The sequence below is a fragment of the Micromonospora lupini str. Lupac 08 genome, assembly GCF_000297395.2.
In the GTDB taxonomy this organism is placed as follows: Bacteria; Actinomycetota; Actinomycetes; order Mycobacteriales; family Micromonosporaceae; genus Micromonospora; species Micromonospora lupini.
On the sequence record NZ_HF570108.1, the window covers coordinates 5,165,322 to 5,222,179 of the forward strand.

Sequence of the window (56,858 nt, forward strand, 5' to 3'; positions counted from 1 at the left end):
CCCGCCCCCCTACCGCAACCAACGACCGCCGACCAGCGACAAGCGACCAGCTCAACCAGCAAGAGCAGCGAACCGCCGCCGCGCCCCCACCAGCACGACGAACGCCAGCACCAGCCCCACCCCCATGGTGACCAGCAGCGGGTTGGGCGCCCCCGGCAGCAGACCGGCCAGCGACCGCGAGGCGGTGCCCAGCGCCAGGTAGAGACCGGCCCAGGCCGCCGCGCCGAGGGTCGCGCAGGCGAGGAACCGGCGGTACGACATCCGCAGGCCGCCGGCGGCAAGCGGCAGCAGCGCGTTGAACACCGGCAGGAACGGCGCGACCATCATCATCCGGCCACCGCCGGAACTGAGGATCCCCTCCGCCGCGCTCCAGCGCGACTCACCGATCCAGCCCCCGATCCGGCTGCCGCGCAGGCGTTCGGCGTAGCGGCGACCGACCAGGAAACTCAGCGACCAGCCCGCCAGGCAGCCGGCCAGCACCGCGGCGAAGGTGGCCAGCCCGGTGGCCGGGCGGCCCACCCCGACCGCGGCCAGGATTGCCACGTCACCGGGGATCAGCACACCCAGCAGCGGTACGGCGTCGAAGAGCATGACCAGCCCGAGCACTCCCATCAGCACCAGGATGGGCAGTTCTCCGACCTGGGCCAGCCATTGCGTCATGCCTCGTACGCTATGGCCGCCGCGCCTGCGCGGACATCCGGTCGCAGCCCCCAGCCTCCCCTGGTATCGGCCTCGGGGTCGCCCCTGAGAGGGGCCGGGCGTCAGGCGGGTCGCAGCACCTGCACCCGGCGCAGCGACGAGTCCACCGACGGCTCGGTGGTGGGCACCGGATAGTCGGCAAGCACCCGCAGCCCGTCGGCCGGCAGGTGCCCCCGGCCGGGGTCCCCGACCAGCACCTCGGCGCCGGAGGCGACGGCCCGTTGCAGAAACGGCAGCATCCGCTCGGCCATCGGGCGGCTGTAGAAGACGTCTCCGGCGACCACCAGGTCCGCGTCGACGCGGGCGCTGTCGAGCAGATCCTCGCCGCTGACGTCGACGGTGACCCGGTTGGCGCGCGCGTTGACCGTGATGGCCGCGACGGCGTACGGGTCGATGTCGTTGGCGACGACGTCGGCGGCGCCGGCCAGCGCGGCGGCGATGGCCACCAGTCCCGAACCGGCGGCGAGGTCGAGGACGCGGCGTCCGGCGGCCAGCTCCGGGTGGTCCAGCAGGTGCCGGGCCAGGGCCTGGCCGCCGGCCCAGGCGGAGGCCCAGTACGGCGCCGGCAGGGCGTGCCCGGCGAGCGCCTCCATCCGGGCCCACCAGACGATCGCGTCCTCGGCGAGGTAGAGCCGCACCTCCGGGACGAACGGGGTGGGCACCAGGTGGAGCCGGTCCAGGCCGGAACCGGGCGCGTCGATCTCGCGCTCCAGCTCGGTCAGCGCGGTGGCTGCGGCACCCCTCATCGGCGCAAGCATGCCGCAGCGGAGGGTGGTCGGGGCGGCTTTCGCATGCCGGCGCGCACAGAGTTCATCTGAGTTCAAGTAAACACCTACGGCACTTCGGCCGGCAGATCGGGCGTTTGCCCGTTACTGTCGAACAGGTACGGGCGACCATCGGCCACGGGCCGATGGTCCGCCGCTTTGAACAGGGAGAGATGCATGGCAACCGGCACGGTTAAGTGGTTCAACTCGGAAAAGGGCTTCGGTTTCATCGAGCAGGATGGTGGGGGGCCGGACGTGTTCGTCCACTACTCCGCCATCGCTTCGAGCGGCTACCGGGAGCTCAACGAGGGCCAGAAGGTCGAGTTCGAGGTGACCCAGGGGCAGAAGGGTCCGCAGGCGGACAACGTCCGCCCGATGTAGCTCCGTGCCGGTGACGGCGGTCGGTTCCCGGCCGCCGTCGCAGTGCACTCAAGACGCTGCCGGGGCGGCGGGCAGGTCCCGCCGCCGCCGGAGCGGTCCAATCAGCAGGATCAGCGGGGTGATCGCCAACCAGGCGGTCATCACGCTGATAGCCGTGCCAACGCCGTAGCGCGCGCCCAGTGCTCCGGCCAGCACGGCCGCCAGCGGGATGGCACCGAAGTTGAGCAGGTGCATGCTCACCGTCACGCGGCCGAGCAGGTGGTGCGGCGTGTACGTCTGCCGGAAGGCGCCCTTGACCACGTTGCCGATGGCCACTCCGAGGCCGATCAGCACGCCACCGAGGGCCGGCCAGACCAGCCCGACGCCGGGCGCGGCCAGCGGGATGAGCAGGGCGGGCGGGCCGGTGAGCGCTGCCCCGATCAGCATGGCGCGCGCGGTGCCACACCGACGGGCCAGGGCGGTGGCCACCAGCGCGCCGATGATCCCCCCGACGCTCATCACTCCGACCAGCACGCCCACCAGGCCCGGCGCGAGCCGCAGCTCACGCACCAGGAACACCACCAGGACGGCCTGGTAGCCGGTCAGCCCGATGTTGCTGGCGGCGCCGAAGACCGTCAGCACCCGCAGGTACGGGTCGCGGACGACGAAGCGCAGTCCCTCGGCGATGTCGCGACGCAGCGACCGGGACCGGTCCGGCCGGGTGAGGCGCGGTTCGGCGGTGCGGATGCGCAGCAGGAGGACCGCCGAGAGCAGGAACGTCAGCGCGTCCAGCAGCAACGCGGCGACCGCCCCGGTGAGCTGGGCGATGAGACCGGCGATGCCGGGCCCGACGACGTAGCTCGCGGTCTGCGTGGCCTGTAGTTTCGCGTTTCCCTCGGGCAGTTGCTCGGGCCGCAGCAGCACCGGCAGGTAGACCTGGTCGGCGGTCTCGAAGAAGACCCGTGCGGTGCCGGCGCCCAGCGCCACCAGCAGCAACTGCTCGACGGTGAGGCGGCCCAGGGCGGCGGTCACCGGCACGCTGAGGAAGGCCAGCGCGCAGAGCAGGTCGCAGACCACCATCAGGGGTCGGCGCGGCAGCCGGTCCACCCACGCGCCGGCCGGGAGACCGATCACCAGCCAGGGCAGCCAGGCCGCGGCGGTGAGGACCGCCACCTGGAAGGTGCTGGCGTCGAGCACGGCGACCGCCACCAGGGGCAGCGCGACGGTGGTGACGTTGCTGCCGATGCTGCTGACCGTCTGCCCGGCCCAGAGCAGGCGGAAGTCGCGGTGCCGCAGCAGCCCGCGCGAGGGTCGGACCGGGCTCCGGTCGGTGCGGGTGGCCGCAGTCACGGCCGGGCCGGTACGCCGTGGACGAACACGAAGACGGGCTGCCGGTCGCTCCCGTCGTCGGGCAGCGGCCGGTCGGCCCAGCGAGCCAGCAGGTCGATCATCTCTCGGCTCAGCTCGGCCAGTTCCTCGGGCGTGAGGTGCAGCCACCTGTCCGTCGAGAACGGCGCGTCCGCCCAGGCGGCCTGCGCCGACTCGTCGGCGGCGTGCCAGGCCCGGGCCAGGGCGACGTGCCGGTCCAGGTTGAGCGAGGTGGCGGCGTCGGCGACCGCCCGGGCGGCGGGGTCGGCGTCGAAGTCGGTGTTTGACCACCGCACGCCCCGGGTGACCAGTCGCCACCACCGTTCGCGGCGGTCCCGGGCCAGCTCGGGGGCCTCGGTGACGAGGTCGGCGGCGGCGAGCACCTTGAGGTGGTGGCTGACGTTCGCGGGCGCCTGGTCGGTGCGCTCGGCGAGCAGGCCGACTGTCGACGGGCCGTGCACCTTGAGCACGTCCATGAGTCGACGGCGCAGCGGGTGGGCCATGGCGGCCAGCACCCGGGAGTCGGTGACCTGGCGTACGTCGGGCGTGTCCATGTCCCCACCCTCGCATCCGCAACAACTATTGCGCAATGAGTATTGCTCAATAGTTGTTGCGGATGTTCGGTGAAGAGGGGCGACCCGGTGGGGACGGGCCACCCCTCGCTCAGGCGACGAGCCGGCGGGCCAGTTCGTCGGCGACCTGCTTGGCGATGGTGGGCGGGATGGCCGCGGCGATCTTCTCCGGCGTGAGCCCGGCCAGCACGCCGGCGATGATCGCCGGCTCGTCGGTGAAGTCGCGCGCGGCAAGCGTGTTCAACCCCGCCTGGATGGCGATGAGCTGCGCTGCCATTGTCTTCAGGTTGTAGTTGCCGGCCACTGGCGCACCGGTGTCGTCCCGGCCCTCGGCCAGGCGGGTGTAGATCTGCCCGATCGGGTTGCGCCCGTCGAGCACGGTGAGGTTCGTGTGGACGGTGGCCAGCCAGTTGTGCTCTTCGGGGGTCATGTCGTCGTCCTCCAGGAGTCCGATGGAGCTGAGGTAGCGGCGGAACAGCGGCCGTTGGTCGCGGCCTGCCTTGATGGCGTCACGGAAGAAGCTGAAGTGGGTGTGCCAGAGGTGCGAGCTGTCGCCGCTGGTGCGCTTGCCGAGGCGGTCCCACCGCTTCACTGTCGTACCGTCGGGGCTGTAGATGATCTCGCGCAGGTCCCGGGTGTCCGCCGCGTTCGCGACGCACTGACCCACACACCAGAGCGAGAAGCTGGACAGGGTGTGCGTCCGTCCGCCGGAGCGGACCTCGAAGCCGCCGACGTCGAGCGCCGCCGCGTCGAGGGTCAGGCCGTTGCGGTCCCGCGACGACTCCACCACCGAGTAGTCGTTGACCACCACCCGGTCCGATCCGCAGTGGTAGCCGCCCCGGTGGTCCGGATCGCCGACGATCCCGACCTCCGCGGGTTCCAGGTCGGCGGGGCGGTCGATGTCCGGATCGACGTTGAGGTGCGCGAGGAGGAGACTTCGGACGGCCAACAGGTTCGTCGGAGCCCGGGTCATGGGGCCCCCCTTTCAATGGACGGGGGCCGAGCGCACGACATCACACCGCGTACGCGGTGTCGGTTTTTCGGGCGAGCCCGGCCTACTGGTGCACGGCGCCGGGCGTTGACCCAACCATAGCCCGCATAAAACGTGAACGCCCAGCTCAGAGGGGGTCTATTCGTTTCAGGTGCTGAGTGGGGCAGTGTGGACGATCGGCAGCCACAGCGCCGAGGGATGCTCCGGATCGTGCAGGACCTGCCGCCAGCCGGCACGCAGCGTCACCGCCGTGCCGAGGGGTTCGCCGCTGCCCGGGTTGCGTGCCCACCGCGGGTGGGCGCCGCCGGTGACCTGGACGCGCAGTCGGTGCCCGGCCGCGAACCGGTACGCGGTCGGCCAGAGCGGCACCGGAACCCGCAGCGCCCCGGACCCGTCGTCGGGAAACCGGCCGGGTGCGACCCGGACCAGCCCGTCGCACACGTTGCGGGAACGCCCGCGCCGGTCCACATCGCACAGCCGGACGTAGACGTCCAGGTACGCGAGGTCACTGCGGACGTGGATCTCCGCGCGTACGCCGCCGATCACCTCGACCGGCTCGGTGAGCGGAGCGCTGGTGTACGTCAGCACGTCGGGTCGGGCCTCGACGGGCCGGTTGTCCACCGGACCGGCCCGCTTGGCGACCAGCAGCGGGCCACCGAGTGACGGGGTCGGATCGGCCGGGTCGTACCGGAACTCGTCAGGTGCCGAGGGGGTCGGCGGGCGGCTCGCCAGCTCGCCGCCCGGGTGCAGGTGCCACGGGGTGTCGGTGACCGCCGGCGGCCAGTCCGGCAGGTCCCGCCAACCGCCACCGGGACCGCCCACGTGCAGCCGCACCGGAGCCGCGCGGGAGAACCCGGAGGGCCGCCGCCCGTCGGCCGAGGAGACGTCCAGGTGTTCGTCCAGCCAGGCAAGCCCCTCGCGCAGCGCGGCCACGAAGAGGCCGGGGCTGCCGTGCGTCCACGGGCCGATCACCAGGCGCGGCCGGGCGCCCGCGGCACGCAGGGTGGCGTGGTCGTCGAGCTGGGCGGGCAGGAAGATGTCGTGCCAGCCGGTGACCATGACCACGGGCGCGCGCACCCGGGCCACCCGGTCGGCGAAGACCCGGCTACGCCAGTACGCGGCATCGGGATCGTGGTGGCGCAGCCACTCCTGGAAGAACGGGATCGTGACGCCGGTGGCCACCCGGTCCGCCTCGGCCAGCGGCAGGTGGTCCAGGGCGGCCGCCAGGCGGGGCTGCCCCCGCTTGAGCTCCCACTGCCGGGCCAGCCTCGGCACGGTCTGGGCGTGCAGCAGCTCGGCCCAGGTCAGCACGGTGTCCAGGGCGAACGACTCCCCCGCGTACGTCGAGTCCCGGGTGGACGACGCGGTCACCACCGCGACCATCGCGCGCAGCTCGTCGCCGGCGTCGGCGGCCAGCGCCCACTGGGCGAAGCCCTGGTAGCTGACCCCGAACATGCCGAGCGCTCCGGACCACCAGGGCTGGCGGCGCAGCCAGTCCAGGGTGTCCACCCCGTCGTCGCGTTCGTGCACCAGCGGGGCGAACGTGCCGCCCGAGCCGCCGGTGCCCCGGCAGGACTGGATCACCGCGTGTCGGCCGCGCGCGGCGAGCAGCCGGCCGAGCAGCCGCAACGGCCCGCCCCGCCCGTACGGGGTGCGGATCAGCACGGTCGGCGCGGGTCGGTCCCCCGGGGCGTAGTGGTCGGTCCGCAGCACGACGCCGTCCCGCACCCGGACCGGGATGTCGCGAGTGGTCCGGACCGGGCCGGGGCGCACGGCGGGCAGCCGCAGCGCGGCGGCGGCGAGGCGGGCGACGAGCCGGCCCGGCATGCTCAGTCCGTCGCCCGGTGGGGCGGCTCGGGCCGGGCGGCGCGGACCGCGTCGCGGTGCGCGCGCAGCGACTCGCTCATCTCCGCCAGGAACCGGTGCACCACCTCCAGCTCGTCCTCGCCGAAGCGGTCCATCACCGTGTCGGTCCGGGCGCCCAGCGGCCGGAAGAACTCCATGGCCAACGCGGCGCCCTGGTCGGCGTAGTGCAGCAGCACCTTGCGCCTGTCGACGGTGTCCCGGTCCCGGCGGATGTGCCCGGCCCGTTCCAGCCTGTCGATCAGGGCGGTGACCGAGCCGGACGACAGGTTGAGCTGCGCACCGAGGCGGCCGGGGGTGATCGGGTCACCGAACAGCTCGGCGTCCATGACCGCGATCAGCGCGTTCAGGTCGGTCGGGTTGAGGCCGTGCAGGTTGGCGAAGGCGTGGCCGACCTGCTGGGCGTCAACCGCGTACCGCCGGAGGTTGTTGGTGATCTCCGCGACCAGCTGGTCGCGGCGCGTGTCGCGCCGCCGGTACATGCCGTGAGTCGCCACCTCGCGCCGCTTCTCCCCGTCGTCGGTTCCCGGGTTGCAGCATAGAACAGCCGCCGATAATCTCGGCTATCAAGATACTCGACTCTCGAAGGATCTAGGGGTCAGCGATGTCCATCTTCAGCAGGGTCGCGCGCGGCCGGCTGGCCGCCTGGCTCACCGTGGCCGCCGCGCTCGTGGTCGGCGCGGCCGTCTTCGGGATTCCCCGGCCGGACAATCCGGCGCCGGTCTCCGCCACCGGCCTGTCGGCACAGTGGCAGTCGACCCAGGTGCAGCGCCTCCAGGACCAACTGCCGTCCCACGACGTCCAGCCGGCCATCGTGGTCGTCAGTCGCGGCGACGGCGGGGCGCTGCGCGAGGCCGACCGGGCCGACCTCGCCGCCCGCTCCGGTGACCTGGGCCGCTTCGCGGTGGGCGGGCAGGTCAGCCCCGCGCAGCTCTCCCCGGACGGCACTGTCGCGCTCGTCGCCGTGCCGCTGGACACCGCCGGCGGTCAGGAGGCGGTCACCGCCACGGTCACCGAGCTGCGCGAAACGCTGGCGGCCCTGCCCGACGGGCTGACCGCCGAGGTCACCGGCGCGCCCGCCTTCACCGCGGATCTGTCCTCGGTCTTCGAGGGCGCCGACGTCACCCTGCTCGCGGTGACCGCCGCCGTGGTCGCGTTACTGCTCTTGATCACGTACCGCAGCCCGTTCCTGTGGATCGTGCCGCTGGTCGTGGTCGCGGCGACCGAACAGCTCACCCTGCGCGCGGTGGACACGATCGTGCCGGCCGTCGGGATCAACCTCCAGCAGGGCCAGGTCACCGGCATCGCCAGCGTGCTGGTCTTCGGCGCCGCCACCGACTACGCCCTGCTGCTCATCGCCCGCTACCGGGAGGAACTGCGGCGCGCCCAGGACCGGTACGCGGCGATGCGCGCCGCGCTGCGGCGTACCGCCGAGCCCATCCTGGCCAGCGGCGGCACCGTGGTGCTCGGCGTGCTCACCCTGCTGCTCAGCGAGCAGGAGACGAACCGGGCGTTGGCGGTGGCCTGCGCCACAGGTGTGGTCTTCGCCATGGCCTCGGCGCTGTTCGTGCTGCCCGCCGTGCTGGTGCTCCTCGGCCGCGGCCTGTTCTGGCCGTTCGTGCCCCGCGTCGGCGGTCCGGTCCGGGAGGGCCGGCTCTGGGGCCGCCTCGGCGCCGCCGTGCAGCGCCGACCGGTGGTGGTCGCGGTGCTGGCCACGCTGCTGCTCGGCGGCCTCGCGCTGGGCGGGCTCGGGATCCGCACCGGCCTGTCCGAGACCGAGCAGTTCCGGGCCGAGCCCGAGGCGGTCACCGGCGCGCAGACCCTCGCCCGCGCGTTCCCCGCCGGCAGCACCCAGCCGGTAGCCGTGCTCACCACCCCGGCGGCGGCGCGGGCGGTCACCGACATCGCCGCCGCCGTGCCCGGCGTCGCCTCGGCGCGACCCGGCGACGCCGGCCAGGCCGTCGCCCAGGTCGACGTGGTGCTGGACGCCGAACCCGGCACGGCCGCCTCGGACCGCACGATCGAGGCGCTGCGCGACGCGGTCGCCGCCGTTCCCGACTCCGCTCCCCCGGCCGCCGCCGGCGCCGAGGCGCCCACCGGGGCGATCGTCGGCGGCACCGTCGCCGCCACCTACGACTCCGAGCGGGCCAACGACCGTGACCTGCGGTTGATCCTGCCGATCATCCTGCTGCTCGTCGGCGCGGTGCTCGTGCTGCTGCTGCGGGGGCTGCTGGCGCCGGTGCTGCTGGTGCTCACCGTGATCGCGTCGTTCTTCGCCAGCCTCGGCGCGGCGTGGCTGCTCTTCGACCACGTGCTGGGTTTCCCGGCGCTCGACAGCGGCGTGCTGCTGCTCGCCTTCGTGTTCCTGGTGGCGCTCGGTGTGGACTACAACATCTTCCTGGTCACCCGTGCTCGGGAGGACGCGCGCAGCACGGGCACCCGCGCCGGGATGTTGTCCGCGTTGCGGGTCACCGGAGGTGTGATCACGAGCGCCGGTGTGCTGCTCGCCGCGGTGTTCGCCGTGCTGGGTGTGCTGCCGCTCATCACGCTCACGCAGATCGGCATCATCGTCTGCATCGGCGTCCTGCTGGACACCCTGCTGGTCCGTACGGTGCTGGTGCCGGCGTTGGCGTTCGTGCTCGGGGACCGTTTCTGGTGGCCGGGCCGCGTCGACGCCCACCCCGGCGGCGACGTCCCGGCGACGCGCGAGCCGGTGACCGCGCGGGACTGACGCGCACGGACAAGGGGCGGGCTCGACCCCGCCCCTTGTCGTGTGCTCAGTATCCCAGACAGACGCACTCGGTCATCAGCGCCCGCACGTTGCGCACGTACGACGGATTGGGGATGGCGAGGGGCTTGCCCTCCTGCGCCACCGCCCCGTGCCCGTAGTTGTAGGCGGAGATGACGGCGTTGAGCAGGCAGGAGTCCAGTTCGGCGGTGCACAGGTCCGCGTCGAGCCGGTAGTCGGCCTCGAAGTACATGTCGCCGATGTACTTGGTCAGCCAGGCCAGGTAGTTGGCCCCCAGGTACGCGTTGTCCTGGTAGTCGGCGATGTCGTAGCTCTGCTCGAACCGCTGGTTCATCCAGGTCGCGGTGCCCGGCATCACCTGCATCAGCCCGACGCCGCCGTCGCAGGCGTAGATGTTTGACTGCCAGCCGCTCTCCTGCCAGGCGGTGGCCTTGACCAGGTTCAGCGGGATCTTGAGCTCCGGCGCCGAGCTGGGCCAGTAGGTGCGGCCGGCGGCGGCGCTCAGTGCCGCCTTCACGTCGGCGCGGCTCGCCTGGGTGCCCTTGTAGGTGGGCTTGCAGGACGAGGGAGCGGGCTTCGGTGGCGGCGGGGGGACCTTCGTCTCGGTGGGCGGCTTGGCGACCGCGCGCGGCTTCGGCGCCGCGCCCGTGGAACGGGTCGGCTTCTTCGACGGCGTGGGGGACGTCGACGGCTTGCGGCTCGGGGCAGCGCCCAGGGCCGCCACCGCGCTCGCCGACGGGCTCGGCTCGTCGGCGGCCTCGTCGACCGGGGCCTCGTCCGTCGGCCCCTCGGTGATCGAGACGGGAGCGGCCTGGTCCTGCGGGCGTTCCCCCTTGCCGGCGCAGCCGACTGCACCGCCGGCGAGCAGGAGCCCGGCGAGCACGAGTGCGCCCACCCGACCGGTCCGTTCACGCATGGTGGTCCTCCCCCGTCTGACAGTCGCCGCAGATTAGCAAGGTTCGACCGGGCGGCGGGGCCCCTGCGGCGGCGCGACCGGGTCGACCTGGTGCTCCCGGTCGCCCACCGCGCGGTCCCGGGTGGCCCAGGCGACCATGAACACCACAGTCCACAGCACCCCGAGCAGCACCGCCGCGGCCGTACCGCTCGCCGTGTCCAGACCGAGGTAGAGCCGCGCGGCGCCGACCCCCAGCACGCCCGCGGCGGCGACCGTCCACGCCGCCACCGCCAGCGGCCAGTGGGCGCTGCGCGACACCAACCACGCGAGCGTGCAGAGGCTCGCCGCGACCACGGCGTTCTGGGTGGAGAACGGGACGGCCTCGTGCCCGCCCCCGTCGGGAGCGCCGGTCAACTCGGCCACCACCGCCAGCACGACGAGCGGCACGAACGCGCCGACGGTGCCGACCACACTGAGCAGGTCCGTACGCCACGGTCGGTTGCGCCACGCCAGCACCGCCGCCATCACGGCCACCAGCACGATCAACACCCACCCGCGTACCAGCGACACCACGACCAGTGTGGCGTCGGCGGCGTCCGGGGTCCGGCGGGCGGCGAACCAGGCCCCGATCGCTCCGTCCAGCGCGGCCAGCCCGCTGTTTCGCACCACCACCGCGAGCAGGCCGGCGATGGCCAGCCCGGCGGCGAAGAGCAGCAGCAGCCCGGCGGCCAGGTTGAGCAGCAGCGTCCAGGCCGGCCCGATCCGCATGGCCACCAGGAAGAACAGCACCCCGTAGCGGGCGGTGAGCCAGCGCACCGGCGGCAGCGCGGCGGCCCGGGACAGCAGCGCGCGTACGGGGTCGGGGTTGCGGCCGAGCCACCGCCCGGCGAGCACCACCCCCAGCAGCCCGGCGAGCAGCGCCAGCGCCGCGCCGGTGGCCCGGCCGAGCAGCCGGGAGACCGTGTCGTACGACTCACCGGCGAGGTGGCCGAGCAGGACCGAGCCGCCGACCCAGGTGACGATGCCGGCCAGGTTCCACGGCGCGAACCGCCGGTACGACATGCCGGCCGCGCCCGCCAGCCGGGGCACCAGGGTGCGGGCGAAGGCCACCCAGCGCGCCGCGAACACGCCCCTGCCGCCGAGGCGGGCGAGCATCGCGTCGGCCCGCCGCCACCGCTCGGGCCCGACCCGGTGGCCCAGGCCGGCCCGCAGCTTCGACCCGTAGCGCCGCCCGGCGCGAAACGCCAGCGCGTCCCCGGCGAACGCCGAGACGATCATCGCGAGCAACGCCGGTCCGAGGCGCAAGGTACCGTTGTAGGTGAGGAAGCCGACGAGCAGCAGGGTAGCCTCACCCGGCACCAGCAGGCCGAAGATCACCGCGGTCTCGCCCGCCACGATCAGCGCGGCGACCAGGTAGATCCACAGAGTGGGCAGACCCTGCACCCAGGTCAGCAGGTCGTGCACTCAGGCCCCCGGGACACGGGAGCCAGCATGCCAGCCGGCGCAACGACCAGGACAGCAGTTTCACCATAGATCAGGGGCACCTGGGGGTGACCCCGACGCAGCCTGCGCGAGCGCAGGCGGAAGGATAGAGGGTATGCAGCTTCGCACCGACCTCCGCAACGTCGCCATCATCGCTCACGTCGACCACGGCAAGACCACCCTGGTCGACGCCATGTTGCGGCAGGCCGGCGCCTACGGTGCCCGTGGCGAGAACACCGAGCGGGTGATGGACTCGGGTGACCTGGAGCGGGAGAAGGGCATCACGATCCTGGCCAAGAACACCGGCGTGCACTACCTGCCGGCGGACGGCTCCGACGCGGTCACCATCAACATCATCGACACCCCCGGCCACGCCGACTTCGGCGGTGAGGTCGAGCGCGGCCTCACCATGGTCGACGGTGTGGTCCTGCTCGTCGACGCCAGCGAGGGCCCGCTCCCGCAGACCCGCTTCGTGCTGCGCAAGGCGCTGCGGGCCCGGATGCCGATCATCCTGGTGATCAACAAGGTGGACCGCCCCGACGCCCGGATCAAGGAGGTCGTGGACGACACCTACGAGCTCTTCCTCGACCTGGACGCCGACGAGGAGCAGATCGACTTCCCGATCGTGTACGCCTGCGCCCGCGACGGCATCGCCTCGCTGACCCAGCCCGCCGACGGTTCGGTGCCGGACGACAGCACCTCCCTGGAGCCGCTGTTCCGCACCCTGCTGGACACCATCCCGGCCCCCGCGTACGAGGACGGCGCGCCGCTGCAGGCGCACGTCACCAACCTGGACGCCTCGCCGTTCCTCGGCCGTCTGGCGCTCTGCCGCGTCCGCCAGGGCACGATCAGCAAGGGCCAGACGGTGGCGTGGTGCCGCACCGACGGCAGCACCCAGCGGGTCCGCATCTCCGAGATGCTGATGACCGAGGGCCTGGAGCGCAAGCCGGCCGAGACGGCCGGTCCGGGCGACATCATCGCGGTCGCCGGCATCCCCGAGATCATGATCGGCGAGACCCTCGCCGACGTCGAGAACCCCGTCGCGTTGCCGCTGATCACCGTCGACGAGCCGGCCATCTCGATGACCATCGGCACCAACACCTCTCCGCTTGTCGGCCGGCTCAAGGGCTCCAAGGTCACCGCGCGGATGGTCAAGGACCGGCTCGACAAGGAGCTGATCGGCAACGTGTCCCTGCGGGTCCTGCCCACCGAGCGGCCGGACGCCTGGGAGGTGCAGGGCCGCGGCGAGCTGGCGCTGGCCATCCTGGTCGAGCAGATGCGCCGGGAGAGCTACGAGCTGACCGTCGGCAAGCCGCAGGTGGTCACCCGGGTAATCGACGGCAAGACCTGCGAGCCGGTCGAGCGGCTGACCATCGACGCCCCGGAGGAATACCTGGGCGCGATCACCCAGCTCCTCGCCACCCGCAAGGGCCGGATGGAGCAGCTGGTCAACCACGGCACCGGCTGGATCCGGATGGAGTGGCTGGTGCCGGCGCGCGGCCTGATCGGCTTCCGCACCGAGTTCCTCACCGACACCCGGGGCACCGGCATCCTGCACCACGTCTTCGAGTCCTACGAGCCGTGGTTCGGCGAGCTGCGCACCCGTAACAACGGCTCGCTCGTCGCCGACCGGGCCGGCGCGGTCACCGCCTTCGCGATGACCAACCTCCAGGAGCGCGGTCAGCTCTTCGTCGAGCCCACCACCGAGGTGTACGAGGGCATGATCGTCGGAGAGAACTCTCGCTCCGACGACATGGACGTCAACATCACCAAGGAGAAGAAGCTCACCAACATGCGGCAGTCGACCTCCGACGAGACCGAGAAGCTGGTCCCGCCGCGCAAGCTCACGCTGGAGCAGGCGCTGGAGTTCTGCCGCGAGGACGAGTGCGTCGAGGTCACCCCGGCCACGGTGCGCATCCGCAAGGTGGTGCTCGACCAGCAGCTGCGGGGCCGGGCCACCGCCCGCCGCAAGCACGCCGGCTGACCCACCAGCACCCGACACCGGGCGCGTCGGCCGCTCGCGGCCGACGCGTCCGCCCGGTTTTCCGGCGGGGGTACGCGGGCCCGCCCGTCCCGTGATCGGCTACGGTCAGCCGCATGACCTGGGATGATCTCGACGCCCATCTGGACCGGGTGCCGGGCACCGTCTCGGCGTACGTCTGTCGCCTCGACGCGCCACCGACCTGGACCCGGCACGCCGACGCCGGCCACTACGCCGCCAGCACCATGAAGGTGGGGGTGCTGACCGCGCTGCACCGCGCCGCCGAGGCCGGCACGCTGGAGTTGGACGCCGACGTCCCGGTGGTCAACGAGTTCGACTCGGCCCAGCCCGGCGCGCCCCGGTTCTCCTGCGCCCCGCACTACGACAACGACGCCGCCGTGTGGGACCGGCTCGGCGGCGTCGCGCCCCTGCGCTGGCTCGCCGAACGGATGATCGTGCGGTCCAGCAACCTGGCCACCAACCTGGTCATCGGTCAGGTCGGGCTGCCCGCGGTGGCCGAGGTGTGGTCGCTGGCCGGAGCCCGCAACAGCGTCACCGGCCGGGGCATCGAGGACTTCGCCGCCCGCGAGGCCGGCATCACCAACACCGTCACCGCCGCCGACCTGGCCGCCCTGCTGGGCGCGCTGGCCAGCGGCGCCGCGACTCCCGGCCGCCTCGCCTCGCCTGCCGGCTGCGCCGCCATGCTGGACGTGCTGCTCGCCCAGGAGCACCGCGAGGACCTGGCCGCCGGCCTGCCCGAGGGCACCCGCATCGCGCTCAAGAACGGCTGGGTACGCGGCGTGCGCCACAGCGTCGGCGTGGTGCTGCCCGACGACGCCCCGCCGTACGTGCTCGCCGTGTGCACCACCACCGACCTGGCCGGCGGCGACGAAGGGGTCGAGGACGACGCCTGCCGCCTGCTCGCGCACATCTCGGCGCAGGTCTGGGCCGCTCGCCACCGCCTCTGATCCGACCCCCGCCGATCCGGCTAGGCTGCCCGGACCCCCACCCCGGAGCCGCCGATGCCCCGCAGCCCCACCATCCTGGCCGCCTTCCTCGCCGTGACCGCGGCGAACCTGCTGGCCAACGCCACCGGCAGCGACCTGGCGTTCACGCTCACCAAGCCGCTGCTGATGCCGCTGCTCGCCGCGTACCTCTGGCGGGTTACCGCCGACCGCGGCGCCCGGCCGGACCGGCTGGTGCTCGCCGGGCTGGCCTTCGCGACCGGCGGCGACGTGGCGCTGCTGGTCGCCGGCACCGGCTGGTTCCTCGCCGGCATGGCCTGCTTCCTCGGCACGCACCTCTGCTACCTCGCGGCCTTCACCCGAGACGGCGCCGCGACCGCGCTGCGCCGCCCACCGCTGGTCGCGGTCCCGGTGGGGTACGCGGTGCTCACCGTCGTCGCGCTGGGCTGGATGTGGTCGGGGCTCACCGACGCCGGGTTGGCCGTGCCGGTGGCCGGCTACGCGCTCGCGTTGGCCGCGATGGCCACCACCGCCGTCACCCAGGGCCGGCGGGTCGGCCTCGGCGCTGCCCTGTTCCTCGGCTCCGACCTGCTGATCGCCGCCGGGGTGGCCGGCGTGGCGGAGCCACCGGGCGCGCCGGTCCTGGTGATGGCGACCTACGCCGCCGGCCAGGCGCTTATCGTCGCCGGCCGGGCCGCCCGCGCCGAGGCGCCGGTCAGTCCAGCAGGTGCGCCCGCAGCGCCGTGAGGACATCCTCGGTGAGCCCGAGCCCGTCGCGCAGGTACGCGTCGAACGAGCCGTGCACCCGGCGCACCTCCTGGTAGCCGGCGTCGAGGTACTCGGCGCGGACCTCCAGCACCGGCAGCACCGCGTCGGCGTCCAGGTTGGGCTGCCGGCGTCGCATCGCCTCGATGATCACCGCGCGGAGGCTGTCGGTGAGCGCGTTGTTGCGCAGGTACTCGGCGCGGATCGCGGCCTCGTCCACACCGAGCGCGCTGAGCAGGACGACGGTGAGCCAGCCGGTGCGGTCCTTGCCGGCGGAGCAGTGGTAGAGCAGCGGCAGGTTCTCCGGGCTGGCGGCCAGCCGCACCGCCGCGCCGAAGTTGACCCGGGCCGACTCCCCGGTGACGAACCACCGGTAGATCTCGGCCATCGCCCCCGCCGTGCCCTGCCGGGCCAGTTCCGCGTACGCGTCCAGGTCGTGGCCGAGCAGCACCGCCGAGACGTACGTGAAGACCGGGTGGTCCGGATCGTGCACCGGCAGGTGCACCACCCGCGGCTCGCCGGCCAGCCGGTCGGTCGGGGCGACGTCGATCTCCGCGGTGGCGCGCAGGTCGAGCACGCAGGCCGGCCCGAGTTTCGCCAGCACCGGAAGGTCGTCGTCGGTGAGCCGACCCAGCGCCGGGGTGCGGATCAGCCGTCCGGCGCGCACCTTGCGGCCGTCGGCACCGAGCAGCCCGCCCAGGTCACGGGCGTTCGGTGCGCCCACCAGCTCCCAGTCCCGCACGACCATCCGGTGTCCCCTCCCGCCGCGTGTCTGCGTATAGGGTGCCCCACATGACGATCTCGGCGGTACGCACCCACCGGGTTTCTGCCCCCTTACACACCCCGTTCGTCACCGCGCTGCGCCGCACCACCACCGTGGACACCCTGGTCGTCGAGCTGATCGACGCCGATGGTCGGTCCGGCTTCGGCGAGGCGCCGCAGGTGTGGCAGGTCACCGGCGCGTCGGTCGCCGGCGCGCAGGCGTGCGTACGGGAACTGCTCGGCCCGCTGCTCACCGGGCGTGACCCGGACGACCTGGTGACCCGCTGCACCGAGGTGCAGCGGGCGGTGGTCGGCAACGAGGCCGCGAAGGCGGCGGTGGACGTGGCCCTGCACGATCTCGCCGCGCGGCGGCTGGGCGTACCCCTGGTGCGGTTGCTCGGGGGCACCACCCTGCGGGTCCCGACGGACGTCACACTGGCGGCGGGCGACGCGGTGGATCTGGCGGCGGCCGCGCGTCAGCGGCAGGCCGACGGCTTCGGCGTGCTGAAACTGAAGGTCGGCACGGACGCGGCCGGCGACCTGGACCGGGTGCGGGCGGTCCGCGCGGCGGTCGGCGCCGCTGCCCGGATCCGGCTCGACGCCAACCAGGGCTGGACGCCGCGCGAGGCGGTCCGGGTGATCCGTGGCATCGAGGACGCCGGGCTGGACGTGGAGTTGGTCGAGCAGCCGGTCGCCCGCTGGGATCTGGACGGGCTGGCGTGGGTCAGTGACCGCGTGTCCGTGCCGATCCTGGCCGACGAGGCGGTCTTCGGGGTCCGCGACCTGGTCGAGGTGATCCGCCGCCGGGCCGCCGACCTGGTCAACGTGAAGCTGGCCAAGTGCGGCGGGCTGCACCCGGCGCGCACCCTGTTGGAGCTGGCCACCGCGCACGGGCTCGGCACGGTGGTCGGGTCGATGATGGAGAGTCAGGTCGGTATCGGCGCGGCGGCGAGCCTGGTCGCCGCGTACGGCACCACGGCGGTCTCCGACCTGGACGCCGCCTGGTGGCTGGCCTGGTCGCCGGTGCAGGGCGGGATCCGCTACGAGGGGCCGAACGTGGTGCTGCCGGACGCGCCTGGCCTGGGCATCTCCGGCATCGCTGAAGCAAAGATGCAGAGCCGTGGTTGATGATCGTTGGTTTCTTTCATAGGGTTCCCCCGGGACAGCCGACACGAGCTGGGGGTTGACGTGGAGCTCCAACCGGGCCGCGAGGCCATCGTCCGAGTCGCGGTGGCGACGCTGTGGTCCTCCCCCGAGGCGGTCCGACCGGTCGACGGTCCCGCGCTCACCGCCGGCGTCGACATCCCGACGTGGGTCTCCGGGATGGACGCCGACCAGCAGGTCGGCGACTGCGTGCTGAGTCAGCTCCTGCTCGGCGAGCGGGTGCTCGTCGACGAGCTGCGCCCGGACGGCTGGGCGCGGGTCGTCGCCGTCGAGCAGCCGGCCGCCAAGCTCGATCCCCGCGGCTATCCGGGCTGGCTGCCCGCCGACCAGCTCACCCCCGTGGATCCCCACGTCGGCGGCGACCCGCTGGTGGTGGACGCCACCAGCACCGAGCTACGCACCGCCCCGGGCGGGCCGGTGGCGCTGCCCGGCGTCGTCGTCGGCACCCGCCTCGTCCCGGCCGGCCCGGCCCGCGACGGCTGGCAGCCGGTCCACGTCCCCGCTCACGCCACGCCGCTCTGGCTGCCCGACGGGCAACTCGTCCCGGCGCCGACCGAGCCACCCAGCGCCGCCGACGCGCTCGCGGTGGCCCAGCGGCTGCGGGACGTGCTCTACATCTGGGGCGGACTTTCCGCGTACGGCATCGACTGCTCCGGGCTCGTCCACCTGGCCTGGCGGCGGTTCGGCGTGCTGCTGCCCCGCGACGCCGACGACCAGGCAGTCGCCACGACCCCGGTGCCCCTGGGCGCGGAGCGCCCCGGCGACCTCTACTTCTTCGCCCGCCCCGGCCGGAAGATCCACCACATCGGCATCGTCACCGCCGTCGCCGGCGACCTGGCCGACCGGCGGATGCTGCACGCCTGCTACCGGCGGCGGCGGGTGCTGGAGGAAGCACTGCCGGCCGACCGGATCGCCACCCTGGTCGGCGTCCACCGGGTCTGACCGGCTGCCGGGCCCGTCTCCAGGCCCGGCCGGCGACGGTTCAGCGTCGGGCCCCGGCCAGCTCGCGGCGCCTGTCGCGGGCGGACTTGACCAGGCTGGCGATGGTGGCGATGCCCAGCGTGCCGATGATGACAAGCAGGGACAGCCAGATCGGGATGTGCGGCGCCCACCCGACGTGCTTCCCGCCGTTGATGAACGGCAGGTTGTTGTCGGCCAGCGCCTCCAGCACCAGCTTGACGCCGATGAAGCCGAGCACGACGGCCAGCCCGTAGCTCAGGTAGATCAAACGGTCGAGCAGGCCGCCGAGCAGGAAGTAGAGCTGGCGCAGACCCATCAGCGCGAAGACGTTCGCGGTGAAGACCAGGTACGGCTCCTGCGTGATGCCGAAGATCGCCGGGATCGAGTCCAGAGCGAAGATCAGGTCGGTGGTGCCGATCGCGATCATCACGATGAGCATCGGGGTGAACAGCCGCCGCCCGTTCTCGTGGGTCGTCAGCTTCGCGTCGTCGTAGCCCTTGGAGATCGGCAGCGCCCGGCGGCTCCAGCGGATCAGCAGGTTCTCGGAGAACTCGTTCTCGTCCGGCTCACCCTGGCGGGCCAGGTTGATCGCCGTGTAGATGAGGAACGCGCCGAAGATGTAGAACACCCAGGAGAACTGCGAGATCAACGCCGCGCCGGCGGCGATGAACCCGCCGCGCATCACCAGCGCCAGCACGATGCCGATGAGCAGCACCTTCTGCTGGTACGGCCGGGGCACCCCGAAGCGGGCCATGATGATGACGAAGACGAACAGGTTGTCCACCGAGAGGCTGTACTCGGTGAGCCAGCCGGTGTAGAACTGCCCGGCGGAGCTGGCCCCGGCGGTGAGCCAGACCCCCGCGCCGAAGAGCAGGGCGAGGCCCACGTAGAAGGCGACCCAGAGGCTCGACTCCCGAACGCTCGGCTCGTGCGGGCGCCGACCAATGATCAACAGGTCGACGAGCAGCACCGCAGTAAGTGCGACGAGGGTCCCCGCCCACACCAGTCCGGACACGTCCAACGTTCATTCCTCCGGCAGACACGCGGCGTCGGGCACACCGTACGCCCCCGTGGGGGCTGGCGTGCCGCTGTCGCTCACTCTGGTGACTGTCGGAGGTCTCTTCCGCCCCCGACCCGCGAACGGGACGGCGACCGACGAAGCCGGGTCGAACGCCGAGGTGCCGGCGAACGTCCGTGCTGACGACTTCGTCACGGGGGAATACTCCCCTCCTCGGTGACCATTGTTGCCCACCACGCGCCGTGATCACACCCAGGGGGACGGTGGCGCCACCCACTCCGCAGGAATCCTAGGAGGCTAGTTCGTGTGGGGCGCGGCGATGGGGTCGGCAAGGGACCAACCGGCGGCGAGCAGGGCGTCACAGGCCTCCACGGCCCGCGCCAGCCGCGCGGTGTGCGGCCCGGTCAGCTCCACCACCGGCACGCCGCTGCCCGCCAGCTCGGCCCGGAACCGCCCGGTCATCCAGCTCCGCAGGTGCTCGCCGTCGCGCAGCCCGTCGTCGTCGAAGGGCACACCCCGGTCGTCGGTCAGCAGGTACAGCGCCGGCCGGCGGGCCGCCGCCCGAACCTGCGGCGACGCGCTGCCCAGGTAGCGCTCCTCCCAGACCGCTGTGGCCCGCGCGTCGGTGTCGCAGATCAACAGCGGCCCCGACGAACGGGCCGCCGCGTCCTCGGCCGCCTGCTGCTCGCGGACCACCGCGCGGAAGTCGTCGGAGTCCCAGCGGACGTCGAAGACACTCGCCTCCGGCGACCGCTCCCGCAGCCGGGCGAGTTTGCGGGCCGTCAACTCCCGGCCGTACTCCGGCACCCAGGACGTGCCGTAGTGCGCCGCGAGCGCCGCCGCCATCGTGGTGGTGCCTGTCGACTCGGCGCCGACCACCACCACCCGCCGCACGAACCAGGCCCGCACCGGCGGGCTCAGAAACCGCCAGGACCCCGCCGGGTCCGCGCGGACCGCTGTGCCGGACACCGGCACGGTCCGCCGATCCGGATCCACCGCCACGGGTACGGCGTCGAAGCGGCGGGCCAGCTCCGCGCCGTACGCCTCGGAGGAGAACACCGCGTCCACCGGCCCCGGTCCGACCGCCTCGCGGAAGACCGCGCAGTGCGCGTCCCAGACCCCCGGGTCGGCGTAGTCCACCGGGTGGTCGTCGTACCGGCCGACGAACCGGACCCACGGCGTGTCCGCGTGCACCTCCCGCAGCCAGTCGAGCCGCAGGTCGAGGGGGATCGACTCGCGCCGCGACGGCGCCACCACCACGGTGACCGTGGCGCAGCGGGCCGCGGCGGCCGCGATCAGCGCGTGGTGCCCGGCGTGTGGCGGGTAGAACTTCCCCACCACCATCCCGTGCCCGAACTCCGGAACCGACGCCCGTCTCGGCTGGCCCGGTGTCGAAGTGCGCTCGGGTGTCCCGGCGCTCACGCCGTGGCCGGGGCCGGGCCGGGCGGCACCGGGGTCGGGGTCAGTCGGTCGGGGCGGCGCAGATCGGCCCGCCAGGCCCGCAGTCCGACCACGCACAGGGCGAGGAACACCAGATACAGCACGGCGGTCAGGTGCAGCCCCTTGTACGCGTACAGCGGGATGTAGATCAGGTCGGCGGCGATCCAGAGCCACCAGCTCTCCACCCGCTTGCGGGTCTGACCGTACGTGGCCAGCAGGGACAGCGCCGTGGTCACCGCGTCCGGCAACGGCACCGTCGAGTCGGTGGCCCGGTCCAGCAGGACCCAGAGCGCGCCGGTGAGCAGCACCCCGACGACGGCAAGCGTGAGCCACTCCCCCCGGCCGGTCCGACTCACCTCGAGTCCGCTCCGCCGCTCGCCCCCGAACAGCCAGTGCCACCAGCCGTAGCAGCCGAGCGCGACGTAGACGACCTGCAACCCGGCGTCGGCGTACAGACCGGCGGTTCCGAACAGCAGCATGAGCAGCAGCACGTTGGCGATGCCGATCGGCCAGTTGGCGATCCGCTGCCGGGCCACCAGCCACACGTTGAGCACGCCGGTGGCGAACCCCAGCAGTTCCGCCCACGTCGTGCCGGTGCCGGCCACCCGGAACGCGGTGCCGGTGAGCCAGTCGATGATCACAATGCCCCTCCCGGGCACCCACCCTAGGGTCTGCGCCGACACGGGAACAGACCCCTCGACACCCGCACGACCCACCGCCGTGGGAGGCTCTTCGGCATGGTTCTTGAGGTCGCGCTGATCGACGTACTGCCCGGACACGAGGACGCGTTCGCCGCCGCGTACGCCCAGGGTCACCCGGTGCTCGCCGGGACGCCCGGCTGCCGGTCGGTGCGGATGACCCGGGGCATCGAGTCCCCGACCCGGTTCGTGCTGCTGGTCGAGTGGGACTCGGTCGAGGCGCACGAGAAGAACTTCCGGGACACCGAGCGGTTCGACCGGTGGCGGGCGCTGATCGGGCCGCACTTCGCCGGGCCGCCGGTGGTCGAGCACTTCCTCGACGTACCGGCCTGAGCGAGGCTGTCGTACCCCGCGGTTAGCGTGCCTTCCGCACGCGCCGGCCGCCGGCCCCGACGGACTCGGGGGCGCCGGGTCCGGGGGCCGCGCGGGCGGCGCCGGCCCTCACTCGCCGACGCGGCGGGCCAGCGCGGTGACCGTCTCCTCCGGTGACAGGGCGGCCGCCAGCAGCGCCTCGGTCATCCTCTCGTACCTGTCGACGTCGAGCACGGTCGCCAGCCGGACGTCGGTGGTCAACGCCTCCAGCATCACCGTCCGCGGGTCCGCCGGGTCGGGAAAGGCATACCAGGAGTACGGAGTGAGCGGGTGCAGCCCGCTGCCGGCCACCCCGCGCGGCACGAGCCGCACCGTCACGTGGGCCAGCCCGGTCACCGTCACCAGGTGTCGCAACTGCTCACGCCAGACGTCGACCGGCAGGTCACCCCTGTCGCACACCGCCTCGGCGAGCACCGCCGTGTAGCGCGGAGGCTCGGCCCGGCGCAGCACCTCCTGGCGCAGAGCCCGGGCGCGCACCTCCGCCTCCACATCGACCTCCGGGGCGAGCAGGGTGCCGGCGGCGACCCGCGACCGCGCGTACGCCGGCGTCTGGAGCAGCCCCGGCACGACCGCCGGCTGATATTCGACGATGTCGGCGGCGCCCGCCTCCAACTCGGCGTAGACGCGCTGCCGCTCGCTCATCTCGCCGAGCGTCTTCCACCAGCCGCGGCTGGTGGCCGCATCCCGCGCGATCACGATCAGCGCGTCACGGGCCTCCGCCGGCACCTGGTAGATGTCGAGCAGATCCAGCACGTCGGCCAGATCCGGACGGCTCTGCCCCAGCTCGATGCGGGACAGCTTCGACGTCGAGGCCCAGCCCAGCCGGTCGCAGACCTGCTCCAGGGTCAGCGCCTCGCGCCGACGTAACTGACGCAGCTCGGCGCCGAGCCGCGCGCGTCGAATGACAGGACTTGTTGGCAACGGCATCCCCGCCTCCCCATCGAGGGAGCGTACGCAGGACGATCACCCAGTGCAATAGTTTGCTTGCGCACCGCAATCGGGTGGTCGGCCGACGGGGCGGGCGAGGTCGTCCCACGCCTGCCGTTCGGGCAGCCCGGCCCGCCGGCCGGGCCGCCCTCACTTCACGCCTGCGGCGTCCATGCCGCGCAGCTCCTTCTTCAGGTCGGCGACCTCGTCGCGGATCCGCGCCGCCAGCTCGAACTGCAGCTCACGGGCGGCGGCCAGCATCTGGTCGTTGAGTTCCTGGATGAGCTGGGCGAGGTCGGCGCGGGCCATCCCCTCCCGGGACGTGGTGACGGCGGCGGAGCGACTGCGGCTGCGGGTCTCCTTGACCGGCGCCTTGCCCCGGGAGAGCTGACGCGCCGCGCCGCCGACCCGGGAGTTTTCGGTGTCCTCCGCCTCGCGGTAGATGTCGTCCAGGATGTCGTGGATCTTCTTGCGCAGCGGCTCCGGGCTGATCCCGTGTGCCTCGTTGTGCGCGATCTGCTTGGCGCGACGTCTGTCGGTCTCGTCGATCGCCGCCGCCATCGACGGGGTGATCTTGTCGGCGTACATGTGCACCTGACCCGAGACGTTCCGAGCGGCCCGCCCGATCGTCTGGATCAGCGACCGGCCGCTGCGCAGGAAGCCCTCCTTGTCGGCGTCCAGGATCGCGACGAGCGACACCTCGGGCAGGTCCAGACCCTCGCGGAGCAGGTTGATGCCGACCAGCACGTCGTACTCGCCCTTGCGCAGCTCGCGCAGCAGCTCCACCCGGCGCAGCGTGTCGACCTCGGAGTGCAGGTAGCGCACCCGGACGCCGTTCTCCAGGAGGTAGTCCGACAGGTCCTCGGCCATCTTCTTGGTGAGCGTGGTGACAAGCACCCGCTCGTCGCGGTCGGTCCGCAGCTTGATCTCGTGCATGAGGTCGTCGATCTGGCCCTTGGTCGGCTTGATCACGACCTGCGGGTCGACCAGCCCGGTGGGGCGGATGACCTGCTCGACGAACTCCCCCTGGGCCTGCTCCAGCTCCCACGTGCCCGGGGTCGCCGACAGGTAGACCATCTGGCCGACCCGCTCCAGGAACTCGTCGAAGCGCAGCGGCCGGTTGTCGGCGGCGCTGGGCAGCCGGAACCCGTGGTCGATGAGCATCCGCTTGCGGGAGGCGTCACCCTCGTACATGCCGCCGATCTGCGGGATCGTCACGTGCGACTCGTCGACCACCGTGAGGAAGTCGTCCGGGAAGTAGTCGAGCAGGGCGTGCGGTGGGCTGCCGGGCAGCCGCCCGTCCATGTGCATCGAGTAGTTCTCGATGCCGGAGCAAAAACCCACCTGCCGCATCATCTCGATGTCGTACGTGGTGCGCATCCGCAGCCGCTGCGCCTCCAGCAGCTTGCCCTGCCGCTCCAGCTCGGCAAGCCGCTCGGCCAGCTCCACCTCGATGTCGCGGATCGCCCGCTCCATCCGCTCCGGACCGGCCGCGTAGTGCGTCGCCGGGAAGATCACCAACTGGTCGACCTCCCGGACCACGTCACCTGTCAACGGGTTGAGGTAGTAGAGCTTCTCCACCTCGTCGCCGAACAGCTCGATGCGGACCGCCAACTCCTCGTACGCCGGAATGATCTCCAGCGTGTCGCCGCGGACGCGGAAGGTGCCCCGCTGGAAGGCCATGTCGTTCCGGGTGTACTGGATGTCGACGAGCCGGCGCAGCAGCTTGTCGCGGTCGAGCTCCTGCCCGACCTGCATCTTCACCGCCCGGTTGAGGTATTCCTCCGGGGTGCCCAGGCCGTAGATCGCCGAGACGGTCGCCACCACGATCACGTCGCGGCGGGTGAGCAGCGACATCGTCGCCGAGTGCCGCAGCCGCTCGACCTCCTCGTTGATCGAGGAGTCCTTCTCGATGTAGGTGTCGGTCTGCGGGATGTACGCCTCGGGCTGGTAGTAGTCGTAGTACGAGACGAAGTATTCGACCGCGTTGTGCGGCAGCAGCTCGCTGAACTCCTTGGCCAGCTGCGCGCAGAGCGTCTTGTTCGGGGCGAGCACCAGGGTGGGGCGCTGCAGCCGCTCGATCAGCCACGCGGTGGTGGCGCTCTTGCCGGTGCCGGTCGCGCCGAGGAGCACCGTGTTGCGGTCGCCGCGCCGGACCCGGCGCTCAAGATCGTCGATGGCGGCCGGCTGGTCGCCGGCCGGCTGGAAGTCACTGACGACCTGGAAACGGCCGTCGAGCCGGGGAATGTCGAGCGCCATGACCTCAACGGTACGCCGCAGGTCCGACAGGTTCGGCCGTCGCGCAGGGTGTGTGATCGGCTTCAATATTCCCATTGTGTGGCCCATGTCACCGGGACTACCCTCTTCATGTAGGCCGCTCGCGGCGGCCGACCGGGCCGGAGGCCAGGCCATCATCAGGCCGGCCGCCCCCGGCACAGCGGTCGCAGCACCCGGCTCGTCCGGCGTGCGCACCCGTGTGGTCGCGCTCGAGGCGCAGACCGGCCGCCGCGAGCGCCCCTGCCGCTCCACCCTCAGCTCGCCACCCCCTCAGCTCACCACGCCCTCAGCTCGCCACGCCTCGGCTCGTCACCCCGCGCCGTCCCGCCCGTTTCACATCCGTGGACACCTCCCCGGCCCCGGCGCGCGGCCCCTCCCCCGACGCCACCCGCGCCGGCAACGCCCTCCGCACCGGCGGCCCCACCTCCGAAACCGACGGGCACACGCCCGAGACGGACGACACCGACACCGACAGCGCCGGGCCCTCCCGGGCGAGCCGTCGTCGGCGTACGGTGCTGCTGCTGCTCGCCCTGACCGCCGTGACGTCCGCGACGGCGCTTGTGGCAGGGCTGCTGAGCTGGGCTCCCGACCCGCCCACGCCGGCCCGGCCGCTGACCGTCACCGAGGCCGAGCGGCTGGCCGCCATGCGGGTCACCAACCTTCGGGACCTGCGCGCCGGCGTCCACGTCACGGCCGGCGCCGGTGCCTCCCGTACCGACCTGGTGGGCTGGGTGGACTGGTCGCGGCCCCTGCTCTACCTGGACGTCGGCGGGCCGGGGGCGGGTGCCGAGCGGGGCCTGTTGCAGAGCGCCGGCCCGGTGCTTGTCACCCGGCCGGACCCGGCGGCCGTGCCCACGCCGGCCGCGCCGCCCCTGGTGCCGCCGGCGGACCGCTGGCGGCTGCACCGCCTGACGCCCGGCGCGGGCCTGGCACCGGTCCTCGACCTGCTCCTCGGCCTCGCCGCCGACCGTCCGGACCCGTCCCCGGCGATGGACGGCGGCGACGCCCGCTGGGTCGCCCGGGACGTGGTCGCGGCCGGGCCGGTCGACGTCCTGCAGGCGCCGCTGCCCGCCGTGACCCCGCCCACCCCTGCCCGCGCCGCGACGGCCGGCACGGCGGCGACCGGACCGGACGGGTCGACCCGCTACTGGCTCGACCGGGACGGCCGACTGCACAAACTGGTGACCCGGTTGCCCGGCGTCGGCCCGGTCACGGTCCTCCTCAACCGGATCGACCGTCCCACCCTGCGCCCGGTCGACGCGCTCGGCGGCCGACCCGGGTTGCCGCGCGCCCTCACGGACGCGGAGCAGCGCCGGCTGGACCGGCTGCCCGCCCGGCTGCGCGGCCAGGGCGGTGCCACGCTGACGCTTACCGCACCGGTGGGCACGGACACCAACCTGCGGGGCGCCGGTTGGCTGAGCTGGGCCGCCCGCACGGCGTACGTGGCGGTCGCCGACCTGGGCGTACCGGACCGTCGGACCCTGCTGCACCGCGACGCCGCCGGCCTGTCCCGGACGGACGTGCCGGCCGAGGCCGGCGGCGGTGGCGCGGCCGAGACCCCGGGTCGGCCCCCGTTTCCGGTCCCGGCCGGGTCGTGGCGGCCCACCCGGGCCCCCCGCGACGACCTCGACCTGCTGGTCGACGCCGCGGTGGCCGCCGCCGGGCCGGTGGCACAGCGCGGCGCGGCCGTGCGGGTACGCGAGGACCTCGTCGCCGGACGGACCGTGGACGTCGTGGAGTTCCGCCCGGGCGACGCGCGCCTGCGCTACTGGATCGACCGGGACGGGTCGCTGCGCCGGGTGGAGCTGCACACCGGCCCCGGCGCGTGGGCGCAGGTCGACCTCAGCCCCGCCGTGGTGCCCCGCCTCGGCCCGCCACCGCGCGCCACCCCACCGAGCGGCGCGCCCCGGCGCTGACCACGCCTCCCCGCCCGGTGGGCAGGGCTGTCAGGGCCGCCAGCCGGTCCGCTCGGCCCACTGCTCGGCCCGCAGGTACTCCTCGTCGAACCAGGGATCGCGGGCCGTGCCGGAATCGCCGACGTGCGGCGCGGCGTCGACCAGATCCCGCTTGAACAGCAGGTACGCGGCCCGCTGATCCGGATCGGCGCGTAGGTGGTCACGCATGAGCAGCGCGTACCGCCAGCCGGGCGACCCGGCCTCCCGCACGTGCAGGCGTACCGGGCGCCCCGGGTCGGCGCTGCCGTGCAGCCGCTTCTCCCACCGACCTCGGTCGGCCGGGCGCGGATCGTCCCACCAGTGCCCCGGCACCCGGGGGAACCCCGCGTTCGCCAGCCGGTCGGCCAGCGGCCCGTCGGCGTCGGCGAGACGGGGCACGGCCACCTGCACGTCGATGACGTCGTCGGCGGCGAGCCCGGGCACCGCTGTCGCACCGATGTGGTCGATCCGCAGGTCCGCCGGCGCGAGTGCGTGACGGATCCGGGCGGCCAGCCGCGCGTACTGCTCGGGCCAGCTCGGATCGGCCTGCGCCCCGTCACCGCGGCCCAGCGCCGGCACGACACGCCGCTGCCGCAGGTTGTGCTCGTAGGGCTGCAGCCGCTGCCGCCACAGCGCGTCCACCGCGGCGTGCAACGCCACCAGACTTCCGTCGTTGGTAAGCACCACGTCCGCCGCCGCGCTCCGGCGGGCGTCGTCGGCCTGCGCGGCGATCCGCCGCTCGGCCTCCGCGCGGTCCATCCCCCGGTCGCGCGTCAGCCGCTCCAGCCGGGTCGGCACGGCCGTCTGCACCACGACCACCAGGTGGTACGTCGGCGCGAGCCCCACCTCCACCAACAGCGGCACGTCGTTGACCACTATCGCGTCCGGTGCCGCCGCGGCGACCAACTCGGCCGTACGCGCGCGCACCCGAGGATGGGTGATCGCCTCCAGCCGACGACGCGCGGCCTCGTCGGAGAACACCACCGCGCCCAACGCGGCGCGATCCAGCGCGCCGTCGGCGTCCAGCACCTTCTCGGAGAAGGTGGCGACGATCTCCGCGAGCCCCTCGGTGCCCTGCGCGACGACCTCCCGGGCGACCTGGTCCGCATCCACGAGCACCGCGCCCAACTCCACCAGCCGCGCGGCCACCGCGCTCTTGCCCGACCCGATCCCGCCGGTCAAACCCACCCTCAGCACCCGACCAGTCAACCGGATCACGCGCCTCCCCGCCAAACCACCCCCGGTCCACGCCGGACGCCTACGCCGGGATGGCCCCGAGCCGCCCGCGCGGTCGCGGGGCGCGGGGCGCGGGCGCGGGGCGCGGGGCGCGGGGCGCGGGAGCGGGAGCGGGTATGGCGAGGGCCCCGCCCCCGGCGATCGGAAAGATCGCGGGGACGGGGCCCGTCGTCGTTCAGCGGGTCACTTGCCGCCGGCGAGCTTCTCCCGCAGAGCGGCGAGCGCCTCGTCGGTGGCCAGGGTGCCGGCCGGCTCCTCGGCCTGCCGGCTCGGGGCCGGGCTGGACGAGGAGGTGGTGCCGCCACTCGCGGCCGGAACGGCCGGAGTCGGGTTGGCAGCGGCCTCGGCGTCGGCGGCGCGAGAGGTCTGCACCTGCTTGGTGTGGGCCTCCCAACGCTGACGGGCCTCGGCGTACTGGTTCTCCCAGGTCTCGCGCTGCTTGTCGTACCCCTCGAGCCACTCGCCCGTCTCCGGGTCGAAGCCCTCCGGGTAGATGTAGTTGCCCTCGGCGTCGTACGTCGCGGCCATGCCGTAGAGGGTCGGGTCGAAGTGCTCCTCGCCCTCGACGAAGCCCTCGTTGGCCTGCTTGAGCGACAGCGAGATCCGGCGGCGCTCGAGGTCGATGTCGATGACCTTGACCATGACCTCGGAGCCGACCTGGACGACCTGCTCCGGGATCTCCACGTGGCGCTCGGCCAGCTCGGAGATGTGGACCAGGCCCTCGATGCCGTCGTCGACCCGGACGAACGCACCGAACGGCACCAGCTTGGTGACCTTACCCGGCACGATCTGCTGGATCGCGTGGGTGCGGGCGAACTGCCGCCACGGGTCCTCCTGCGTCGCCTTCAGCGACAGCGAGACGCGCTCGCGGTCCAGGTCGACGTCCAGGACCTCGACCTCGACCTCCTGGCCGACCTCGACGACCTCGGACGGGTGGTCGATGTGCTTCCAGGACAGCTCGGAGACGTGCACCAGACCGTCGACGCCGCCGAGGTCCACGAAGGCGCCGAAGTTGACGATCGAGGACACGACGCCCTTGCGGACCTGGCCCTTCTGCAGCTTGTTGAGGAACTCGGTGCGCACCTCGGACTGCGTCTGCTCCAGCCAGGCCCGGCGGGACAGAACCACGTTGTTGCGGTTCTTGTCCAGCTCGATGATCTTGGCCTCGAGCTCACGCCCGACGTACGGCTGCAGGTCGCGCACGCGCCGCATCTCGACCAGGGACGCGGGCAGGAAGCCGCGCAGCCCGATGTCGAGGATGAGGCCACCCTTGACCACCTCGATGACCGAGCCGCGGACGACACCGTCCTCGTCCTTGATCTTCTCGATCGTGCCCCAGGCCCGCTCGTACTGCGCCCGCTTCTTGGAGAGGATCAGACGACCCTCCTTGTCCTCCTTCTGGAGGACCAGGGCCTCGATGTGGTCACCAACCGTCACAACCTCGGCGGGGTCCACGTCGTGCTTGATCGACAACTCCCGAGAGGGGATGACACCCTCGGTCTTGTAGCCGATGTCGAGCAGGACCTCGTCCCGATCGACCTTGACGACGGTGCCTTCGACAATGTCGCCGTCGTTGAAGTACTTGATGGTCTCGTCGATCGCGGCGAGGAATGCCTCCTCGGAACCGAGATCGTCGTGGGTGACCCGGGTGGCGCTCGAGGGGGCCTCGATGCTGCTCGTCATGTGGGCGGTTGCTCCGGTCGGATGGGTTGTCACAGCAGGCTGGTGTCGCAGTGACCTGTTCGCGCCAGCGGATCCGTCGCCGGGCACACCGAACGATCACCTACTGGGATCATGATGTGCTCCGTCGACCGCGCACCTGCTCCCTGCCGAGACACACGATCCGCGAGCGCATCGTCTAGCCTACCGTGCGCATTACCACAGCGTGCAAGCCCTCCCGACTCGTCGCCGCCTGACGACCTGCGAAAGCCGAACAATCGCCCGGAAACGACCCCTCCTGTCTCGTACGTCACAGAGGCCCCGGCAGCCACCTCCGGCCGCAACCGTTGATCGACTCGGTCTCCTGGAAACCGGCGTGTCCCGACGGCCCGGACACGGCGACTTCATGGAAACCGAGTCGATCAGCCCGCGCCGACGCCGGTAACGGACGACGGGGGCCTAGCGTGGGCGCGTGGATGACGACAGCCGGGTTACCCGGCGCCGGGTGGGTGACGCCGAGGCCCGGCGGGCCAACCGCGGCTGGTGGGACACCGACGCGGACGACTACCAGGCCGAGCACGGGGGTTTCCTCGGCGACGTGGACTTCGTGTGGTGCCCGGAGGGGCTGCGGGAGGCCGACGCCCGCCTGCTCGGCGACGTGTCGGGGCGACGGGTGCTGGAGGTGGGTTGCGGCGCGGCCGCCGCCGCCCGCTGGCTCGCCACCCAGGGCGCGCGGCCGATCGCCTTCGACCTGTCCGCCGGCATGTTGCGGCACGCCGCACAGGCCGCCGACCGCACCGGGGTACGCGTACCGCTGGTGCAGGCCGACGCGCTCGCCCTGCCGTTCGCCGACCGTTCGTTCGACGTGGCCTGCACGGCGTTCGGCGCGATTCCCTTCGTGGACGACTCGGCCGCCCTGTTCGCCGAGGTGCACCGGGTGCTGCGCCCGGGCGGCCGGTGGGTGTTCTCCGTGACCCACCCGATGCGCTGGATCTTCCTCGACGATCCCGGCGAGGGCGGTCTGACGGCCGTGCACTCGTACTTCGACCGCTCCCCCTACGTCGAACAGGACGACGCCGGCGTCGCCACCTACGTCGAGCAGCACCGGACCCTCGGTGACCGCATCCGCGAACTGGTCGGCGCCGGGTTCCGGCTGCTGGACCTGGTGGAGCCAGAGTGGCCGGAGGGACACGAGGGGCTCTGGGGGCAGTGGAGCCCGCTGCGCGGACGACTGTTCCCCGGCACCGCCATCTTCGTCACCGAGAAGCCCGCCGGATGAACACGTCGCACCTGAGGTGCGACCGGCGCGGGCGAGGTGGGCGTTGAAGCGCTCGTGACCACCGAGCCGACCGCGACACCACCTGGCCCCTGGCACCCGGATCCGATGCGGCAGCAGCGTGCCGACTACACGCTGGAGGACCTGCTCGCAATGCCGGACGACGCCCCCCGCGTCGAACTCGTCGACGGAGTCTTCCAGGTGATGCCCTTCCCCACCCTGGGTCATCAGGAATTGTCCAGCCTGCTCTGTTGGTGGCTACGGTCCCACGGACCGACGGGCCTTCGCGCCACCCAGGCCATCGGAGTCGAGCTCGGCCCCGACACGAGCCGACGGCCGGATGTTCTGCTGTGCCACGCGGACGTACCGTCCGATCGGTCCTCGTTGCGGCCGTCGGATGTCGTGCTCGCTGTGGAGATCGTCTCGCCGAGCACGCGGCGGATCGACAGGTTCGCGAAGCCCGGGGAGTACGCCGCCGCCGGCATCCCGTTCTACTGGCGGATCGAGCAGGACCCGGTGCACGTGTACGCGTACCGGATCGGCGACCGGGTCGGGCCGGGCGGTCAGCGGCAGTACGAGCTGGTCGCCGACGGCGCCGACGTCATCGAGCTGGCCGAGCCGTTCGACATCAAGCTGCCCGTCGCCGAGATCACCCCGTAGCCGTTTCGCCCCGGCAGTGCGGGGTAGCCGAGGGCCATGGCCGAGCAGAGGTTCCACAAGGGCGACCATGTCTCCTGGTCGGCCCACGGCAGCCGCGCGTACGGCGTGGTGCAGGAGGAGATCACCGACCGGACGCGGATCCGCGGGCGGGCCGTGAACGCGGCCCCCGACGATCCGCAGTACCGGGTCCGCAGTGACGGTACGGGCCGCGACGTGGCCCACCGCCCCGAGGCGCTGCGTCATGAGCAGAGGTGACGAGCAGGGCCGGGACACCTACCGGGAGTTCACCGAGGCCGTGAACATGAAGCCCGGCGAGCTGTCGTCCTGGCTGGAGACCGACGAGTCGAAGCAGGTCGGGTGGCACAAGGGTGGCCGCTCCGGCGGCGGCGAGTCCGTCGGGCACGAATCCGGCAGGAAGATCATCAACCTGTTGCGCCGCAAGCGCGCCGACCTGTCCGAGGGCGACTACAAGCACATGCGCAAGGTGGTCGGCTACGTACGCCGGCACATGGCCCAGCGCCCGTCCGGCGACGTCCGCGACACCAAGTGGCGCTGGTCCCTCATGAACTGGGGCCACGACCCCCTGAAGTAGCCACCCCAGCGCGATGCAAGATCACGCCCTCAGGGCGACGGCCGCGACCAGGGGTGACGGGTCGGGGTTCCGGGGCAGCCCGACCCGCGCAGGGATCAAGCCTGACCGCCCGGAGCGGGTCGGGCTGCCCCGGAACCGCTCAAGAGCAACCAGCACAATCAGTGATCAGCAGAATTCCAGTCCCGGCCCAGACCGACCGACACCTCCAGCGGCACGGACAGCGGGTACGCCCCACCCATCTCACGCCGCACCAGCGCCTCCAACGCCTCCCGCTCACCCGGGGCGACCTCGAAGACCAGCTCGTCGTGCACCTGTAGCAGCATCCGGGAGCGCAGGCCGGCGTCGCCGAGGGCGGTGTCGACGTGCAGCATCGCCACCTTGATGATGTCGGCCGCCGATCCCTGGATGGGCGCGTTGAGAGCCATCCGCTCGGCGATGTCGCGGCGCTGCCGGTTGTCGCTCACCAGATCGGGCAGGTAGCGACGGCGCCCCAGGATGGTCGAGGTGTAGCCGTCCTGACGGGCCTTGGCGACGACCTGGTGCAGATAGTCGCGCACTCCGCCGAAGCCGGCGAAGTAGTTCTCCATCAGGCCGCGCGCCTCTTCGGTGCCGATGGAGAGCTGCTGGGACAGGCCGAACGCGCTGAGCCCGTACGCCAGGCCGTAGTTCATCGCCTTGATCTTGCGCCGCTGGTCCGGACTGACCTCGTCGACGGGCACGCCGAAGACCGACGAGGCGGTGGCGGCGTGGAAGTCGGCCCCGGAGTTGAACGCCTCGATCAGCGCGTCGTCCGAGGAGAGGTGCGCCATGATCCGCATTTCGATCTGGCTGTAGTCGGCGGTGAGCAGGCACTCGTACCCCTCACCCACCACGAAGGCCCGGCGGATGCGCCGGCCCTCCTCCGTGCGGATCGGGATGTTCTGCAGGTTGGGCTCGGTCGAGGAGAGGCGCCCGGTGGCCGCCACCGTCTGGTTGAAGGTGGTGTGGATCCGGCCGTCGTCGGAGACGGACTTGAGCAGGCCGTCCACTGTCGATTTGAGCTTGGCGACGTCGCGGTGGCGTAGCAGGTGGGCCAGCACCGGGTGCGGCTGCTGCGCGTAGAGCCACTGCAGGGCGTCGGCGTCGGTGGTGTAGCCCGTCTTGATCTTCTTGGTCTTCGGCAGGCCCAGCTCCGTGAAGAGGATCTCCTGCAACTGCTTCGGCGAACCGAGGTTGAACTCCCGGCCCACCGCCTCGTACGCGCCCTGCGCGGCGGTCTTGACCTCGCCGGCGAAGTGCGCCTCCAACTCCTGGAGGTAGTCGTTGTCGGCGGCGATGCCCGTGCGCTCCATGCCGGCGAGCACCCGCATCAGCGGCAGCTCCACCCCGGCCATGAGCCGCGCGGACTGCTCACCGTCGCGGGACAACTCGGCGTCGATCGCGTCGGCGAGGTCGAGGGTGGCGCGGGCCTGGAGCATGAGGTTCTGCTCGGCCACGCCCTCGTCGCCCAGCCCGTCGAGGGTGAGCTGGCCGGTCTCGGGGGCGTCCACCCGCAGCTCGCGGTGCAGGTAGCGCAGCGCCAGGTCGGTCAGGTCGTACGACCGCTGGTCGGGGCGGGCCAGGTACGCGGCGATCTGGGTGTCGCGGACGATGCCGGCCAACTCCCAGCCGTGTGCGGCGCAGGCGAGCACCGCAGGCTTGCTGTCGTGCAGCACCTTGGGCCGCTGCGCATCGGCCAGCCAGCCCGCGAGGGCGCTCTCGTCGGAGGCGTCGAGCCCGGTGGGGTCCACCCAGGCGGCCGCGCCACCGGCGCTGGCCAGCGCCAGACCGGTGATCGAGGCGGTGTGCCGGCGGTTGGGGCCGGTGTCGAGCTTGACCGCGAGCCCGACCGGGGTGCCGGTCGGGGCGTGCGTGCCCAGCCAGGCGGCGAGCCCACCCGGCTCGGTGAGCACCTCACCGGTCAGGTCGAAGCCCGACTCGGCCTCCGGCTCGACGGCCTCCAGGTACTGGTAGAGACGGTCACGCAGGATGCGGAACTCCAGCGTGTCGAAGACCTGGTGCACGGCCTCCCGGTCCCAGCCGGCCCAGCGGGTGTCCTCCGGGCGCAGCGGCAGCTCCAGGTCGGAGACGAGTCGGTTGATCTCGTAGTTGCGGATCACGTCGGCGAGCCGCTCCCGCAGACTGTCGCCGGCCTTGCCCTTGATCTCGTCGGCGCGGGCGATCACGCCCTCCACCCCGCCGTACGTGGTGATCCATTTGGCGGCGGTCTTCGGGCCGACGCCGGGGATGCCGGGGAGGTTGTCACTCGTCTCGCCGACCAGCGCGGCGAGGTCCCGGTACTGCTGGGGCCCGACGCCGTACTTCGCCTCGATCGCCGCCGGATCCATCCGGGCCAGGTCGGAGACGCCCTTACGGGGGTAGAGGACGGTGATCTGGTCGTCGACCAGCTGGAACGCGTCGCGGTCACCGCTGCTGATCAGCACCGACATGCCCTGGTCGCGGGCCTGGCAGGCGAGCGTGGCGATGACGTCGTCGGCCTCGTAGCCCTCCATCTCGACCACCGGGATCTGGAGCGCGGCGAGGACCTCCTTGACCAGGCTGACCTGACCCTTGAAGTCGGTCGGGGTCTCGCTGCGGCCCGCCTTGTACTCCGCGTACTTCTCGGTGCGGAAGGATCGGCGGGAGACGTCGAAGGCCACCACGATGTGGGTGGGCTGCTCGTCGCGCAGCACGTTGATCAGCATCGAGGTGAAGCCGTACACCGCGTTGGTCGGCTGACCCGTCGTGGTGGAGAAGTTTTCCACAGGCAGGGCGAAGAAGGCCCGGTATGCCAGGGAATGTCCGTCGACGAGGAGCAGGCGCGGTGTCGTAGCTGTCACGGCAGCGACTCTAGTCCGTCGCACCGACAACCCTGGTCCTCGGCACGGGGTGCCGCGACGCCGAGCCGAACGCCGGCGGCCGGCCACCCCCGCGAGGGGACGACCGGCCGCCGGATGCGGTGGCTCAGGCCACGCCGAGGTACGCCTCCTTGACCGACGGGTCGTGCAGGAGGTCCTGACCGGACCCCTCCTTCACGATCTGGCCGGTCTCCAGCACGTAGCCGCGGTGTGCCCGGGAGAGCGCCTGCTGGGCGTTCTGCTCGACCAGCAGGATCGTGGTGCCCTGCTGGTTGATCTCCGTGATGATGTCGAAGATCTGCCGGATCACCAGCGGGGCCAGACCCATCGACGGCTCGTCGAGCAACAGCAACTTCGGCCGGCTCATCAGCGCCCGGCCGACCGCGAGCATCTGCTGCTCGCCGCCGGAGAGGGTGCCGCCGGCCTGCTTGCGTCGCTCGGCCAGCCGTGGGAAGAGGGTCAGCACCCGCTCCAGGTCGGCGGCGATGCCGGCGGAGTCCCGCCGGGTGTACGCCCCCATGTCCAGGTTCTCCATGACCGTCATGCCGGGGAAGATCTGCCGCCCCTCCGGCGACTGACACAGCCCTCGCACCACCCGCAGGTCGGCCCGGAGCTTGCTGATGTCCTCACCGTTGAAGGTGATCTTCCCGCTGGTGAGCGCCCGGGTTCCGGAGATGGCCCGCATCGTGGTGGTCTTGCCGGCGCCGTTCGCGCCGATCAGAGCCACCACCTCGCCCTCGTTGACGGTGAGGCTGATCCCGTGCAACGCCTCGATCCGGCCGTACGCGACCGCGACGTTCTCGAGCTCAAGCAGCGTCATCAGCGGGCTCCCCCAGGTACGCGGCGATCACCTTCGGATCGCGGCTGACCTCCGCGGGCGCACCCTCGGCGATCTTGCGGCCGAACTCCAGCACCACGATCCGGTCGGTGACACCCATGACCAGACGCATGTCGTGCTCGATGAGCAGGACGGTCAGGCCCATGTCCCGGATCTGACGGATCAGGGTGAGGAGTTCCTCCTTCTCCGCCGGGTTGAAGCCGGCGGCCGGCTCGTCCAGGCAGATGAGCTTCGGCTCGGTGGCCAGCGCGCGGGCGATCTCCAACCGGCGCTGGTAGCCGTACGGCAGGTTGCGCGCCTCGTCGTTGGCCCGGTCGGCGATCCCGACGAAGCGCAGCAACTCGAGCGCCTTGGACTCGGCCGCCCGCTCCTCCAGGATGTGCCGGGACAGGCCGAAGATCTTGGCGGCCGACAGGCGCACCTGCTGCCAGGTCCGGGCGAGCCCGGACGCGGCGGTGACCTGCGGCAGCTCCTCCGGCTTGGGTCGCACCCGGTAGAGCCGGAACAGCGCGCCCGGCACGCTTGTCTTGTGCCGGGAGTCGGTGCCGACCATGACGTTCTCCAGCGCCGTCATCTCCGGGAAGAGACGGATGTTCTGGAACGTCCGGGAGATGCCCAGCTGGCTGATCTGGTGCGGCTTGCGGCCGGTCACCTTCTGACCCCGGAACCGGACCGCGCCCGACGTCGGCTTGTAGACCCCGGTCATCACGTTGAAGCTGGTGGTCTTGCCGGCGCCGTTGGGCCCGATGAGGCCGAGGATCTCGCCCTCGTAGATCTGGAAATTGATCTTGTCGAGGGCGACCACGCCGCCGAAGCGGAGCGTGACGTCGTCGACTTCGAGAAGCACCTGCCGAGGCCCCGGCTGAGTCGGGATCTTCGGCGTCACGGCGCTGGTGGACTGGTCAGACACGAGCGGGCACCTCCTCTGCCTCCGCCGCGCGGTCGGACAACTCGCGGGCACGCCGCCGGCTGGGCACGAGACCCTGCGGACGCAGGATCATCACCAGCACCATGGCCAGACCGAAGACCAGCCACCGGTAGTCGGCGAAGTCGCGGAACCGCTCCGGCAGGTACGCCAGCAGCACCGCGCCGAGCGAGACGCCGATCATGTTGCCGGAGCCACCGACCACCACCATCGCCACGAAGAGGATGGACAGGTTCGCGTTGAACTGGGTCGGGTCGATGAACGCGTTCCGGCTACCGAAGAGGAAGCCCGACAGGCCACCGAGCGCCGCGCCGATGGCGAACGCCCAGAGCTTGAACTTGAACGGGTACACACCCATCACCGCGGCGGCGTCCTCGTCCTCGCGCACCGCCAGCCACGCCCGGCCGACCCGGCTGTGCTCCAGCCGGCGAACCAGGAAGACCATGATCAGCACGAACGTGATCGCCAACCAGTACCAGGGCTTCGCGTCGATCAGTCCGAAGACCTTGTTGTCCGGCGACGGCGCGCCCTCCGGGCCGGGGATGGCCGAGATGCCCACCGGGCCGTTGGTGAGCCCTGTGGCGTTGCGGGCCACGATGCGGATGATCTCACCGAAGCCCAGCGTCACGATGGCCAGGTAGTCACCGCGCAGCCGCAGCGTCGGCCAGCCCAGCAGCACCCCGGAGATCATGGTCAGCACGATCGCGATGAACAGGCAGATCGCCCAGGTCACCGCCCACGTCGGCGGGAGGTTGAACTCCTGCTGGATCCACTTCACCACCGGGGAGTTCACCGAACCGAACAACGCCACGCTGTACGCGCCGATGGCGAAGAAGCCGATGTAGCCCAGGTCGAGCAGGCCGGCGAGACCGACCACCACGTTCAGGCCGATCGCGACCAGCACGTAGATGGCGCAGACGAAGAGCACGCCCGCCCAGTTGTTGCCGCCCTGGATCGAGTCGGTCCGCAGCCAGGTCAGGCCCGGAATGCCGAGGAGCGGCAGGTAGTAGAGGATCGCCACGAAGGCGGCCAGCCCGAGGGCCTGCTGCCATTTCGTGAGCGCCCGCCAGCGGTCGCCGATGCCGGTCAGCAGCGTCACCCGGCGCTGATCGGCGGAGCGAATCTTGTTGATCATGCGCGGGCCCTCCCGAGCGACTCGCCCAACAGACCGGTCGGCCGGAACATCAGCACCACGATCAGCACCACGAAGGCGATGACGTCCTCCCAGTTGGACGCGAAGAGCGTGGCGCCGTACACCTCGACGATGCCGAGGAAGAGGCCACCCAGCAGCGCGCCGCGCAGGTTACCGATGCCGCCCAGGACCGCGGCGGTGAACGCCTTCAGACCGAGCACGAAGCCGATGCTGTTCTGGGTGAACCCGAACCGCATGCTCCACAGCAGAGCCGCGGCGCCGGCCATGATGCCGCCCAGCACGAAGATCAGCATGATGACGCGCTCCTGGTTGACGCCCATCAGCGCGGCCGTCTCCGGGTTCTGCGCCACCGCGCGCACGCCCCGGCCGTACCGGGTGCGGTTGATGAACCAGTCCAGCAGCGCCATCATCGCCACAGCAGCGACGAACACGATCAGCTGGATGTTCGTGATCCCCGTGTTGCCGATCGTGAACAGGGTCTTCTGCTCGATGATCGTCGGCATACCGACGATCTGCCGGGGCCGGCCGAACACGTCCGGCAGCACGCCACCCAACAGCTTGGGCAGCACCTGCCCGAAGAGCTCCACGAACACCAGCGACAGACCGATCGCGGTGATCAGGAAGATCAGCGGCGGCGCGTTCTTACGCCGCAGCGGCCGGTACGCGACCCGCTCCAGCGCCAGAGCCGTACCGCCCGAGGCGACCGCCGCGACGATGAGGCCGAGCACCAGGAACAGGATCGCCTGGCCGACAGGGGGGTTATTTTCCACTCCGAGCTGGTTCCACAGGATCAGCACCGCGAAGGTGCCGACCATGAAGACCTCGGAGTGCGCGAAGTTGATCAGACGAAGGACGCCATAGACGAGTGTGTAGCCAAGGGCGATCAGGGCGTAGATGGCGCCCTTGGAAAGGCCATCGACCGTGTGCTGGCCGAGATGACCGATCAGTTCATCGAAATGCACCGGGGGTCTCCTTGAATCGAGTGCGGCCGGGGTGATCCACCCCGGCCGCACTCCATCGCCTTGGCGTCAGCTGAGCTTGAGCTCCTGCAGCGGCTCGATGGCCTCGCCCTTGATCTGGTAGGCCCAGATGACGACCTTCGACGGGTCGACGTCGCCCTTGGAGTCGAACTTGATGTACTTCGACACGCCCTGCTTGTCGTACGCCTTCACGTACGCCAGGATGTCCGCCCGGGTCTTCTTGCCGTCCTTGAAGGCGTCCAGGTAGACCTTGGCGCCGTCGAAGCCCTCCGCACCGTAGGAACCCGGCGCGATGCCGTACTCCTTCTGGTAGTCGGCGGAGAAGGTGCCGCCGGCCTTGTCGGGCGGGAGGCACGGGCAGGTGATGATCGCGCCCTCGGCGCCACCGGAGGCACCCTTCGGGAACGCCGGGTCGTACAGACCGTCCGGGCCGACGAACTTGGCCTGGACACCGGCGGCGCGCATCTGCTTCACCAGGGGCGCGGCCTCGCGGGTGTAACCGCCGTAGAAGACGAAGTCCGCCTTCGCCGACTTGATCTTGGAGATGGTGGCGTCGAACTGCGCCTGCCGCTCCTGGATCTTGTCCTTGTTGACCACCAGCGGGCCGAGCTGCTTGCCCAGCTCATCCGTGATGCCCGCGCCGTACGCGCTGGCGTCGTCGACCATGAAGACCTTCTGCGCGTTCTGCGCCTTCAGGTAGCTCGCCACCGCGCCGGCCTGCGTGCTGTCGTTGCCGACCACCCGGTAGAAGGACGTGTTGCCCTTCTGGGTCAGGTCCGACCGGGTCGCCGACGGGCTGACCATGGCCAGGCCAGCGGCCTGGTAGATCGGCATCGTGGCGTCCGACTCACCGGAGAAGTGACCACCGATGACACCGAGGAACGAGTTGTCACCAGCGATCTGGTTCGCGAACGGGGTCGCCACGGCCGGGTCACCCTGGGTGTCGAACTCCTGCATGGTGACCTTGCAGTTCGGGTTCGCCTCGTTGAACTGCTTCACGGCGAGCTTCGCGCCGTTGAGCGACGGGATCACCAGACCCGCGTTGTCACCGGTGAACGCGCCGAAGATCGCGATCTTGCCACCGCAGTCACCGGACGCGGTCCCACCGTCACCGCCACCGGTGTCCTGGCAACCAGCCGCGACCACAAGGGTCGCGGCGAGCGCAACGGTACCCAGCGCCCGTACATAGCTTCGCCTCACGGCTTCCTGACCTCCTCCAGATGCGGACGGCGGCTGACCCGTAGTGACGGCGACAGCACGCAGACCGCAGATCCACCCACCCCGCAGGGACGCCCCCTGCGTAACGGCTCGTGATGGCGGAGCGTACCGACACCGCATACCGTCCCGGAAGGCCTGGACGCGGGGTCTGCGAAACCGTTACGAAGACGTGGGCAATCCTGTCGATGCCCGTAACAGGTGAATCCGTCGATCGGTCCTTAAGCCCGCGGCCGGTCGGAGCACGCCCACACCCATCCGGACCGGCGAATCCCACCGAACAGCCACCTGACCTGCGGAAACAACGATGGGTAGCCCTGCGGCACCGCACCCACCCTCAGGCGCCCACCCCGTCCGCCCACCACAACCCGGATCGCGAACCGTCGTCCACCGCCAACCACCACCGGTCACCCACCGCCACCAGCGCCACATCACGGTCGGCACCCGCCGCCACGTCCAGCGGCAACGCGGCCTCCCGCCACGACCCACCCCGGTCCGTCGACACCCACACCGAGTAACGCGCACCGTCCGTCACCGCGGCGAACAGCCGATCACCGGAGGCCACCAGCGACGCCACCTGAGGCACCCCCGCCCCCGACCGCCGACCGAACGCCCCCGCCGTCACCCAGCCGGCCGCCTCCTGACGCCACGCGCCGAACGTCGCCCCCCGCAGCCCGACCGCCACCGGCACACCACCGGCGAGCACCACCCGCTGCAACTCCTCGTACTCCGGACCACCCGGCAGCACCGTGCGCTGCCACGACCGCCCGTCCGGCGACGACCACACCGCGGGGTCCCGGTCGATCCGGCCGGCGGGCAGCAGACCACCCACCGCCAGCCAACCCGACGACGTCGCCGCGGCATCGAAGGCCCAGGTCACCCCGGTGGCGTCACTCGCCAGCCCCGGCGCGCCCTCCACCAGCGCGAACTCCGCCGCCGCCGGTGACGACACCCACGAGGCCGCACCCGCCGAACGGTTGCCCACGATCAACCAGCCCGAGGGACCCGCCGCCAGGCGGGACACGTTCACCGCCTTCGGCCCGCCGTACGTCTCGAACGACGCCTGGACCTCAATCAGCGCGCCGTCGGCCGCCTGCCGCCACGTGCTCACCCGCGGATTGCCGTGCGCCCCGCCGACCTTCGCGCCGATCACCGCGGCCCGACCGTCGCGGCACGCCACCGACGAGAGCACGTTCTGCTTGCCGTAGAACGAATCCGCCCGCACCGGCAGCACCGTCCACGCCGTACCGTCCACGCTGGTCCAGGCCGCCGGGCGCGTGCCGCCAGCCGCGTCCGCGACACCACCGACCAGGAACCACCGGCCCGCGCACGCCGCCACGTCCCGCACCAACAGGCGGCCCGCGCCACCCGGCGGCGCCGGCAGCGTCAACGCCTGCCACGCAGGCCGCAGCGCGGGCGCGGCGGCAGCGGACGCCCGGTCGCCGCTCGACGCGGCCGACCCGTCACAGCCGGCGAGCAGCAGCGCGAAGAGGCCGAACACCGCAATCACCCGTCGGAGGGACACGCTTCGATGCTAACCACCATCGGGCGTGCGCGGTGACCCCGAGCAGGGCAGACGCGTTCAGACGGTGGGCTGCTGCGGCACCTCGCCGCCGGCGGTCTCCGTGAGGATCCGCTCGGCGACCTCCTTCATGGTCATCCGGTGGTCCATCGCCGTGCGCTGGATCCACTTGAACGCCTGCGGCTCGGTCATCCCGTACGTCGTCATCAGCGCGCCCTTGGCGCGCTCCACCGTCTTACGGATCTCCAGACGGTCGGTCAGGCTCGCGACCTCCGCCTCCAGGGCCGCGACCTCCGAGTAGCGCGACAGCGCGATCTCCACCGCCGGGACCAGGTCACTCTTCTGGAAGGGCTTCACCAGGTACGCCATCGCGCCCGCCGCCCGCGCCCGCTCCACCAGGTCCCGCTGGCTGAACGCGGTCAGGATGATCACCGGGGCGATCCGGGCGCCGGCGATCCGCTCGGCGGCGGCCAGCCCATCCATGATCGGCATCTTGATGTCGAGGATGACGAGGTCGGGCTTCAACTCCTCGGCCAGGCGTACGGCGGTCTCGCCGTCGCCGGCCTCCCCCACCACCTCGTAGCCCTCTTCGACAAGCATCTCGGCGAGGTCCAGCCGGATCAACGCCTCGTCCTCGGCGATCAGTACGCGCCTACGCTCGGCATCCGTCGGCATCTCAGCCACCAGCCCTACCCCCACCAGTCAACACTGCACGGTTACCACCCATGCTCCCGCATGAGCGTAGTCGGGTACAGTAGGCCGGCACCGGCCGGGATGGTGGAACGGCATACACGGAAGTCTCAAACACTTCTGCCCGAAAGGGCTTGCGGGTTCGAATCCCGCTCCCGGCACTCTTGTCATACACCTGTTCGATGATGCGAACGTGCATCCACCGCAGATGCGGGCGCGAGCCCGCGCTCTCCGCGCTCGCGGAGACACCATCCACGCAGTAGCCCGCACGCTTTCCCTGCCGTACGCCACGGTCTGGCACTGGTGTGTAGACCGACCAGAACGGGCGCGGCTCGGCACCGAGCTGCGGTGCTTCCGCTGCCTCCCGGATGTCGAGAATCCGACCGACCCCGCCGCCTACGCCTACCTGCTCGGTCTCTACCTAGGTGACGGTCACTTGGCCGTCTCACCGAAGGTGCCCGTGCTTCGGATCGCCTGCACGGCGGTCTATCCGAATCTCGTCGACGCGTGCGAGGCGGCAATGCTCGCGGTGCTCGCCGCTCGTGTGCAACGGATCCCCAAGCATGGCTGCATCTCGGTCGAGAGCAGCGGAAAGCACTGGCCCTGCCTGCTCCCCCAGCACGGGCCCGGCAAGAAGCACGACCGCCCGATCGTCCTGACCGACTGGCAACGACCGATCGTCGAGAGCCATGCGGGCCACTTCCTGCGCGGGCTGTTCCACTCCGACGGCTGCCGCATCGCCAACCGGGTAACGGTGCGTGGCAAGGAGTACGTCTACCCGCGCTACATGTTCGTCAACGAGTCGAGCGACATCATGGGGCTCTGCCAGTGGGCCCTCGACCTGCTCGGCATCGCCTGGCGGATGAACCGCCGCAACTCGCTTTCGGTGGCACGACGCGACGCGGTCGCCGCGCTGGACCGGCACGTCGGCCCGAAGTCCTGACCCTTCGCGCGCCCTGTCGGTGATCGCGGCACTGCCCGGGCAGCGGCGGCCGTGCGGCGCGTGCGAGCCTGACCCGGAGGCGGGGGCGGCGTCGACGACAGGAGCGGAATCCGATGCGGGTGGTCATTTTCGGTGCGACCGGGATGGTCGGCCAGGGCGTGCTGCGGGAGTGCCTGCTCGCCGAGGACGTGCGGGAGGTGGTCACCGTCGGCCGGCGGCCGACCGGTCGGCAGGATCCGAAGCTGCGGGAGCTGACGGTGCCCGACGTGGGTGACCTGGAGGCGGTCCGCGCGGAGTTGACAGGCGTCGACGCGTGCTTCTACTGCCTGGGGGTCTCGTCGTTGGGCCTGGACGAGGCGGCGTACACGCGGATCAGCTACGACTATCCCCTCGCCGCGGCGCGGGTGCTGGCCGAGGTGAGTCGGCAGGTGACGTTCATCTACGTCTCGGGCGTGGGCACCGACTCGTCGGAGCGGGGCCGGGTGATGTGGGCACGGGTCAAGGGGCGCGCCGAGAACGCGATCATCGACCTGCTGCCCAACGGGTACGCGGCGCGACCGGGTTTCATCCAGCCGACGTACGGGGTGGTGTCGAGGACGCGGTGGTACCGGGTGCTCTACGCGGCGACCAGTCCGCTGGTCCCGGTGCTGCGCCGGCTCTTCCCCAACCAGGTCACCACCACGGACGGGATCGGTCGGGCGATGCTGCGGGTGGCCCGGGAGGGCTCGCCGACCCGGGTGCTGGGTAACCGCGAGCTGCGCTGATCAGGCGATCATGTCGAGCGCCTGGGCGAGGTCGGCGCGCAGGTCGTCGGGGTCTTCCAGGCCGACGGAGAGGCGTAGCAGCGCGCCGTCGGGTTTGGCGTCGCCCTCGACGGGCCGGTGGGTAAGCGAGGCGGGGTGCTGGATGAGGGTGTCCACGCCGCCGAGGGACACGGCGTGGGTGATCAGCCGGCAGGCGGCGGCGACGGTCGCGGCGGCGGGCGCGCCGCCGCGTACCTCGAAGGCGAGCAGGCTGCCGGGGCCGGCCATCTGCCGGCCGACAAGCGCCGCCGGGTCGTACACCGAGGGGTGGTGCACCCGGTGTACGGCCTGGTGGTCGGCGAGCCAGCCGGCGAGTTTCTCGGCGGTGGCCTGTTGGGCGCGGACCCGCAGCGGCAGGGTCTGCAGGCCGCGGTGCAGGAGGTAGCCGCCGAGGGGGTGCAGGATCGCGCCGGTGACGGCGCGGACCTGACGCAGTCGGACGGCCCAGTCGGCGTCGCAGGCGACGACGCCGGCGAGGACGTCGCCGTGCCCGCCGATGCTCTTGGTGGCGCTGTGCAGCACGAGGGTGGCGCCGTGCCGGGCGGGCTGTTGGAGCACGGGGGTGGCGACGGTGTTGTCGACGAGCACTGGTACGTCGCCGGCGGCGGTGGCGAGGGCGGCGATGTCGACGAGGTCGAGGGTGGGGTTGGCGGGCGTCTCGATGACGACCAGCGCGGTGTCGGGGCGGATAGCGTTGACGACCTGGTCGGGGTGGGCCCAGGTGACCGTGGTGCCGAGCAGGCCGCCGGCGAGGACGTGGTCGGTACCGCCGTAGAGGGGTCGGACGGCGACGATGTGGCGCTGGCCGTCGCGGGTGGCGGCGAGGAGGGTGGCGGTGAGGGCGGCCATGCCGCTGGCGAAGGCGACGGCCTGGGCGGTGCCCTCCAACTCGGCGAGGGCGGTTTCGAAGCGGGCGACCGTGGGGTTCCACAGCCGCTGGTAGACGGCGCTGCCGTCGGCGGGGAGGGTGCCGCCGGTGGCGAGTTGTTCGTAGGCGTTGCCGCCGTCGTCGACCGAGGGCAGTGGGTTGGTGGTGGAGAGGTCGATCGGTGGCACGTGCACGCCGAGCGTGCGCAGGTCGTCGCGGCCGGCGTGTACGGCCCGGGTGTCCACCGTCGTCATGGCGGTAGCGTCGAACATCCGGTGCCGACGGGGCAATGGGTTGGTGGATAATTCTGGTCCGGGCGCTGGCTTCGTCGAGACGTTCGGTAGAGGATGGTCGGATGCCCCCTGAGCCGAACGAAGTGCGGCCGTATCCGGCCCTGGACGAGGTGGACCGCGCGATCCTCGCCGAGTTGGCGGCGGACGGCCGGTTGCCGAACAACGCGCTCGCCGAGCGGGTGGGGGTGGCGCCGTCGACGTGTCTGACGCGGACGCGGGCGTTGCGCGAGCGCGGGGCGATCCGGGGTTTCCACGCGGAGGTGGATCCGGCCGCGCTGGGTCTGCCGTTGCAGGCGTTGGTGTCGGTGCGGCTGACCGCGCACGAGCGGGCGGCAGTAGACGCGTTCCGGGCCCGGTCGGTGCGCCTGCCCGGGGTGGTGTCGGTGTTCCACGTGGCCGGCGCGGAGGACTACGTGCTGCACGTGCGGGCGGCGTCGGGTGACGCGCTACGGGACTTCGTGCTGGACCATCTCGCGGTCGACCCGGTGGTGCAGCACACACAGACCAGCCTGATCTTCGAGCAGGCCCGCGGGATGGGCTGAGCGCAGGCCCGGGACGGGGGTGAGCGCAGGCCCGGGACGGGGGTGAGCGCAGGCCCACGGGACGGGGGTGAGCGCAGGCCCGTGGAATGAACGGGCAGGCCGGGGAGTTGGCACTGCGTGTGATCACCGTACCGTTGTCTGTTCTTGATCTTGCCCCGGTCGCCAAGGGGACCACCGCCGGCGCGGCGTTGCAGGCCACCACCGAGCTGGCCCGGCGCACCGAGGAGCTGGGCTACCACCGGTTCTGGGTGGCCGAGCACCACAACATGCCGGCGATCGCCAGCTCCGCGCCCGCGGTGCTGCTGGCGCACCTCGCCGCGAACACGTCGACGATCCGCCTCGGCTCGGGCGGGGTGATGCTGCCCAACCACGCGCCGCTGGTGGTGGCCGAGCAGTTCGGCACCCTGGAGGCGCTGCACCCCGGTCGGATCGACCTGGGCATCGGGCGGGCCCCGGGCACCGACCAGGTGACCGCGCTGGCGTTGCGGCGCACCATGGAGGGCCTGTCGGCGGAGGGTTTCCCGCGTGAGCTGACGGACCTGATGAACTACTTCAGCGGGGAGAAGCCGGGGCAGATCATCGCCACCCCGGGTCGCGGTGAGCAGCCGGCCGTGTGGCTGCTCGGCTCCAGCGGCTTCAGCGCCCAACTCGCCGGCCTGCTGGGCCTGCCGTTCTCCTTCGCGCACCACTTCAGCTCCGCGAACACGCTGCCGGCGCTGGCCCTGTACCGGCAGAACTTCCGGCCGTCGCAGTGGTTGGACAAGCCGTACGCGATGGTGGCGGTCAACGCGGTGTGCGCCGAGACCGACGAGCGGGCCGAGTGGTTGGCCGGGCCGAGCGCGCTGTCGTTCCTGAAGCTGCGCTCCGGTCGACCGGAGCCGCTGTCGACGCCCGACGAGGCGGCGGCGTACCCGTACACGGAGATCGAGCGGGAGTTCGTGCTGCAGCGGCGCGACGGTCAGGCGCTGGGCTCGCCGGAGACGGTGCGCCGGCAGCTGACGGAGTTGCAGGAGCGCACCGGCGCGGACGAACTGATGCTCACCACCCTGGTCTACGACGTGAAGGACCGGGTGCGGTCGTACGAGTTGATCGCCGAGCAGGTGGCGGGGGGTCTGCGCCGGGACGCGTGAAACACGATCTTCACGTCAGCGTCACCCCCGCGACCCGGACGGTGCCTAATGTTGGTGCCGGTGGTGGTACGGCATTCCCGGTCGGGACGGGTCGGGAATGCCGCGGTGTGGAGCACCGGGCCGGAGCTGTGCGGATTCCGCGGCTGCGGCCCGGTGCCTGCCACCTTAGGCGAACCCGATCAGGACCGCCAGGGTTAGATCAGCGTAGGTAGATGTTCGGGGTCGGTGGGCTGCTCATTCCGTCGCCGATGAAGAACCCCGGGTGTGGCGGCTGGTTGTAGGCGGTGTTCTGCCACGCGATCGCCACGCGGTACTGCGGGTCGTGCATCAGCGTGTAGATCCGGGTGCTGGTCGGGGTGGGTGTGCTGTAGATGCGCAGCGCCCGACTGTCGCTGGTTCGCCAGATCACCTCCTCGCGCCAGTCGCCGAGGATGTCGCCGGAGAGCGCCGGCGTGGACTTGGTGCCGTTGTTCGACGCCACGTCACTGCCGGTGAGCAGCCGGGTCTCGCCGCCGGTGCCGTACTTGTCGATCTTCGTGCCGTCCAGCAGCTCGCGGACCGGGTCACCGTCCCACCAGGCGAGGAAGTTCATCGACGACGGCTTGCGCCCCACGTTCTGCCCGCGGGTGTTGGCCAGGCCGGAGACCGCCGCCGACCACGACTCCGCACCCGGGCTGCCCGCCCAGATGTCCGCGGAGACACCCCGGCCGTTGTCGCCGGAGGCCGGCGTGGACCACAGGATCTGACCGGTACGGGCGTCGGCGAACCAGGAGCTGGGCTTGCTCCCGTCCTCGTCGACCTTGAACACCTCCAGGCCGGCGCGGCCCGGGTCGAGGTCCCCGACGTGCATCGCGTCGCCGTGCCCGTTGCCCGTCGAGTAGAGCAACCGACCGTTGTCGTCGATGGTGGCGGCGCCGTACACGATCTCCTGGCGGCCGTCGGCGTCGACGTCGGCCACGGAGAGCTGGTGGTTGCCCTGGCCGGCGGCGGCGCCGTTGCCGGACGAGTTCGAGTCGAACGTCCAGCGCTTGGTGAGCGTGCCGTTGCGGAAGTCCCAGGCCGCGATCACCGCGCGGGTGTAGTAGCCCCGAGCCATGATCAGCGACGGGCGCTGCCCGTCCAGGTAGGCGGTGCCGGCAAGGAACCGGTCGACCCGGTTGCCGTACGAGTCGCCCCAGGACGACACGGTGCCGCGCGGTGGGTCGTAGTTGACTGTGGAGAGCACCGCGCCGGTCTGACCGTTGAACATGGTCAGGTACTCCGGGCCGGAGAGCACGTAGCCGCTGGAGTTGCGGTAGTCCGCCGACGACGAACCGATGAGCTGGCCGGTGCCGGAGCGGGTGCCGTCGGCGGTCTTCATGGCCACCTCGGCGCGGCCGTCGCCGTCGTAGTCGTACACTTGGAACTGGGTGTAGTGGGCGCCGGCGCGGATGTTGCGGCCCAGGTCGATCCGCCACAGCCGGCTGCCGGTCAGGGTGTACGCGTCGACGTAGACGTTGCCGGTGTAGCCGGACTGGGAGTTGTCCTTGGCGTTCGACGGATCCCACTTGAGCACGATCTCGTAGGTGCCGTCGCCGTTGAGGTCGCCGACTGAGGCGTCGTTGGCGCTGTAGGTGTAGCTCTCCCCGCTGGGGGTGGTGCCGCCGGCCGGCACCTGCAACGGCACGTCCAGGTAGCCGTTGGCGAACTGCAGGGCCGAAGCGGACGCCGCCTGCTCGGCGCCGCCCACCACGGCCCGCACGGTGTACGCCGACCCGGCCGCCGCGCCGCTGTCGAGGTAGGAGGTCGCGCCGGTGATCGGGGTGGCGTTGACCCTGGTCGAGCCCCGGTAGAGGTTGAACGCCACGCCTGAGGTCTCGGTGCCGAGCAGCCGCCAGGACACCAGGTTGCCGCTGCCGGAGCGGACGCTGATCAACCCTCGGTCCAGGTCCTCCATCTGTTTCGCCCCGGCCGGAGGCGTGGTGGGCGGCGGCGTGGTCGGGGGTGGCGTGGTCGGGGGTGGCGTCGTGGGCGGTGGCGTGGTCGGTGGCGGCGTGGTCGGGCCGTCGGTGGCCGGCGCCCCGGTGCAGGTGACGCCGTTGAGCGCGAAGCTGGTCGGCGCCGGGTTGCTGCTCGTCCACGAGGCGTTGAACCCGAACGAGGCGGTGCCGTTGGTGGCGAGGACGCCGTTGTAGTCGACGTTGCGCGCGGTCACCTGGGCACCGGACTGGGTGACGGTGGCGCTCCACGCCTGGGCGACCTGCTGGCCGGCGGCGTACGACCAGGTGAGCGCCCAGCCGTTGACCTCCTCGCCGAGGTTGGTGATGGTGACGTTGGCGCCGAAGCCGCCCTGCCACGAGTTGGTGACCTGGTAGTCGACGCGACAGCCGACGGCGGCGGCCGAGGCGACGACCGTGCCGACGGTGCCGGCCACGACGGCGGCGGCCGTCGACGCGGCCAGCAGGATCAGCCGTTGTCTGGACGGGTGCATGAACTGCCTCCGGAGGATCCGGTGATGACCGCTGTGGTCCACCTGCCCTGCCCGGGAAGCACGGTGAACGGCCCGCCGCGGTGGCGACGAACGGCGATCTGGTCGGGATGAACGCCCTGGAACTCACGGATCCGGCTCAGCCGCATCGTAGGGCAAGCGCTTTCCGCTGCGCAATATCGACGACCGTCACACCGTGCGCTCTTGCCCCGCGGTGCGATGCCTGATCAACTCGTACGGGTGAGCGCCCCGCACATGGACCCGGACGAGTTCCGCCGCGCCGGCCACGCCGTCGTCGACTGGATCGCCGACTACTGGTCGACACTGCACCAGCGGCCGGTCGCCCCGGCCGACCCGCCCGGAACGGTGGCGAAGGCCCTGCCCAGCGTGCCGCCCACCACCGGCGGCGAGTCGGTCGAGGCGCTCCTCGCCGACCTGGACGCGATCGTCCTACCGGGACTGACCCACTGGCAGCACCCCGGCTTCTTCGGCTACTTCCCCGCGAACACCTCCGGCCCGAGCCTGCTCGGTGACCTGGTCAGTTCCGGCCTCGGTGTGCAGGGCATGCTGTGGGCCACCAGCCCGGCCTGCACCGAGCTGGAGACGGTCATGATGGACTGGTTGGCCCAGCTGCTCGACCTGCCGCAACGCTTCCGGTCGACAGGCGCCGGTGGCGGCGTCATCCAGGACTCGGCCTCCTCGGCGACGCTTGTGGCCACCCTGGCCGCGCTGCACCGCGCCAGCGCGGGCCGCTGGCGCGTCACCGGCGTCGACCGGCGCTACCGCGCGTACACCTCCGTGCACGGGCACTCCTCCATCGAGAAGGCCGTGCGGATTGCCGGGCTGGGCGCCGACGGGATCCGGTCGATCGACGTGGACCCGGACACCCAGGCGCTGCGCCCGGACGCTCTGCGGGCCGCGATCGAGGCGGATCTGGCCGCCGGGGACGTGCCCACCATCGTGGTCGCCACCATCGGCACCACCTCCACCACCGCCGTCGATCCGGTGCCCGAGATCGGGGCGATCTGCGCCGAGTACGGGATCTGGCTGCACGTGGACGCCGCGTACGCGGGCGCCGCCGCCGTCTGCCCCGAGCTGCGCTGGTCGCACGCCGGCCTGGAGTACGTCGACTCCTACTGTTTCGACCCGCACAAGTGGCTGCTCACCGGCTTCGACTGCGACGCGTTCTGGGTGGCCGACCGCGGCGAGCTGATCGAGGCGCTGACCGTGCTCCCGGAGTTCCTGCGCAACGCCGCCTCCGAATCCGGGGCGGTGATCGACTACCGGGACTGGCAGGTGCCGTTGGGTCGCCGCTTCCGAGCGCTGAAGCTGTGGTTCGTGCTGCGCTGGTACGGCGCCGAGGGGCTGCGGGCGCACATCCGCTCCGGGGTGGCGCTTGCCGCCCGGTTCGCCGACCGGGTCCGCGCGGACGACCGGTTCGAGCTGGCCGCGGCGCACCCGTTCTCGCTTGTCTGTTTCCGGCTGCGCGCCGACGACGACACCAACGCCGAGCTGCTGGCGCGGGTGAACCGCACCGGACGGGTGTTGTTGACGCACACCCGGGTCGGCGGCCGGTACGTGCTGCGACTGGCGGTGGGCTCACCACAGAGCACCGAGACGCACGTCGACGAGGCCTGGACACTGCTGACCGACGCCGCCAAGGACCTTGTCACCCCCTGACTTTCCCGGCCCCCACGACGACCGCTCACCCGCCCGGGGCCGACCGGACCGCCGGCGCGCTCACCCGCCCAGGGCCGACGGGACCGTCAGTGCGCCCACCCGCCCAGGGCCGACGGGACCGTCAGTGCGCCCACCCGCCCAGGGCCGACCGGACCGTCAGTGCGCCCACCCGCCCAGGGCCGACCGGACCGCGCCGGCGCGCTCACCCGAGCGCCAGCCGACACCTGGTGCGCGTCCTTTGCTCTGCTTACCCTGACGCAACAGCCACTTACAGTCACCGGCCGGGGCGCGGCGAAGGAGCGTCCCGTCGGGAAAGCTGGCAGCTCAGCGGAGTGTTGCGTGGGGGTAAGCAGAGCAAAGGACGCGGCGGCCCTTCTGGGCAGATGACCGACCGCCACGCACGGTGACAACGGCTCGGGGCGGCACCCGGTGGCCGGCCGCGGGGTTCAGCGGGCGGACGACGTACCGGTGCCCCCCAGGCCGGCCGGGACGCTGCCGCCGTGCGGCTCGGCCGCATGGCCGCTCGGGGTGTCGGTCACGGCCTCGGTCACGGCCCTGCTCGCGGTCACGGCCTTGCTCGCGGTCACGGGCGCGGCCTCAGCGACGGTCGTGGCTGCGGTTGCCGCCTCAGTGGTGCTGGCGGTGACGCGGGCGCGGCGCAGGGCCCGCACGGCGAACACCAGCGCGGCCAGCCAGCCGGCGGCCAGCAGGGCGTAGAGCGCGGGGCGGACCGGGCCGTTCAGCTCGGCCGAGCGGATCAGGGTGCGGGCGTTCGTCAGCACGATCACGCCGCCGACGGCCGCGCCGAGCAGTTGGGCCGGGACGATGCGCACCAACCAGGCGGCCAGCGGAGCGGCGATGAGCCCGCCGATCAGCAGGGCGAGGACGGTGGGCAGCAGGAACCCTTCGGTGCCCAGCCCGATCAGGAAGCCGACGCTTGCCGCTCCCGCCACCACGAACTCGGCGGTGTCGACCGAGCCGATCACCTTGCGCGGCTCCAGGCGGCCGGAGACCAGCAGCGCCGGAGTGGCCACCGGGCCCCAACCACCGCCGCCGGTGGCGTCGACGAAGCCGGCGACCAGGCCGAGCGGGCCGAGGAAGCGACCGCGCAGCCGCCCGCCGATCCGGTCGGTGCGCAGCGGTCGGGAGAATCGGACCAGCAGGTACGCGCCGAGCGTGAACAGGATGCCGGCCATCCACGGCGCGGCCGACCTGGTCGAGATCGAGCTGAGCAGGGTGGCGCCGGCGAACGCTCCGATCGCGCCGGGCAGCGCGATGCGGGACACCACCCGCCAGTCGACGTTGCCGAACCGCCAGTGCGCCACGCCCGCGGCGAAGGTGGTGCCGATCTCGGCCAGGTGCACCGAGGCCGAGGCGGCGGCCGGCGCGACCCCGACGACCAGCAGCAGAGTGGACGAGGTCAGCCCGTACGCCATCCCGAGCGAGCCGTCGACCAGCTGCGCGGCGAGCCCGACCAGAGCGAGAACCAGCAGCTTGCGCACGAGCGCCCCCTGACTTTTCGGTATCTCCTATCGACTTGGTCGACAATGCGCCACGGCAGGGCCCGGGTCAAGTGTCTGATCGGTGGATGGGACGCCGACGGGTCGACGCCGCGACCGGGGCGGTCAGCGCGAGGGAGCGCGTCAGCGCAGAGCGCGAGGCACGGGGAGCGGGTCGGCGCAGGCGCGGGGCGCGGTCAGGTCCAGGCGCGCGGGCGCGGTCAGATCCAGGCGCGCGGGCGCGGTCAGATCCAGGCGCGCGGGTCGGCGGCCAGTTCGGTGACCCGCGCCGGCAGTGTGCCGGCGGCCACGTCGGCGACGCTCACCAGTTCAAGGATCTCCCGCTCGCTGGCGCGCAGCGCGATCCAGACCTCCTGCAGGGCACGGGCCGGGCCGTGGTAGCCGAGCTGTTCGGGACGCTGTCCCCGGACGTGCGCGAGCGGTCCGTCGATCACCCGGATCACCTCGGCGAGGGAGATCTCCTCGGCCGGGCGGGCCAACCAGTAGCCGCCCTCCGGGCCGCGCTGGGCGTGCACGATGCCACCCCGACGCAGTTGCAGCAGGATGCTCTCCAGGAACTTCGGCGGGATCTCCTGCGCACGCGCGATCTGGTCGGCGGTGACGGGCCGTCCCCGCCCGGGGCCACTGGCCGTCGCGGCGAGTTCGGCGGCCGCGCGGAGGGCATAGTCGACCCGGGCGGAGAGACGCATGCCGGCAAGGTTAGCCCGCAGGTCATCCGGCCGGGTCGGCGACCCTCGGCCGATCGGTCACGCATCGACGAATAGCAAATAAGGTCGGATGCCGTGATCCACTACCCGGTGGGGCCCGGAAAGCTGATTTCACGCGTCCTTATGCTGGGCGGGCAGTATGACTGCCGGACCGGATGCGAGGGCTCGGGCAGGACATTGATAAACACCCGGTTCCACCCGGGGGGAAGGCAACACGATGACCGATGTCGCCACACGCACCTGGGATGGCATGACCATCCCGGTCGCCGGCACCTATCGCCTCGATCAGGCGCACAAGCGGATCGGTTTCCTGTCCCGCCACATGATGGTGAGCCCCGTACGCGGCGAGTTCGCCGAGGCGACAGCGGAGATCTTCGTGGCGGAGGATCCGCTGCGCTCCGGGGTGACCGCCACCATCCAGGCCGCGAGCATCGCCACCGGGAGCGTCGATCGGGACACCCACCTGAAAAGCGCCGACTTCCTCGACGTGGAGCGTTATCCCACGCTCGAATATCGAAGCACGGGCATTAACTGGCAGAGCAGTGAGGACCCGATTTTCTACTGGGCACGGCTGCGAAACCACCGACTCGGCGGAAGAGGCAGAAGTCACAATCCCCCGCCGCAGTCCGAGCCCGGTCGATTCGTGCTCACCGGCGAGTTGACCGTAAAGGGGATCACCCGCGCGGTGGACCTGCAGGTGAATTTCGGCGGTGCCCGTCGTGATCCGTACGGGCAGAACATCTTCGGATTCAGCGCGACCGCCGAGATCAACCGGGAGGACTACGGCCTGCTCTGGAATGTCGCGCTGGAGAGCGGCGGCGTTCTGGTCGGGAAGACCGTGCAGATCGAAATCGCCGGCGAGGCGATCCACGAGGCGTGACCGGCCGACGGCCCGTCGCGGCGGGTCAGGCGCCGACGCGGCGCAGCAGACCCTCCTGCACGGCGCTGGCGATCTGCCGGCCGTCGGTGGTGAACATCCGGCCGGTGGCCAGGCCCCGCGCGCCGGACGCCGACGGGCTCCAGCAGTCGTAGAGGAACCACTCGTCGGCGCGGAACGGCCTGTGGAACCACAGCGCGTGGTCCAGGCTCGCGCCGACCACACCGCCCGGCCCCCACACCTCGCCGTGCACGGAGAGCACCGAGTCGAGCAGGGTGAGGTCCGAGGCGTACGTGAGCGCGCACGCGTGCAGCAGCGGGTCGTCGGGCAGCTTGCCGTCGATGCGCATCCAGACCCGCTGGTGCGGGTCGGCCGGCCGGTCGCCGGGGCGGACCCAACCGGGCTCCCCCACGTAGCGCACGTCGATCGGGCGGGGGATCTGCCCCCAGATGCCCAGGCGCTCGGGGTAGCGGGCGAGCCGGTCGGACATCGTCGGCACGTCCTGCGGGGCGGGCACGTCAAGCGGCGCGGGGGCCTGGTGGTCCAACCCGTCCTCGGTCCGCTGGAACGACGCCGACATGAAGAAGATCGGCTTGTCGTGCTGGAGGGCGACCGCCCGGCGCACCGAGAAGGACCGGCCGTCGCGGATGTTCTCCACCTGGTACTCGATCGGCTCGACCGGGTCGCCGGGGCGGACGAAGTAGCCGTGCAGCGAGTGCACGAACCGCTCCGGATCCACCGTGCGGCCGGCGGCGACCAGGGCCTGACCGGCAACCTGGCCGCCGTACACCCGTTGTGGGCCGACCGGGGGGCTCATCCCCCGGAAGGTCATGTCCCCGGTCGGGTCGAGGTCCAGCACTTCCAGCAGCTGGTCGACCGCTGCCTGGCCGACCGCGACCCGACCGTCGCTCACTGCAGCGCCCGCGCCGACGCCGCGTCGACCAGCGAGCCGAGCTGGTGTACGCGCAGCGTGTTGGTCGAGCCGGGGGTGCCGGGCGGGCTGCCCGCCACGATCACCACGTAGTCACCGGGGTTGGCCCGGTCGAGGCCGAGCAGCGCCTGGTCGACCTGGCGGAACATGTCGTCGGTGTGCTGCACGAACGGCATGAGGAAGGTCTCCACGCCCCAGGTCAGGGCGAGCTGGTCACGCACCTCGGGGACCGGCGTGAACGCCAGCAGCGGCAGGTCGCAGTGCAGGCGGGAGAGCCGCCGGACGGTGTCGCCGGTCTGCGAGAAGGCGACAAGCGCCTTGGCGTTGATGGCCCGGGCGATCGACGAGGCGGCCACGGTGAGCGCGCCGCCGTGGGTACGCGGGTCGTGCTGCAGCCGGGGCACGCCGATCGAGCCGGCCTCGGTCGTCGTAACGATCTTGGCCATGGTGCTGACGGTCAGCACCGGGTACTTGCCGACGCTTGTCTCGCCGGAGAGCATCACCGCGTCGGCGCCGTCGAGCACCGCGTTCGCCACGTCGGAGGCCTCCGCCCGGGTGGGACGCGAGTTCTCGATCATGGAGTCGAGCATCTGGGTGGCCACGATGACCGGCTTGGCGTTCTCCCGGCACAGCTGCACGGCCCGCTTCTGCACCAGCGGGACCTCGTCCAGCGGCATCTCCACGCCGAGGTCGCCCCGAGCGACCATGACACCGTCGAAGGCCAGCACGATGGCCTCCAGGTGCTCCACGGCCTCCGGCTTCTCGACCTTGGCCAGCACCGGGCGGTACACGCCCTCCTCGGCCATGATGTTGTGGACGAGCTTGATGTCCTCGGCCGAGCGCACGAAGGACAGCGCGACCAGGTCGACGCCGAGCCCCAGGGAGAAGCGCAGGTCCTCGGCGTCCTTGTCCGACATGGCGGGCACGCTGACCGCCACGTTGGGCAGCGAGACGCCCTTGTTGTTGGAGACCGGGCCGCCCTCGGTGACCAGGCAGCGGATGTCGTTGCCGGTGACGTCGGTGACCTCGACGGCGACCCGGCCGTCGTCGATCAGCAGGCGGTCACCGGGCTTCACCTCGTGCGGCAGCTTCGTGTAGGTGCAGGAGACCCGCTCCTTGGTGCCGATGACGTCGTCGCCGGTGATCACGACGGAGTCACCGGTGCGCCACTCGTGCGGGCCGTCGGCGAACCGACCGAGCCGGATCTTGGGGCCCTGCAGGTCGGCGAGGATGGCGACCGGCTTGCCGGCCGCCTCGGACGCCTCCCGGACCAGTCGGTAGACCGCCTCGTGGTCGGCGTGGCTGCCGTGGCTGAAGTTGAGCCTCGCCACGTTCATGCCGGCCTCGACGAGGCCCCGGATGCGCTCCGGGGACGAGGTGGCGGGACCAAGAGTGCAGACGATCTTCGCGCGGCGTGTCACGCCCATCAGGCTAGTCTCTCCTTCAGGTCGGACTCGGGGCCGACCCCT

At 71.8% G+C, this 56,858-nt stretch carries 49 protein-coding genes, 1 tRNA gene and 1 pseudogene; 20 read left to right on the top strand and 31 right to left on the bottom strand.

Annotation, left to right across the window (positions count from 1 at the left end):
* Positions 1-51 precede the first annotated feature (51 nt).
* Both MILUP08_RS24560 and MILUP08_RS24565 read right to left on the bottom strand, forming a co-directional pair.
* Positions 52-660: a DedA family protein gene (locus MILUP08_RS24560; protein WP_007462768.1), complete on the bottom strand. Its 609-nt coding sequence runs from the start codon at positions 658-660 to the stop codon at positions 52-54.
* 101 nt (positions 661-761) lie between these two features.
* The gene (locus MILUP08_RS24565) at positions 762-1,445 is read right to left on the bottom strand and encodes a 50S ribosomal protein L11 methyltransferase (protein WP_039906588.1); all 684 of its coding nucleotides are present in this window, start codon (positions 1,443-1,445) and stop codon (positions 762-764) included.
* Positions 1,446-1,640: 195 nt separating this feature from the next.
* Between MILUP08_RS24565 and MILUP08_RS24570 the strand changes: the two genes are divergently transcribed.
* On the top strand, positions 1,641-1,844 hold the full coding sequence (locus tag MILUP08_RS24570; RefSeq protein WP_007462771.1) for a cold-shock protein: 204 nt from the start codon (positions 1,641-1,643) through the stop codon (positions 1,842-1,844).
* A gap of 48 nt (positions 1,845-1,892) precedes the next feature.
* Here MILUP08_RS24570 and MILUP08_RS24575 read toward each other — a convergent pair whose 3' ends face one another.
* The 5 genes from MILUP08_RS24575 to MILUP08_RS24595 form a co-directional block, all read right to left on the bottom strand.
* On the bottom strand, positions 1,893-3,173 hold the full coding sequence (locus MILUP08_RS24575; RefSeq protein ID WP_007462772.1) for an MFS transporter: 1,281 nt from the start codon (positions 3,171-3,173) through the stop codon (positions 1,893-1,895).
* Entirely contained in the window at positions 3,170-3,745 is a 576-nt protein-coding gene (locus MILUP08_RS24580) for an ArsR/SmtB family transcription factor (RefSeq protein ID WP_007462773.1), read from the bottom strand. The genes MILUP08_RS24575 and MILUP08_RS24580 overlap by 4 nt, the downstream gene beginning before the upstream one ends.
* A 109-nt stretch (positions 3,746-3,854) precedes the next feature.
* Complete coding sequence (locus MILUP08_RS24585; RefSeq protein WP_007462774.1) at positions 3,855-4,736, bottom strand: hypothetical protein; 882 nt, start codon at positions 4,734-4,736, stop codon at positions 3,855-3,857.
* Between the two features lie 165 nt (positions 4,737-4,901).
* The gene (locus tag MILUP08_RS24590) at positions 4,902-6,581 is read right to left on the bottom strand and encodes a CocE/NonD family hydrolase (RefSeq protein ID WP_007462775.1); all 1,680 of its coding nucleotides are present in this window, start codon (positions 6,579-6,581) and stop codon (positions 4,902-4,904) included.
* Between the two features lie 2 nt (positions 6,582-6,583).
* Entirely contained in the window at positions 6,584-7,099 is a 516-nt protein-coding gene (locus tag MILUP08_RS24595) for a MarR family winged helix-turn-helix transcriptional regulator (RefSeq protein ID WP_007462776.1), read from the bottom strand.
* A gap of 122 nt (positions 7,100-7,221) precedes the next feature.
* On the opposite strand from MILUP08_RS24595, the gene MILUP08_RS24600 reads away from it, so the two are divergent.
* On the top strand, positions 7,222-9,348 hold the full coding sequence (locus MILUP08_RS24600; RefSeq protein WP_007462777.1) for an MMPL family transporter: 2,127 nt from the start codon (positions 7,222-7,224) through the stop codon (positions 9,346-9,348).
* 46 nt (positions 9,349-9,394) lie between these two features.
* Here MILUP08_RS24600 and MILUP08_RS24605 read toward each other — a convergent pair whose 3' ends face one another.
* Both MILUP08_RS24605 and MILUP08_RS24610 read right to left on the bottom strand, forming a co-directional pair.
* A complete protein-coding gene (locus MILUP08_RS24605; RefSeq protein WP_007462778.1) occupies positions 9,395-10,282 on the bottom strand; it encodes a lytic transglycosylase domain-containing protein in 888 nt (295 codons plus the stop codon).
* A gap of 33 nt (positions 10,283-10,315) precedes the next feature.
* The gene (locus MILUP08_RS24610; RefSeq protein ID WP_007462779.1) at positions 10,316-11,725 is read right to left on the bottom strand and encodes a DedA family protein; all 1,410 of its coding nucleotides are present in this window, start codon (positions 11,723-11,725) and stop codon (positions 10,316-10,318) included.
* A 133-nt stretch (positions 11,726-11,858) separates the two neighbouring features.
* Here MILUP08_RS24610 and typA point away from each other — a divergent pair, with 133 nt between their 5' ends.
* The 3 genes from typA to MILUP08_RS24625 all read left to right on the top strand — a co-directional run bounded on the left by typA (position 11,859) and on the right by MILUP08_RS24625 (position 15,436).
* Positions 11,859-13,727 carry a translational GTPase TypA gene (gene typA / locus MILUP08_RS24615; protein ID WP_007462780.1) on the top strand — a complete coding sequence of 623 codons (1,869 nt, stop codon included), beginning with the start codon at positions 11,859-11,861 and terminating at the stop codon, positions 13,725-13,727.
* A gap of 113 nt (positions 13,728-13,840) precedes the next feature.
* The gene (locus MILUP08_RS24620) at positions 13,841-14,692 is read left to right on the top strand and encodes a serine hydrolase (RefSeq protein WP_007462781.1); all 852 of its coding nucleotides are present in this window, start codon (positions 13,841-13,843) and stop codon (positions 14,690-14,692) included.
* Positions 14,693-14,746: 54 nt separating this feature from the next.
* Positions 14,747-15,436 (top strand): lysoplasmalogenase, encoded by a 690-nt coding sequence (locus MILUP08_RS24625; protein ID WP_007462782.1) that lies wholly within the window; start codon positions 14,747-14,749, stop codon positions 15,434-15,436.
* Here MILUP08_RS24625 and MILUP08_RS24630 read toward each other — a convergent pair.
* Positions 15,405-16,202, bottom strand: a complete 798-nt coding sequence (locus tag MILUP08_RS24630; RefSeq protein WP_007462783.1) for a tyrosine-protein phosphatase — start codon at positions 16,200-16,202, stop codon at positions 15,405-15,407. The two genes, MILUP08_RS24625 and MILUP08_RS24630, sit on opposite strands and share 32 nt — an antisense overlap.
* Positions 16,203-16,246: 44 nt before the next feature.
* On the opposite strand from MILUP08_RS24630, the gene MILUP08_RS24635 reads away from it, so the two are divergent.
* Positions 16,247-17,344: a mandelate racemase/muconate lactonizing enzyme family protein gene (locus tag MILUP08_RS24635; RefSeq protein ID WP_007462784.1), complete on the top strand. Its 1,098-nt coding sequence runs from the start codon at positions 16,247-16,249 to the stop codon at positions 17,342-17,344.
* A 60-nt stretch (positions 17,345-17,404) separates the two neighbouring features.
* Positions 17,405-18,322, top strand: a complete 918-nt coding sequence (locus MILUP08_RS24640; RefSeq protein ID WP_007462785.1) for a C40 family peptidase — start codon at positions 17,405-17,407, stop codon at positions 18,320-18,322.
* 40 nt (positions 18,323-18,362) lie between these two features.
* On the opposite strand, the gene MILUP08_RS24645 is transcribed toward MILUP08_RS24640, so the two are convergent.
* The 3 genes from MILUP08_RS24645 to pnuC form a co-directional block, all read right to left on the bottom strand.
* Complete coding sequence (locus tag MILUP08_RS24645) at positions 18,363-19,361, bottom strand: TerC family protein (RefSeq protein ID WP_007462786.1); 999 nt, start codon at positions 19,359-19,361, stop codon at positions 18,363-18,365.
* 294 nt (positions 19,362-19,655) lie between these two features.
* Complete coding sequence (locus MILUP08_RS24650) at positions 19,656-20,702, bottom strand: AAA family ATPase (RefSeq protein WP_007462788.1); 1,047 nt, start codon at positions 20,700-20,702, stop codon at positions 19,656-19,658.
* A gap of 74 nt (positions 20,703-20,776) precedes the next feature.
* Positions 20,777-21,439, bottom strand: a complete 663-nt coding sequence (gene pnuC / locus MILUP08_RS24655) for a nicotinamide riboside transporter PnuC (protein WP_007462790.1) — start codon at positions 21,437-21,439, stop codon at positions 20,777-20,779.
* 96 nt (positions 21,440-21,535) lie between these two features.
* On the opposite strand from pnuC, the gene MILUP08_RS24660 reads away from it, so the two are divergent.
* Entirely contained in the window at positions 21,536-21,829 is a 294-nt protein-coding gene (locus MILUP08_RS24660) for an antibiotic biosynthesis monooxygenase family protein (RefSeq protein ID WP_007462792.1), read from the top strand.
* Between the two features lie 108 nt (positions 21,830-21,937).
* On the opposite strand, the gene MILUP08_RS24665 is transcribed toward MILUP08_RS24660, so the two are convergent.
* The gene (locus MILUP08_RS24665; RefSeq protein ID WP_007462794.1) at positions 21,938-22,795 is read right to left on the bottom strand and encodes a helix-turn-helix domain-containing protein; all 858 of its coding nucleotides are present in this window, start codon (positions 22,793-22,795) and stop codon (positions 21,938-21,940) included.
* A 150-nt stretch (positions 22,796-22,945) separates the two neighbouring features.
* Positions 22,946-25,054: an excinuclease ABC subunit UvrB gene (uvrB, locus tag MILUP08_RS24670; protein ID WP_039906594.1), complete on the bottom strand. Its 2,109-nt coding sequence runs from the start codon at positions 25,052-25,054 to the stop codon at positions 22,946-22,948.
* A gap of 359 nt (positions 25,055-25,413) precedes the next feature.
* Here uvrB and MILUP08_RS24675 point away from each other — a divergent pair, with 359 nt between their 5' ends.
* Positions 25,414-26,988 carry a hypothetical protein gene (locus MILUP08_RS24675; protein WP_007462798.1) on the top strand — a complete coding sequence of 525 codons (1,575 nt, stop codon included), beginning with the start codon at positions 25,414-25,416 and terminating at the stop codon, positions 26,986-26,988.
* A 30-nt stretch (positions 26,989-27,018) separates the two neighbouring features.
* On the opposite strand, the gene coaE is transcribed toward MILUP08_RS24675, so the two are convergent.
* Positions 27,019-28,203 (bottom strand): dephospho-CoA kinase, encoded by a 1,185-nt coding sequence (coaE, locus tag MILUP08_RS24680; RefSeq protein ID WP_039908745.1) that lies wholly within the window; start codon positions 28,201-28,203, stop codon positions 27,019-27,021.
* A gap of 222 nt (positions 28,204-28,425) precedes the next feature.
* Positions 28,426-29,925: a 30S ribosomal protein S1 gene (gene rpsA, locus MILUP08_RS24685; RefSeq protein ID WP_007462801.1), complete on the bottom strand. Its 1,500-nt coding sequence runs from the start codon at positions 29,923-29,925 to the stop codon at positions 28,426-28,428.
* Positions 29,926-30,373: 448 nt separating this feature from the next.
* On the opposite strand from rpsA, the gene MILUP08_RS24690 reads away from it, so the two are divergent.
* The 4 genes and pseudogenes from MILUP08_RS24690 to MILUP08_RS24705 all read left to right on the top strand — a co-directional run.
* Positions 30,374-31,180 carry a class I SAM-dependent methyltransferase gene (locus MILUP08_RS24690; RefSeq protein ID WP_007462803.1) on the top strand — a complete coding sequence of 269 codons (807 nt, stop codon included), beginning with the start codon at positions 30,374-30,376 and terminating at the stop codon, positions 31,178-31,180.
* Between the two features lie 105 nt (positions 31,181-31,285).
* Positions 31,286-31,837 carry a Uma2 family endonuclease gene (locus MILUP08_RS24695; protein WP_039908746.1) on the top strand — a complete coding sequence of 184 codons (552 nt, stop codon included), beginning with the start codon at positions 31,286-31,288 and terminating at the stop codon, positions 31,835-31,837.
* A gap of 36 nt (positions 31,838-31,873) precedes the next feature.
* Positions 31,874-32,092 (top strand): hypervirulence associated TUDOR domain-containing protein, encoded by a 219-nt coding sequence (locus MILUP08_RS24700; RefSeq protein WP_007462807.1) that lies wholly within the window; start codon positions 31,874-31,876, stop codon positions 32,090-32,092.
* A pseudogene (locus tag MILUP08_RS24705) lies at positions 32,079-32,426 on the top strand (DUF3140 domain-containing protein); the annotation flags it as partial. The gene MILUP08_RS24700 and the pseudogene MILUP08_RS24705, both read left to right, overlap by 14 nt.
* 161 nt (positions 32,427-32,587) lie before the next feature.
* On the opposite strand, the gene polA reads toward MILUP08_RS24705, so the two are convergent.
* From polA to MILUP08_RS24745, 8 genes are all read right to left on the bottom strand, one after another.
* On the bottom strand, positions 32,588-35,287 hold the full coding sequence (polA, locus tag MILUP08_RS24710; RefSeq protein WP_007462811.1) for a DNA polymerase I: 2,700 nt from the start codon (positions 35,285-35,287) through the stop codon (positions 32,588-32,590).
* 124 nt (positions 35,288-35,411) lie between these two features.
* Positions 35,412-36,125, bottom strand: coding sequence for an ABC transporter ATP-binding protein (locus MILUP08_RS24715; RefSeq protein WP_007462813.1), 714 nt, complete (start codon positions 36,123-36,125; stop codon positions 35,412-35,414).
* Entirely contained in the window at positions 36,112-37,029 is a 918-nt protein-coding gene (locus MILUP08_RS24720; protein WP_039908747.1) for an ABC transporter ATP-binding protein, read from the bottom strand. The genes MILUP08_RS24715 and MILUP08_RS24720 overlap by 14 nt, the downstream gene beginning before the upstream one ends.
* A 16-nt stretch (positions 37,030-37,045) precedes the next feature.
* Positions 37,046-38,203, bottom strand: coding sequence for a branched-chain amino acid ABC transporter permease (locus MILUP08_RS24725; protein ID WP_007462817.1), 1,158 nt, complete (start codon positions 38,201-38,203; stop codon positions 37,046-37,048).
* On the bottom strand, positions 38,200-39,183 hold the full coding sequence (locus tag MILUP08_RS24730; protein ID WP_007462820.1) for a branched-chain amino acid ABC transporter permease: 984 nt from the start codon (positions 39,181-39,183) through the stop codon (positions 38,200-38,202). The genes MILUP08_RS24725 and MILUP08_RS24730 overlap by 4 nt, the downstream gene beginning before the upstream one ends.
* A gap of 66 nt (positions 39,184-39,249) precedes the next feature.
* Entirely contained in the window at positions 39,250-40,401 is a 1,152-nt protein-coding gene (locus tag MILUP08_RS24735; protein WP_007462822.1) for a branched-chain amino acid ABC transporter substrate-binding protein, read from the bottom strand.
* Between the two features lie 352 nt (positions 40,402-40,753).
* Positions 40,754-41,941, bottom strand: coding sequence for a hypothetical protein (locus tag MILUP08_RS24740; protein WP_007462826.1), 1,188 nt, complete (start codon positions 41,939-41,941; stop codon positions 40,754-40,756).
* A gap of 57 nt (positions 41,942-41,998) precedes the next feature.
* Entirely contained in the window at positions 41,999-42,622 is a 624-nt protein-coding gene (locus MILUP08_RS24745; RefSeq protein WP_039906600.1) for an ANTAR domain-containing response regulator, read from the bottom strand.
* A gap of 84 nt (positions 42,623-42,706) precedes the next feature.
* Here MILUP08_RS24745 and MILUP08_RS24750 point away from each other — a divergent pair.
* The 3 genes from MILUP08_RS24750 to MILUP08_RS24760 all read left to right on the top strand — a co-directional run bounded on the left by MILUP08_RS24750 (position 42,707) and on the right by MILUP08_RS24760 (position 44,335).
* Positions 42,707-42,789: transfer RNA gene (locus MILUP08_RS24750), tRNA-Leu, on the top strand.
* A 47-nt stretch (positions 42,790-42,836) separates the two neighbouring features.
* On the top strand, positions 42,837-43,571 hold the full coding sequence (locus MILUP08_RS24755; protein WP_237747183.1) for a transcriptional regulator: 735 nt from the start codon (positions 42,837-42,839) through the stop codon (positions 43,569-43,571).
* A 113-nt stretch (positions 43,572-43,684) separates the two neighbouring features.
* Positions 43,685-44,335, top strand: a complete 651-nt coding sequence (locus MILUP08_RS24760) for an NAD-dependent epimerase/dehydratase family protein (RefSeq protein ID WP_007462832.1) — start codon at positions 43,685-43,687, stop codon at positions 44,333-44,335.
* Here the strand turns inward: MILUP08_RS24760 and MILUP08_RS24765 are convergent, their stop codons facing one another.
* Positions 44,336-45,514, bottom strand: coding sequence for a trans-sulfuration enzyme family protein (locus tag MILUP08_RS24765; protein ID WP_007462833.1), 1,179 nt, complete (start codon positions 45,512-45,514; stop codon positions 44,336-44,338).
* 83 nt (positions 45,515-45,597) lie between these two features.
* On the opposite strand from MILUP08_RS24765, the gene MILUP08_RS24770 reads away from it, so the two are divergent.
* Together MILUP08_RS24770 and MILUP08_RS24775 are read left to right on the top strand one after the other, a co-directional pair.
* Positions 45,598-46,077: an Lrp/AsnC family transcriptional regulator gene (locus MILUP08_RS24770; protein ID WP_007462834.1), complete on the top strand. Its 480-nt coding sequence runs from the start codon at positions 45,598-45,600 to the stop codon at positions 46,075-46,077.
* A gap of 86 nt (positions 46,078-46,163) precedes the next feature.
* Positions 46,164-47,207, top strand: a complete 1,044-nt coding sequence (locus tag MILUP08_RS24775; protein WP_007462835.1) for an LLM class flavin-dependent oxidoreductase — start codon at positions 46,164-46,166, stop codon at positions 47,205-47,207.
* 199 nt (positions 47,208-47,406) lie between these two features.
* Here MILUP08_RS24775 and MILUP08_RS24780 read toward each other — a convergent pair whose 3' ends face one another.
* Positions 47,407-49,677, bottom strand: coding sequence for a rhamnogalacturonan lyase family protein (locus MILUP08_RS24780; protein WP_007462836.1), 2,271 nt, complete (start codon positions 49,675-49,677; stop codon positions 47,407-47,409).
* Between the two features lie 237 nt (positions 49,678-49,914).
* Between MILUP08_RS24780 and MILUP08_RS24785 the strand changes: the two genes are divergently transcribed.
* Positions 49,915-51,354, top strand: coding sequence for a pyridoxal-dependent decarboxylase (locus MILUP08_RS24785; protein WP_237747187.1), 1,440 nt, complete (start codon positions 49,915-49,917; stop codon positions 51,352-51,354).
* 446 nt (positions 51,355-51,800) lie between these two features.
* Here MILUP08_RS24785 and MILUP08_RS24790 read toward each other — a convergent pair whose 3' ends face one another.
* Complete coding sequence (locus tag MILUP08_RS24790) at positions 51,801-52,856, bottom strand: sulfite exporter TauE/SafE family protein (protein WP_007462838.1); 1,056 nt, start codon at positions 52,854-52,856, stop codon at positions 51,801-51,803.
* 242 nt (positions 52,857-53,098) lie between these two features.
* Entirely contained in the window at positions 53,099-53,563 is a 465-nt protein-coding gene (locus MILUP08_RS24795; protein ID WP_007462839.1) for an RrF2 family transcriptional regulator, read from the bottom strand.
* A gap of 235 nt (positions 53,564-53,798) precedes the next feature.
* On the opposite strand from MILUP08_RS24795, the gene MILUP08_RS24800 reads away from it, so the two are divergent.
* Complete coding sequence (locus MILUP08_RS24800) at positions 53,799-54,461, top strand: YceI family protein (protein ID WP_007462840.1); 663 nt, start codon at positions 53,799-53,801, stop codon at positions 54,459-54,461.
* A 25-nt stretch (positions 54,462-54,486) separates the two neighbouring features.
* Here MILUP08_RS24800 and MILUP08_RS24805 read toward each other — a convergent pair whose 3' ends face one another.
* Entirely contained in the window at positions 54,487-55,371 is an 885-nt protein-coding gene (locus MILUP08_RS24805) for an acyl-CoA thioesterase (protein ID WP_007462841.1), read from the bottom strand.
* Entirely contained in the window at positions 55,368-56,816 is a 1,449-nt protein-coding gene (pyk, locus tag MILUP08_RS24810; RefSeq protein WP_007462842.1) for a pyruvate kinase, read from the bottom strand. The genes MILUP08_RS24805 and pyk overlap by 4 nt, the downstream gene beginning before the upstream one ends.
* Positions 56,817-56,858: the final 42 nt, after the last annotated feature.

Excerpts from the sequence above, each read along its gene's own strand:
- MILUP08_RS24560 (WP_007462768.1), bottom strand. The coding sequence starts at position 660 with ATGACGCAATGGCTGGCCCAGGTCGGAGAACTGCCCATCCTGGTGCTG.
- MILUP08_RS24565 (WP_039906588.1), bottom strand. The coding sequence starts at position 1,445 with ATGAGGGGTGCCGCAGCCACCGCGCTGACCGAGCTGGAGCGCGAGATC.
- MILUP08_RS24570 (WP_007462771.1), top strand. The coding sequence starts at position 1,641 with ATGGCAACCGGCACGGTTAAGTGGTTCAACTCGGAAAAGGGCTTCGGT.
- MILUP08_RS24580 (WP_007462773.1), bottom strand. The coding sequence starts at position 3,745 with ATGGACACGCCCGACGTACGCCAGGTCACCGACTCCCGGGTGCTGGCC.
- MILUP08_RS24585 (WP_007462774.1), bottom strand. The coding sequence starts at position 4,736 with ATGACCCGGGCTCCGACGAACCTGTTGGCCGTCCGAAGTCTCCTCCTC.
- MILUP08_RS24590 (WP_007462775.1), bottom strand. The coding sequence starts at position 6,581 with ATGCCGGGCCGGCTCGTCGCCCGCCTCGCCGCCGCCGCGCTGCGGCTG.
- MILUP08_RS24595 (WP_007462776.1), bottom strand. The coding sequence starts at position 7,099 with ATGTACCGGCGGCGCGACACGCGCCGCGACCAGCTGGTCGCGGAGATC.
- MILUP08_RS24600 (WP_007462777.1), top strand. The coding sequence starts at position 7,222 with ATGTCCATCTTCAGCAGGGTCGCGCGCGGCCGGCTGGCCGCCTGGCTC.
- MILUP08_RS24605 (WP_007462778.1), bottom strand. The coding sequence starts at position 10,282 with ATGCGTGAACGGACCGGTCGGGTGGGCGCACTCGTGCTCGCCGGGCTC.
- typA (WP_007462780.1), top strand. The coding sequence starts at position 11,859 with ATGCAGCTTCGCACCGACCTCCGCAACGTCGCCATCATCGCTCACGTC.
- MILUP08_RS24620 (WP_007462781.1), top strand. The coding sequence starts at position 13,841 with ATGACCTGGGATGATCTCGACGCCCATCTGGACCGGGTGCCGGGCACC.
- MILUP08_RS24625 (WP_007462782.1), top strand. The coding sequence starts at position 14,747 with ATGCCCCGCAGCCCCACCATCCTGGCCGCCTTCCTCGCCGTGACCGCG.
- MILUP08_RS24630 (WP_007462783.1), bottom strand. The coding sequence starts at position 16,202 with ATGGTCGTGCGGGACTGGGAGCTGGTGGGCGCACCGAACGCCCGTGAC.
- MILUP08_RS24635 (WP_007462784.1), top strand. The coding sequence starts at position 16,247 with ATGACGATCTCGGCGGTACGCACCCACCGGGTTTCTGCCCCCTTACAC.
- MILUP08_RS24650 (WP_007462788.1), bottom strand. The coding sequence starts at position 20,702 with ATGGTGGTGGGGAAGTTCTACCCGCCACACGCCGGGCACCACGCGCTG.
- MILUP08_RS24660 (WP_007462792.1), top strand. The coding sequence starts at position 21,536 with ATGGTTCTTGAGGTCGCGCTGATCGACGTACTGCCCGGACACGAGGAC.
- MILUP08_RS24665 (WP_007462794.1), bottom strand. The coding sequence starts at position 22,795 with ATGCCGTTGCCAACAAGTCCTGTCATTCGACGCGCGCGGCTCGGCGCC.
- uvrB (WP_039906594.1), bottom strand. The coding sequence starts at position 25,054 with ATGGCGCTCGACATTCCCCGGCTCGACGGCCGTTTCCAGGTCGTCAGT.
- rpsA (WP_007462801.1), bottom strand. The coding sequence starts at position 29,925 with ATGACGAGCAGCATCGAGGCCCCCTCGAGCGCCACCCGGGTCACCCAC.
- MILUP08_RS24695 (WP_039908746.1), top strand. The coding sequence starts at position 31,286 with ATGCGGCAGCAGCGTGCCGACTACACGCTGGAGGACCTGCTCGCAATG.
- MILUP08_RS24700 (WP_007462807.1), top strand. The coding sequence starts at position 31,874 with ATGGCCGAGCAGAGGTTCCACAAGGGCGACCATGTCTCCTGGTCGGCC.
- MILUP08_RS24715 (WP_007462813.1), bottom strand. The coding sequence starts at position 36,125 with ATGACGCTGCTTGAGCTCGAGAACGTCGCGGTCGCGTACGGCCGGATC.
- MILUP08_RS24725 (WP_007462817.1), bottom strand. The coding sequence starts at position 38,203 with ATGATCAACAAGATTCGCTCCGCCGATCAGCGCCGGGTGACGCTGCTG.
- MILUP08_RS24755 (WP_237747183.1), top strand. The coding sequence starts at position 42,837 with ATGCGGGCGCGAGCCCGCGCTCTCCGCGCTCGCGGAGACACCATCCAC.
- MILUP08_RS24760 (WP_007462832.1), top strand. The coding sequence starts at position 43,685 with ATGCGGGTGGTCATTTTCGGTGCGACCGGGATGGTCGGCCAGGGCGTG.
- MILUP08_RS24765 (WP_007462833.1), bottom strand. The coding sequence starts at position 45,514 with ATGTTCGACGCTACCGCCATGACGACGGTGGACACCCGGGCCGTACAC.
- MILUP08_RS24770 (WP_007462834.1), top strand. The coding sequence starts at position 45,598 with ATGCCCCCTGAGCCGAACGAAGTGCGGCCGTATCCGGCCCTGGACGAG.
- MILUP08_RS24775 (WP_007462835.1), top strand. The coding sequence starts at position 46,164 with ATGAACGGGCAGGCCGGGGAGTTGGCACTGCGTGTGATCACCGTACCG.
- MILUP08_RS24780 (WP_007462836.1), bottom strand. The coding sequence starts at position 49,677 with ATGCACCCGTCCAGACAACGGCTGATCCTGCTGGCCGCGTCGACGGCC.
- MILUP08_RS24795 (WP_007462839.1), bottom strand. The coding sequence starts at position 53,563 with ATGCGTCTCTCCGCCCGGGTCGACTATGCCCTCCGCGCGGCCGCCGAA.
- MILUP08_RS24800 (WP_007462840.1), top strand. The coding sequence starts at position 53,799 with ATGACCGATGTCGCCACACGCACCTGGGATGGCATGACCATCCCGGTC.
- pyk (WP_007462842.1), bottom strand. The coding sequence starts at position 56,816 with ATGGGCGTGACACGCCGCGCGAAGATCGTCTGCACTCTTGGTCCCGCC.